Origin of the sequence: Psychrobacter sp. 1044 (assembly GCF_904846525.1) — a bacterium.
In the GTDB taxonomy this organism is placed as follows: domain Bacteria; phylum Pseudomonadota; class Gammaproteobacteria; order Pseudomonadales; family Moraxellaceae; genus Psychrobacter.
This window is the reverse complement of sequence record NZ_CAJHAZ010000007.1, coordinates 115343-173013: the sequence shown is the minus strand read 5'-3', so window position 1 is coordinate 173013 and position 57671 is coordinate 115343. Positions and strand designations below refer to the sequence as shown.

The following is a 57671-nucleotide window of genomic DNA, read 5'->3' as shown; positions in this document are numbered from 1 at the left end:
GCTCATCGACATCGTACCACGTCGATTTAAAATTGCGACGCCTGACTCAGTAGAGAAACGTGTGTTGTCAGCGCTGCCAGGCTCTTCTATTTCACATGTCAGCCAAGTACCCAGTGCGATACCAGTGAGACCAGGTTTTAGCTACTTCACCATCGAACCGGTAGGCGAGCTATATGACGAAATGCTCAAATCTGAATCTATCTGTATTTATGTGCCAAATGGCTTTGATGATTTAAAAATAGAGCTGATGGCTATCGTACAGTAGTTCTTTGTGTCTAGAGATGCTGAGGTTGCAAGATGAGTATGCACTATATGGCGCGCCCTCAATAGTATTTGAAATAATAAGCATTAGGAATAATCATGTCAGGGAATAATTCAATGGGTTCTGCACCTTCGTTGTTAGATTCAGGCGAGGTGGCTTCAAAGGTCTCAGCAACGGGTCTAGATAAGCGTATCAGTAGTCAGTCGCTGGTAGACATCATGTATGACGGCTTTTACTTGGTGTTTTTATTGCGTAATCATTATTTCAGTACAGAGCCGCGACAATTTCGTCAAAAAATATATGATTTCTTAGATAAATTCGAGATGAATGCGCGCAAAAAAGGATTTCTGTCAGAAGATATCCATGAAGCCAAGTATGCGTATTGTGCGTTGATTGATGAGACCATCATGACCTCGCAAGAGCCAGAGTTTCAAACCCTCAAAGATGCTTGGGAGCTAAATCCTTTACAGTTGGATTTATTTGGCTCACAAATTGCTGGTAATGAGTTCTTTGAGCGTTTAGATGGGCTACGCGAGCAAGGAGAGAGGCGTCTACCTGCTCTGGAGGTCTATCACTATGCGATGCTACTTGGCTTTCAAGGGAAGTATCGTTTAGAAGCGCCAGAGAAAATTCGTTATCTTATCTCACGTTTAGGGGATGAAATTGAGCATCTACGGGGTAATAAGAACGAGTTTTCGCCATTTTGGGCGATACCGGACCAAATCAAGCACACGCTCACGAGCGAAACGCCACTATGGGTCATACTCACGGTCATGGCAGTGTTGTTGACCGCGATATTTGCTACCATGTGGCAGTTTACCAATAGTTTCTCGAATGAGCAGCTGTCAGCATACGACAATGTGATTCAAGAAAACAAAGAGCAAGCCCATATCTCAATTTTTCTACCTTAATTATTTTCCTTACTTTAAATGCTAACTTCTTTAACAGTTTTTATTTCAGCTGCATACGTTGTGCTGAAATAAAAACTGTTAGGACAGCAAGGTAATAATTGTTATATCGTTGGCTACTTATTTTTCTACTGAGTTTTATATAAATTTCTTCATGCCAATAAAAATAGTAGCCATAAAAAAACCCTCATCAAAGAGATGAGGGTTTTGGCAAATGCCATAATTGAATCAAAAATAATTCAAGAAATTTACAACTAAAATGTGGCTCTCCAACCTGGGCTCGAACCAGGGACACACGGATTAACAGTCCGTTGCTCTACCAACTGAGCTATTGGAGAATAAGCTGCAAGTGTTTAAAACCTTACAACGAGCCTTAGAAGCCTCTAACGAGTTCTTGCTAAGTGGGGCGTATTCTAGCAAAAATAAAAAATACGTCAAGCCTTTTTTGCATAATTATCAAAGATAATTATTTTAATAAGGGGATAAGGCGTCTTTTGAGGTTTTTTGCCAAAAAATCCAACAATTATGAGATAAATAAAAAAGACGCCACATAGAGGATAGGTGGCGTCTTCGTTTATAAGCACATTTCTAAGCACATACTTAAGCGTAGTAATTTTAAGACAGTGGCTGTTTAGTCTTTATTCAGCAACGTCTAGATCAGCCACCGCTTTTTCGATACGTGATAAGGCATCTTTTAGCGTCGCTTCATCAGTTGCGTAAGAGATGCGCATATAGCCACCAAGACCAAAGGCGTCACCAGGCACCACTGCAACGCCAACTTTCTCTAACAACCATGCTGAAAATTCAGTACATGATGACAGACCAGCGGCTTTGATGAGTGGTTTGATATCAGGATATACGTAGAAAGCGCCATCAGGACGCAGGCAGGTAATACCTTTAATCGCGTTCAAACCATCAACGACTAGATCACAACGCTTCTCAAATGCTTCTACCATCGGCGTGAGCACGCTTTGATCGCCACTGATAGCGGCTTCGGCAGCAACTTGGCTGATCGATGTTGGGCATGAGGTTGACTGTGATTGTACTTTTTTCATCGCCCCAATCAGCTTGGCAGGGCCACCAGCGTAACCAATACGCCAGCCAGTCATCGCATATGCTTTTGACACGCCATTTAAAATAATCGCCCGCTCTTTTAGCTCAGGTGCTGCATTCAGAATATTGTAGAACTTATCGCCCGTCCAGCGGATGTGCTCATACATGTCATCTGACACAACATAAATTTGTGGGTGCTTTTTCAGCACGTCAGCGATGGCTTTTAGCTCATCCAACGTGTAAATCATACCGGTTGGGTTAGAGGGGCTGTTTAGTACCAGCATTTTAGTTTTGTCAGTGATAGCGTCTTCTAATTGCTCAGCGGTGATTTTGAAATCTTGCTCAGCGGGGCATTTGACGATGACTGGTACGCCTTCTGCAATGATGACCATGTCAGGATAGCTGACCCAGTAAGGTGCTGGAATGATGACTTCATCACCTGGATTGATAAAGGCTTGCGCAAGATTAAAAAATGATTGTTTACCACCGACCGATACTAGGATTTCATTGGGCTCATAGCTGATGTTGTTGTCACGTTTGAACTTCTCAATGATGGCTTGTTTGAGCTCTGGCGTACCATCGACAGCGGTGTATTTGGTAAAACCATCATTAATGGCATCGATTGCTGCTTTTTTGATGTGCTCTGGCGTATCAAAATCAGGTTCACCCGCACCCAGACCGATTATGTCTTTACCAGCTGCTTTTAGCTCTTTGGCTTTATTGGTAATCGCTAGCGTAGGCGATGGCTTGATGTTGTTGACGCGGTCAGAGAGTTGCAATTCGCTCATGAGAGATCCTTTTTATAGTGGAGTGGGATTGGTGAAGCACTATCATTAATTGTATAACGTTTGAGATGTCATTAGGACACGATATCAGGCAGTTTCAAAAACTGCCGCAACGGAAGTTGATTTTTGAAAATAAATAACCGTTAATAAACATAAGCGCTTTTAACAGGTTGGATATTTTCATGATAAATACGCTGACTAATCAGCCCTTTAATGTAAAGCTAATTTCGATTTTTAGTATTGTAGCATGCCGTAATTAGGCTGTCTTATAAGGCTAGTAACATAAAACGACAGACCTAAGAGCAATTTTTCCAGTGCGCGAGAGTAGACAGGTTCAGTCAATTAAGAGACGCATTGATTGCGAAACCACAACAATAAATCGATAGCCGTGCGCTATGATTGTTTAGATTTAATAAATAAAATGGATGATACCTTAATAAAAAAAGGTTAATGCCATCAGCTGACTAAAGATGATAAGCAAGTATTTGACACCTGAATGCATGGGAAGTTGTGTACTATCAGCATACATAAAAGGACGTTTACGATGACTGACTCTACTAAGAAATTACATATACTTATTACTGGCGCGACGTCTGGTATTGGCAATCAATTGGCAAAAGACTATCTACTAGACGGTCATCATGTCTATGCCGTTGGTCGAGACGATAGCGCATTGGCTGAGCTTGAGTCATTAGGCGCAGAAACGGTTGACTTAGATCTCATGGATCGGGATAAAGTTATCGACGCTTTTGAAAAAATTGAAGAGGTTGATTTGGCGATTTGTGGCGCTGGCATGTGCGAATATCTGGACATGCCAAACTTCGATAGCGCCTCGTTTATGAAAGTGATGTCGGTAAATATGGGTACGTTGTCACATGCTATCGAAGGGATATTGCCAAAATTAATCGCCTCAAAAGGTCGCTTGGTTGGCATTGGTTCAGCATCTGCTTATGTGCCATTTGCTCGTGCCGAAGCTTATGGCAGCTCAAAGGCTGCCATCCATTATCTAATGAAAACTTTGCAAATTAGCCTTGCACCGCATGATGTGTCGGTAAGCTTGGTCGTGCCTGGTTTTGTCGAGACGCCAATGACTAAGCAAAATGATTTTCCCATGCCCTTTATCCAAACAACAGCGCAGGCAAGCAAAGCTATTCGTGATGGTATCGTGAGTGGTCACGATGTGATTGAATTTCCCAAGAAGCTTACATTACCGCTGAAGGTATTGGGGACGTTGCCAGATTTGGTGTGGCAGCAAGTCAGTGAAAAAATTAATAAAAAATAGTTTATATTGAAAAATTGCAAAAAATAAATTACTAAAAATATGGAAAGGAACGCATCAATGCTGTTTAACCGCCGTAAACGTAAGAACCTAGAGACAGTCTCTCATGAAGCCAGCAGCCTCTCAAAGCAGATGACTAACGCTCAAGCTAAAAAACGTATTGCTATCATTGGCTCAGGTGTATCAGGATTGACTTGCGCTCATTATCTGGTGGCGCAACATGAAGTGACAGTGTTCGAGGCTAATGATTATATTGGCGGCCATGTAAATACCATCGATGTGTCGCTACAAGACGGCAAAAAAGCAAAGAGCAGCAATGTGGAAAACAGTGCCATAGATACTGGCTTTATCGTCTTTAATGAGCGTACTTATCCCAATTTCTTTCGTCTACTGCATGAGCTACAAGTGCCGTTTCAATCGACTGACATGAGCTTTTCGGTAAAGAATACAGCGCGCCATTTTGAATACAATGGTCACACGCTCAATACTTTATTATCGCAGCGTAAGAATGCCTTCAATCCAAAGTTTTGGCAATTTATCAAAGATATTTTACAATTCAATAAACATATCAAGCAGCTACGCCAAGACTACGAAATGACACGTGCTAACGGGCAAGATGTTAGTATTTTTACTGAGCAAACGCTGGGCAGCTATCTCACAGAAAAAAGCTATGGCAAGCTGTTTATAGACAACTATCTGCTGCCAATGGTTTCTGCCATTTGGTCAACCAGTCTGCATGAAGTACAAGACTTCCCACTGGTGTTTTTTGCACAGTTCTTTGACAATCATGGCTTGCTCGATGTGGTTAATCGTCCGCAGTGGTTTACGATCAAAGGTGGCTCAAAACAGTACGTCAATAAGTTAATTCCACGCTTCATCAAAGCGGGCGGTAAGGTGAGAGTAAACAGTCCCGTACAGTCTGTGGTTCGCGATGGTGAGCAAGTATTATTGACGGTTCAAAATAAAAGCATTACTGACAACAATATCGAAAGCTTGAACGAAAAATTGGTATTTGACGAAGTTATCTTTGCTTGTCATGCAGACACCGCGCTCAAAATTTTAACAGACGCCAGTAAGGATGAAAATGAGGTGCTCAGACATTTTCGCTTTACCAAAAATACCGCCGTACTGCATACCGATGTCAGTGTCCTACCGAACAAGCCATTGGCGTGGGCCAGCTGGAATTATCTGATTGATGAGAATCTCGAAAATAAAACTGCGCGACAATCAGGACAATCAGTTACTGAAAACCATATTAAAAAAGCGCAAACATCAGCAAAACCAGTGCTGACTTATCACATGAATATTTTGCAACGCCTGACCAAAAAGCACAATTATTTGGTTACGCTGAATCCAGAAACCGCTCATGAAAATATTGATGAGAAGCACGTCATTAAGCGTATCGATTATAGCCATCCTGTGTTTGATAAAGCGATGATTAAGGCGCAAAGCAGATGGTCGAGTATCTCTGGTAACGACATGCATACACATTTTTGCGGTGCCTATTGGTTTAATGGTTTTCATGAAGATGGCGTACGTAGTGGTCTACGTGTCTGTCAGGCGCTCGGTCATGATATTGTCATAAAAGACGAGGTTGATCCGACTCATCTGCCTGATGCCGAGAGCGCACATACGCCGTTTCGTTATAAGGACCTACCGGTAAAGGCAGATACCAAATTGCGCACACTTAATAAGCGTGAGGTTGTCACGGCGCTTACTAATCAGGAGCTGATTGAGTACATTGAACGTTTACAACCGACTGTTAAAAGTGATGAACCAAAGCGAAAGCGTCGCTTATTTGGCCGTCATAAAATGCAGTGATTTTGGCAGTGAGATTAACGAACACTATTTAAGAGAGTGCTATGTCTATTGAAACCGACACGCCTAATAACCTGTTACCCCATCAGTTGTTCCATGGGACGACTTGGCACAGTCGGTTACTGCCAAGTGTGCATAAATTTGCGTACCCATACCGTTATTGGGGCATCAATATCAGCGCATTGGCTAAAGGGCTGGAGCTTCCTGAAGTAAGTACAGGTATTAGTAGCAAAAATAAGCTTTTAAAAAAGTTGCTTTCAAAAGGGCGGCTGGTCAAAGGATTACCATTATTTTCAGCAAAGAAAAAAGCATTGCAGCAGTTTTGTCCTGATGATTACTTACAAGGTCTACCTCTACAAGAGGTAAATAGCCTAAGTAATTGCTCAATGAGTGACAAGCATGGTAATTGTCGTTCAAATTCTGTTCAAGCACTTAATCATCGCTTAAATCAAGCGTTTACTGAGCAAACGGGTAGTGCGCCAACAGGCGATATTATTGGGATGCTCGTTTGCCGCAATGCAGGCATATATTTTAGTCCAGTCAATTTTTACTTAGGTTTCGATGAGCAACAGATACCGTCGCATGTATTGGCTGAAGTCTCTAATACACCATGGGATAAGCGCCATTATTATGGGTTTACACTCAATGGTGCGAATACTGAATTTTGTCATAATAAAGATTTTCATGTCTCACCTTTTAACCCGATCGATCAGCTATATCGTTGGCAAGTTAAGGTAAAAAAGCAGCCGGATAATTGCTTGCAAGTTCATATTGCTATTGATATCAGCGATGAGCGCGGTGAGGTATTAAAAACGGGTATAAAAATGGCTGGCGTTCCAATGACCGCCACAACGATTCGCAATAGTTTGCGAAAAAACCCGCTAATGAACATGACCTCTGTAACCCGTATTTATTGGCATGCTTTCAAGCTTTATGCGATTAAAAAAGTGCCTTATATTCATTATGATGAAAAACTGGCCGATAGCCAACAGAACAAAGCACCGACTCCAAAAGATATTCTTTGATAGCTACAGGGCTAACGATCAGCCAAAGAAATTTATCAGCTTAACGCTTAAGCATAGAGCATTTAAACAAGGATGAATATACGATGTCAGCACGACCAACCGACCGAGCACCCGTTTCGACATTAGGAAAATTGACCGCACAGATGAGTAAGGTCGTCAATGAGAGCGCCATTTTTCAGCCCGTCAGTGCGGGAATGAATCAATTGGCAAGAAAACTCATCTTTCGCGCATTAGCGCATATCCAGTTTGGTAGCCTGACTATAGTCGAAGCATTCGATGAGCAAGCACCTAATACCGTTAGCTTCGGTAAAGTATCCGATAGTGTCGCGAGCAGCTCGGCAGTGGGTCGCCATTCACTACACGTTACCTTGATGATTCATGATCCTACTGTCTATCGGCAGCTGTTGCTTGGCGGCTCTATTGCGCTAGCAGACAGCTATATCAATGGTGAGTGGGATACGGACGATTTGACAGGGCTGATTCGGTTGGCAGCGCGTAACTTGGCGGTGTTGAATAAATTAGAAAATCGCTTTGCAGGTGTGAGTAAGGCGTTTGAAAAAGCGAAGCATCGGCTACGCAGCAATGATCAGTCTGGTGCCAAGTCCAATATTTTAGCGCATTATGACTTGGGCAATGATATGTATCAGCGGTTTTTGGACGATACGATGATGTATTCAGCGGCAGTCTATCGTACGCCTGATGTATCACTGAGCGCAGCGCAGCAGCATAAACTGGCGCTCATTTGCCAGCGATTACAATTGACGCCTGATGATCATGTGATAGAAATTGGCACAGGGTGGGGCGGTTTTGCTATTTATGCCGCCACACATTATGGCTGTCACATAACGACGACGACCATCTCTGATGCCCAGTATGATGAGGCGCAGCGCCGAGTCGATGCGGCAGGACTGTCTGATAACATTACCCTGCTGAAGCAAGACTATCGTGAGCTGACAGGGCAGTACGACAAGCTAGTCAGTATCGAGATGATTGAAGCCGTTGGGCACGAGTACTTACCGACGTTTTTTGCCAAATGTAATAGCTTACTCAAACCCACAGGGCTGATGGTGCTGCAAGCGATCACCTTTAACGATCAAAACTACCAAGATTATGTTAATTCAGTCGATTTTATCCAGACGCACATTTTCCCTGGTGGTTGTTTGCTCTCCAATCAAGAGCTAAATACACAGTTTACGGAACAAACCGACATGGTCATCAAGCAGCTACATGATTACGGTTTTGACTATGCTCATACCTTGCGTGATTGGCGTGCGGCGTTCATGGCACAGCGTGAAGAAATTAAGGGGCTTGGTTATGATGATGCCTTTATTCGCTTGTGGGATTTTTACTTTTGCTATTGTGAAGGTGGGTTTTTAGAGCGCACCATCGGCGTGGTACAGTTGACCGCAGTGAAGCCAGACAATATTGATGTGATGCATTTCTCTGATTTGTCTTCTCATGATACTCTCACCGATGAGCAAAGCAGCCGCCTGATTCACGATATTATGAATTTTGATGAAAGCGGTAATGCCAACAACGGTGATGGCCAAGACGCCTCCAAACGAAACATAGCGTCTTAACAAGTTGCGTTTCAACAGGTAGTGTCTTAACAAGCGATGCTGGATACAAGCAGTTATGGAAACAAGCTGGGATTAAAAAACGCTAATTAAAAGGATGTGGTTATGGGTTATGTATTTATATATCTGGCTGCTGTGCTTATATTTTTGGGTATTGACGCAGTTTGGCTCAAGACTATGACTGGCTTATTTTATGAAAAGCGTATCGGGCATCTGCTTGCCGATGAGCCAAACATGATTGCTGCTGGCGTGTTCTATATGTTTTATCTACTGGCTCTCTGTGTCTTGATTTTATATCCACAAATCAAAGCAGGCGCTTCGATTGGTCATATATTCTTGCTTGGTGGCTTAATAGGGCTGATGGCCTACGGTACTTATGACTTTACCAGTTTAGCGTTGTACAAAGGTTTTACACTGGATACAGCGTTGGTTGATTTTGCTTGGGGTGGTATCTTGACAGGTTCAGTGAGCGCCATTGTTGCTTGGCTTGCTTATCGTTTTCATTGGTTGAGCTAAAGTTAAATAGCTTAAGATTTACATAACCTAGACCATTCAATGACAGAGTGCCGTTTGTGCTCTCTTGTGAGCTGCTGTATAAATGATACTTACTATCAACACGCCCTAAATCATTCAAGGATTTTTATGCCGCAATACAATACCAGCTCGACTGCCAAAAAAGCCCCATTAAATCATGAGCTATATATGTCGATACTCATGACGCCTGATATGGCGAATTTTATTGGCAATGTGCATGGTGGTGATTTGCTTAAGATGCTAGATCAAGTCGCTTACGCTTGCGCCAGTCGCTATAGCGGCAATTATGTGGTGACGCTGTCTGTCGACCAAGTGATGTTTCGTGAGCCTATATATGTTGGCGAATTGGTTACCTTTGCGGCAAGTGTCAACTATGTAGGGAATACTTCGATGGAGATTGGCATTCGTGTCGAATCAGAAGACGTTCGAGCCCGCACTGTACGCCATACCAACAGCTGCTATTTTACGATGGTCGCTATCGATGATAATGGCAAGCCCACACCTGCGCCGCCACTTGATATCAAAAATCCCATGCAGCAATGCCGCGCTGATGCCGCACTAGAGCGTAAAAACCTGCGTCTGGAAAGTTCACATCGACCCAGTTGTGATATCGGGGATATGGTTGGTGAGCTGGCTAATCTTCATGATCGTTAAGAGGAATAGACCCTGTATAGTCAGTTAAAATGCTTTCAATATACGGTCTATTGATCTGGTTAAATATATACATATCTGCGTTCAAAAAGCCTATATCGAGATTATTATGAGCTTAAAACCATCGGAAGCCGAGTCACACGCTCCTATTTCTCATCAGCCAGCGCCGCATAATAGTCGTGCTCGAGGCGCTGGTAATCTCATTACAGCCGCCACTTCTGATGGTAATTCTCATTCTGTATTAGACGATTCTGCTCAGTCAGCAACCAATCAAGACCAGCAACATTCCGCTTCATTGGTAACGGTATTAATTGCCGTTGGAGCCAATCTCATCATTGCGATTGCCAAAACGGTAGCAGCATTTATGACGGGTTCTGCTTCTATGATCGCAGAGTCAGCGCATTCGTGGGCAGATGCAGGTAACGGTACTTTATTAATTGTCGCCGAGAAAAAGGCGATCAAACCTGCTGATGAGAGCCATCCGCTCGGCTATGGCAAAGAAGCTTATGTCTGGTCGATGATAGCCGCTTTTGGTGTCTTTATGGCAGGTTCGATTGTCTCCATTTATACCGGTATCACCGAGTGGAATGCTGCGGAAAGCGAGACCAACTATACCATCGGCTTTATTGTATTGGCGATTGCGTTTGTGCTCGAAGGGTTTTCATTAGGACAAGCTTACTTACAAAGCAAGAAGCATGGTGAAGCGATAAATGTCAGCGCCATTGGCTATGTGGTCGATACGTCAAACCCAACTTTACGTGGTGTATTCTTTGAAGACTTGGCAGCTGTCATTGGCTTGGTTGTCGCTGCTGCTGCCATGGGTATGCATGCTTACACGGGACAGCCGTTTTGGGATGCGCTCGGCTCTATCATTGTCGGAATATTATTGGGTGCGGTAGCCATTTTTTTAATTAGCCGTAACCGTGACTTTTTGGTCGGTTATAAAGTATCAGAGAGGATACATGGTTATGCATTGAGCGAATTACTCAATCATCCAGATATCGATAGTGTGTCGTACTTACATTTGGAGTGGGTGGGACCCAAAAAGATATTTATGGTGGCAGCAGTCGATATTGCTGGTAATCAAAAAGAAAAAGAGATTGCCCAAAAATTCGAAATTATTGAAAGTCAGTTCCGTGCCAATCCTTTATTTCAGGAAGCTATCCTGACATTATCTGTACCCAATGCTAAAACTTTGAGCTTACCCGATAGTTATAATCAAGATGCCTGATAAAGAGAAACTAATATGAAACTAAGTCTTCAGTCTGCTATAGAGAGCCCTGTTGGGCGTTCAATCATGGTTCGCCCATTAAGTATGGCCGTTGTCACTATTAGCGCATTAGCCAGTCTGAGTCAAGCATATGCTGAGCTGGTAATTCATAGTGAGCCTGCTCAACAGCAGACAGTAAGTATCAATAGAATAAGTGCGAATAGCGCTTCTATTAACAATACCGCTTTTATGAATAATAATATCTCCCCAACAGATACGTCTATCGTTAAGCTGATGGAAGTGATGCATATTGATGAGCAAATAGAATCTATCGTTAACGGGCAACAAGCGGCTATCGATGCTATCAATGTACAAACGCAAAATCGTACTGAGTCAGTAGGTGATGGTAACTTAAATAAACGTCAACAGGCGCTACAAGAGCAGATTCAAAAAGTGCTAGGTCAATATGCCAAGATAATGACCAATGGTATAGGCGATACCACTAACAAGCAGACGTTGACGAAAGCATATATTAACGCAGCAAAAACTTACTATACGCAAGCGGAAGTTGATGCTCAAATTGATTTTTATGATACGGTGATGGGTCAAAGTATCTTGTCGAAACAGCCACAGATTACAGCAGCATTTCTAAAGCAATCTTTGCCTGACGATACCAGTGAGACAGAAGCACAACTGGATGAGCTTTTACCGCAGATGCAACAAATAATCCAAGGTGTTTTTTAACTGACAGCTAATAACTGACAATTTAGCTACTTTGAAGCCCGTCTCTGAGCGCGAGTCTTAAAGTTATTACACATGAAATTATTACACATAAATTCGTACACACAAAAAAGGTCACTATAAAAGTGACCTTTTTTGCTGATATAGACTGTCTTATTGATATGCCTATTTTATTGGTCTAACTGATTTAGATATAAAGGTATTATTTCTTTGGTGCATTGGCACCGATGAACCATGCATCTTTATCGACCGTACGGCTTATTTCCGTTAATAGGTCAGCGGTATCTTCGTCACCCGCATCACCGGCAGCATCAATCCCTTCACGCAATGATGCCGCAATGGTCTTATAACGATTGGTAAGCTCACGAACATGCTGATCGACTTCAGTAATATCAGTAGGGTAAGTCTCGAGGATAGAGTCCTCAACGACGCGTTTAGAGATACCATTGGCTTTACCGCCAAGGATAACAATACGCTCAGCAACCGTATCATAAGCTTCAGTCAAGCGACCATAGGTATCATCTAATAACTGATGCACACCGATAAAGCCAGTACCTTGCAAATTCCAATGACATTGCTTACTGTCCATACTCAAATCAATGAGATTCGCTAGATTAGCATTCAATAAGTCGATCATTTTCTTTGCGGTTGCATCATCTATTCCACTTGCGTAACGTTCTCTCATGTTCTACTCCGTTATGTGTATTATTTTAATGAAAATCTCATTTGTTGTTATTGGTATCTTACTAATGAACTACTTGTTGATTCGTTATAAATAATAGCAGCTTAAATGAAGATTGAAAGCCTCAAGCGTTAGGCTTTATTAGGTGGTCGTGTAATGAGTTTGTTAATCATGAAAAGCTTTGTAAATTTAGCGGATGCTGTGTGCGTTTTTTATAACGAAGGTACTATTTATTCGTTATAAATAGGGCGCGTGACGTTATGTCTAGATGCTAGTATTGTAAGAGGAGATGACAACATAAAACCCTTAATTACCTTTAAAAACCCTAGCTTAGACCCCACATTGTTATAAACCTTCAGAAGAAGAAAGCCATTATGCGAATGCCTGAACCGCGCTCGTCGCGTCAGTTAAACCAATTGGCCACTCAGCTCCAAGGTGAAGCTGAAATTAGTGGTGTCAACGCGTCTGGGACGCAAATATCAAGTCGTGCTTTTGAGATGATCACAGAATTTGAGCCAGCAGGTGATCAACCGCAAGCGATTAAAAAACTCGTCAACGGTATTAATTCTGGCATGGATGAGCAGTTACTACTGGGTGTAACGGGCTCGGGTAAGACCTATACCATGGCAAAGGTCATCTCTGAGACACAGCGTCCAACCATTATCATGGCACATAACAAAACGCTTGCCGCGCAGTTATATGGAGAGTTTAAGTCATTTTTTCCAAACAATGCCGTTGAGTACTTTGTCAGCTATTATGACTATTATCAGCCGGAAGCCTATGTCGCGGCAAGTGATACCTTTATCGAAAAAGACAGCGCTATTAATGATCATATCGATCAGATGCGCCTGTCAGCGACGCGAGCACTCCTAGAGCGCCGTGATGCAATTATCGTCGCCTCGGTCTCGTGCATTTATGGTTTGGGTGATCCAGAAAGTTATCTAAAAATGCTGCTGCACGTCGTGGTTGGTGACAAAATCGATCGCACTGCTACCATTAAGCGTCTCGTTGAGATGCAATATACGCGCAATGAGCTGGACTTTGGACGCGGTACGTATCGGTTGCGTGGCGAGCTGCTAGATATTTATCCTGCTGAGTCTGAGCAATTAGCCGTTCGCGTGCATTTATTTGACAATGAAGTGGAAAAAATCACGTGGTTTGATCCTTTAACAGGTAAGACGGTGCGTAGTGTGCCGCGTATTACTATTTATCCAAAATCACACTATGTGACGCCGCGCAATAAGTTAGAAGCGGCCAGTCATACCATTCGTGCTGAGCTTGAGCCGCGTCTAGAATATTTCCGCGATAATAATAAATTGATTGAAGCACAGCGTCTCAAAGAGCGTACCCAGTATGACCTTGAGATGATTCAACAGCTTGGCTACTGTAACGGTATCGAAAACTATTCGCAGCATCTCTCTGGTCGTCCGTCAGGGGAAGCGCCACCGACCTTATTTGATTATATTCCAGAAGATGCGCTACTGTTCCTCGATGAGTCGCACGTCACCGTATCGCAAATTGGCGCGATGTATAAAGGTGACAGATCACGTAAAGAAAACTTGGTCAATTACGGCTTTCGTCTGCCAAGTGCCATGAATAATCGCCCGATGAAGTTTGAAGAGTGGGAGCGCATCAAGCCTAAGACCATTTATGTGAGTGCCACACCAGCATTGTATGAGCTTGAGCACAGCGAGCAAGTCGTTGAGCAAGTCGTGCGCCCAACGGGGCTGATTGATCCAGAGATTGAGATTCGTCCAGTATTAACGCAGGTCGATGATGTGCTGTCGGAAATTACCAAACGTCGTGAAAAGGACGAGCGGGTTTTGATTACGACGTTGACCAAGCGTATGTCCGAGGATTTGACCAGTTATCTAAAAGAATACGATGTCAAAGTTGCTTATCTGCATTCGGACATCGATACCGTTGAGCGTATGCAAATCATTCATGAACTGCGGACTGGCGTGCATGATGTGTTGGTCGGCATTAATCTATTGCGTGAAGGGTTAGATATGCCAGAAGTGTCATTGGTCGCAATATTTGATGCTGATAAAGAAGGTTTCTTGCGGTCTGAGCGCGCACTTATTCAGACCATTGGGCGCGCTGCACGTCATATCAATGGTAAAGCTATTCTGTATGCCGATCGCATCACTAATAGTATGCAAAAGGCGATAGACGAGACCGATCGTCGCCGTGAAAAACAAGTGGCATTTAACCTTGAGCATAACATCACCCCAAAAGGCGCGCGTCGCAGTATCACGGATAAAATCGATACAGGTGACGATCAGAATGCCAATGACAATCAAGTGATTCCAATCAAGAGCAATCTGCCTGATGTCGATATTAGCATCTTACGCAGTCCTGATTTGCTGGCGAAAGAAATCAATCGTCTTGAAAAGCTTATGAAGCAGATGTCGCGTGACTTGAAATTTGAGGATGCAGCGAAAACGCGTGATAAAGTGCTAGAGTTAAAGGCGCATTTGATCTAAGAGGTTATTTGAACTGCCGTTAATATCAGTTTGTATATAACAAAAAGGTGAGTTGCTAATGGCGCAGCTCACCTTTTTTATGGTCTTCTTATGACCAAGATAGCCTCGCTTTTGTTCGAGATTATTAATAACTAATAATTGGTTGTATCAAAACTTGTGTTTATACCAAATGCCCCTTAATATGATATCAATGAGCAATATGAACTTATAACAACGGACGTTGAGGCACATAATCCATCATGCAAAATAATAAATTCTTAGAATTAAATGCGAATGAAAACTCACTAGGGATGGCAGATTCTGCTAAACAAGCCATTATAGAATCTTTAGGTGAGGGCTTTCGTTATCCAGATAATCCACGCGCGGCGCTCATTAGCAAAATTGCCACCATCCATGGTGTGGCAGAAAACCAAATCTCCTTAGGCAATGGCTCGACTGAAAATATTCGAGCGACCTTACAAATGTTGCAAAATAAAGCATTAAAAGAGGGTAGACAGTTTCAAATGGTGATTCCTGTGCCAACGTTTGATTGTGCAGAGATGTATGCAAATTCCATTGGCGTGCCTGTGGTCAAGATACCACTAACCGCTGAAAACTATGATTATGATTTTGATGAACTACAAAGGGCCGCTGACGATTTTGATGGCATCAGCCTACTTTATATTTGTAATCCAAATAACCCAACTGGCATCATTACATCAACGTCAAAGCTTAAAACTTGGATAAGTAATGCACCAGATAGCCATTACTTTTTATTGGATCAAGCTTACTTGGAGTATGTGTCATATCCAAGCTTTGAGAGCGGTATTGAGTGGGTAAAACAAGGGTTATCAGACAACCTGATCGTTATCCATACTTTCTCAAAGTTATGTGCCTTAGCAGGTATGCGAGTGGGCTACGCGGTTTCTAACCCGCAAGCTATTGAGAGTGTCGAAGCGTTTATGTCTATGGACAACACCAACTTGTCAGGTGCGGTTGCTGCTATTGCGACGTTAAATGATGCCAAGTTTTTAGCGCTAAGTTTGCGCAATACCAATCAGTCGCGCCAGATGATTGAGACAGTATTAGATGACCTTGGATTGCGTTATTTACCTTCACAGACCAATTTTATTTTTCATGAGATAAAAGGTGATTTAAAAACTTATATCGATAGAATGCGCGACCATGGCATCAAGGTTGGTCGCGAGTTTCCACCTGTTACAGGTTTCAACCGTCTAACACTTGGCACACCTGACGAGATGGCAGCATTTATTAAAGTATTAAAGCTGTTCCGTGAAAAAGGCTGGGTCTAAGTAGTGCATTAAAAAATTGCTAATTTGAAATATCGATAAACTAGCAAGACTAGCGCGTGTCCTCAATTCAATCGATTACTTGCTAAATGGGCTAAAAATGGCTAAATTTTGCCAAACATCGTCAAATAGTTTCTTAATATCTCGATATTATTTGCGCTACTTTCCTTGTTTGACGGCAATTTATCTCATGTTTATCACCATTTTTAAAATGAGGACACGGCCTAGTATTAGCAAAAATGCTAAGAGTTTTACAAAGTGAGTTGCCTATAGGGTGGCTCTTTTTTATTTAACGGACACTATCAATAAGTGAGCATCTTACTCATAACAGCTGCTAACGAGTTTCATCGCTCAGAGCGCTTGTAATCAGGGTAAATGCCCCTTACCATAACCATTATTATCCGAATGCATCTCACCATCCATATATAAACCCTACTAAATAAGCAGAGTAGCAAAAAAGACGAGCGCAAGTGCTACGTCCGCTGGCTGAGCGCGTTTGACATTGTTCATCGCGTATTTGGTATGGGTATCAATTAGGCGTATTACTATTGTGCTTACCAATCCATTAATAGAATTAAACTCTAACGAAAACTCATTGGGCATGGCAAACTCTGCCAAAAAAGTGGTTATCGATGCTTTAGACATCGGCTTTCGTTATCCAGATAACCAGCGTGCAGCCTTAATCACTAAAGTTGCGAAAATTAATGACGTGACTGAAAGTCAAATATCTCTAGGTAGCGGCTCCAGTGAGAATATCCGCACCGTCGTACAAATGCTGCAAAACAAAGCGTTAAGAGAAGGCAGAAATTTTCAAGTAATTGTGCCGCACCCAACCTTTGCTTATGCGGAACTATATGCAACCTCTATCAATGTGCCCGTGGTAAAAGTAGCACTGATGCCTGAAAGCTATTCTTTTGATTTACAAAATATGCAAAAAGTGGCTGATGATTTTGATGGTATAAGCTTGTTTTATCTCTGCAATCCTAATAATCCAACAGCGACGATTACTGATACAGATGAGTTAAAAGCGTGGGTAGGAACGGCACCAGACCATCATTATTTCTTGCTAGATGAAGCCTACTCAGAATATGTCACTGACCCAAGTTTTGAGAGTGGGATTGCGTGGATAAGAGAGCAGCGCTCAGACAATATTATCGTGGTTCGGACTTTCTCCAAACTGTGTGCGCTAGCGGGTATGCGTGTCGGCTATGCAGTTGCCAGTCCGCAAATGATCACTGAGCTAGAGGCGTTTATCTCAGTAGATAATACCAATCTGTCTGGTGCTGTCGCTGCGATAGCAACTTTGGATGATGAGGCGTTTTTGGCGTTGAGTTTGCATACTGCCAATCAATCGCGTCAGCTGGTTGAGCAGACATTGGATGAGCTTGGACTACGCTACTTACCATCACAAGCCAGCTTTATATTTCACGAAATCAAAGGCGATGTACAAACCTATATCGATAGAATGTGCGACCATGGCATCGCTGTCGGTCGCGAGTTTGCGCCTATCACTGGCTTTAATCGTTTGACGCTTGGCAGACCTGATGAGATGGCAGTGTTTGTTGAGGTGTTGAAATCGTTTCGTGAGAAAGGCTGGGTGTGATTAAGCCAGATAGAGTAGTTTCATCATTAGAAAAGGGGAGTTGCCTAGTTTGCCATTTCCTTTGTTTATTGCAATAGGATAAAGAAGCCACAGCTAACATTCTATTTTTACCAACATCAAACGCAGTTTTACATATCCTGTCTTAAAAAATATCACGTCATCTTATAGTATTGATTCATAAAGCACGAACGAACAAGCAGCAGATTACATGCTGGACAGTGGCTGTAAAATCAGGCGTGCTAACGTATATTATAATTTTAAGGTCAGGGATATATCCATGTTTGATATCAAATCATTTTTTAAGAGAGAAGTAGAAAAAAAACTCATCAATGTAGATGATTATATTTTTATGCCTGAGCGAGTAGAGATGGAGCTGGAGGGCGGAGTATTGAACTGTGTACTCAACAGTGATGGACGAGTCGATATTTTTTATAGTAAGCAAGGCGTGACAGAGGTCGGCTCGGCATCACGTAAGCATCCCTTTACGGCATTCGAAACTGAACTATATCATGGTGTTTATGATGACGTTATTAATGATTTGATCAAAGAAGTAGACAAGATTATCGATGGCTCTTCTAAGTATTTTAGCCGCAGTAAAATACTGCCTTTTACAGCAGCTTTGTCACAGAATCCAGTTGACAAAAACAAGTTCTAAGCTAAGTTAATAAGATAAGTGGATGGTACAAAGACTTAGCGATAAAAAGGGTGCGTTATTTATAACGCACCCTTTTTATGGTTTTATTTTAATGTCTTAAAACTTGAATGTTGTACAACTATATCTACTGTACATCAGTAGATATATCATATTTTATTTCATAAAGCTGGTATAGCAACTTTGTAAAGATTTTGCGACGACTTTCGTGACCAACTGTGTGCGATATTGCGAATCTATAGCAGCATTGCCCAATTCAACGAGTGTCACTTGCTGCGGCGCTTGCTCACTGACACAGCCACAAACATTACTTTTTACAGCTTCTTGTTGTGTGTCGGTCATAGCCACGCTAGCCACACGCCAAGCAGTTTGCTTTTCAATCTGACTGCGGCATTGGTTATCAATCGCTGATTTAAAGACATTCATACCAATCTCATTGGCAGTACCGATAGCAGTACCTGCATTATTATTCATGCCATCAGTCGTTGTGCATCCAGATAGAGCAAGGGTAGCGAGCATAGCCGTTGATATTAAGATTTTTTTCATGGGTCTGATCCTTTAAGATTTTTATAGGTTTTAAGGTTTATGCTTAATAAAAACTGGCATTTGATACGAGTTGATGTTTGCTAGTTGACATGTATTTTTTCCAAGCAGGTCGTATATTATCAGCAAAACTTATCAATAACACCACCAACTATTATTAGTATTGAATAAAGCTTTTTTTTATCAAAGCTTGACGTTATTAATCCAGCCACGCATAGGGGTGATAATATGCATAGGCTTTATAACCAATATAGCCGACAATCATCAATAAACCACCGACGATAAATAACCAAGTGGTGAGGTGTTCCCACGAACAATCATCAAAACGGTCATTAAATGCCGCCGAAATACTGGCGATGAAAAGAATGATGCAACCCAATAGCAATATCAGTGTTGACGTGAGCTCATAACTATCTACGCTAAAGTGCAGCATACAAGAATCCATGAATAAAATTTATCTTACTTTAACGAGTTCATTAACCGAGAGAGGTGAAATATTCATGAAGTATTGCTATATTTGGTGGTGATTTTTGCCATTTTCCACTGTTAATGCTATGCATCGAGATATCATGAAACATACATGGACAGGAATATTTATTTCATCAAAATAGGTTTCCTAAATTCAATTAGAGATGCAATGAATAAAAATCTATCAATACCCTGTCTTTTAATTGCTTTGATACTCAGCCTTTTTTTTATAAGAAGTGTATATGTGATGTCTGATTATCACGTACAGCAGTGTCATTGGAAAGGCTCTACATCAAAAGTCATGGGAGATGGATTTAGTTTTGATAACGATGTTCGGCTCAAAGATGGCTTAATTCTCATAAAGAACAAACCAGCGGCAAAAATAATAGTTAGAAAGTATCGTCCTTATGCAGATAACATTATTATAATTAGTGACATAGAGTATTCTGCGTTAGAGATGTATTATGAAAAAGGCTGTTATTAAATTGAAAAATTAAACCCATATATATGTAGCTCAGCACTAAAAAACCAGCTAAGGCAATGGCTCTTAGCTGGTTTTATTTTATAAAGTTAATGTCGGTTTTTTAACTGTTTTAGACATTTTTACCGTGTTGCTTTTGCTGAATGTCTTTTGCGAGCTTGTAGCACTCATTGATGTGGTCATTGGCGATTTTTTTGAAAATCATGTAGCCCATTGTAGCAGCAACCATTTGACCCCCTAGTGGGATAAATTTCGTTACTTGCTTGGCAGCAATACGACCACCAAAGCCTTGTACTGTCTTTTTAACAATACCACGTGTCGCCATCAACCCTGCAAAATCGACAGTACGATCTTTTAATGCGCCCCAATGAATGGCTCGTGATTCTAAATCAACTGCCGCCTTACGGTCTTCAAGTAAGCCAAATCGTTCGCTAATGTCAGGTAATAGTTGAGTAAGCATACCAGCGTCTACTGCGACATCAAAAAATGGCACAGGAACGATGGCAACACCAGCAGAATATTTGGCACGTTTTTTGACCAACTTTTGACATTCCTTTTTTACTTGTTCGAGATCCAAGCTAGGGTCAATGGTATTTGGTAGTTTTTCAGCCAGTGGTGTAGTTTTCATAAAGCATCCTTATAAATGGTTAAAATAAAAAATCAAATAAAAAATCTCAATAGATAGCAAGTATCTCAGTTGTTTACCATTTTATGGATTTCTGAGCGGCATACAATCATTGCTTTGTAGCAAAATGCAGAAAAATGCAGTCGCTATGCACCGTTTTTGTAAATGAAATATTATGTATATTATATGCACAGAGTATGAATTATTTGCTCCATGCTAGTATTCAAATATGGCTTATCACAATGTACTGCAACAAAAAACGATAAACCAAGCCGCCAAAAATTGTCATTGTGACCCTCTGCTAAAGCCAGTAGAATATGCACATGCTAAATTTAACCCCCCGTTATACCAGCACTCGTATCGACGAGTTGCCCGCCGCGCTGCAACCACTTGCCGCCCAATCATTGACGCTTGCCCGCCTGTATGCAGGTCGCGGTATTACTCAGCCTGATGAGCTAGAGACGCAACTCTCTGCGCTATTGCCAGCCGAAATGCTGCATGGTGTCACCGAAGCAGTGCGTCTATTAGACGTCGGCATCGATGACGGTCAGCGCATCCTTATCGTGGGTGATTTTGACTGTGATGGTGCGACCAGTACCGCATTAATGATGCGTGCGCTCACAAAAATGGGCGCAGTCGTTGACTTTTTAGTGCCCGACCGTTTTAAGTACGGCTATGGTTTGACACCAGAAATTGTTGAATTGGGTATTGAGAAGTATCATCCTGAGGTGATAGTGACCGTCGATAACGGTATCTCAAGCCATGAAGGCGTGGCACGTGCGCAAGCCGATGGCATCACCGTGATTATTACTGATCATCATTTGACGACTAAAGAAACACCGCCTGCGGAGGCTGTGGTTAATCCCAATCAGCTCGATTGTCACTTTAGCAGTAAAGCGCTCGTAGGGGTGGGTGTGGCATTTTATGTGCTGGGACGCTTGGCCAAGCTGCGCCGCGAAGCTGGTAAATCTACCGTGCAAGTGAGTCAATATTTGGATTTGGTGGCATTAGGGACGATTGCTGACGTTGGGGTGCTTGATAAAAACAATCGCATTTTAGTGCATCATGGACTGGCGGCTATCCGCCAAGGGCGCTGCTCGCTCGGTATCTTGGCACTCCTTGAACAAGCAGGGCGAGATCCTAAGCAGTTGCAGGCACAAGATTTTGGGTTTGTCTTAGGACCTCGTATCAATGCCGCTGGTCGTATGGACAATATGCGCATCGGTATTGAGTGTTTGTTGACCGAGGACTGGAGTACGGCGCAGCGTTTGGCGCAAGAGCTTGAGCAGTTAAACCGGACGCGTCGGCAGGTAGAAGGCGAGATGCGCGCGCAAGCGGATAGCATCGTACAGACATTAGCCGCTGCGGATACAGACATGGACGATGAGGCTACGGCGGATAACCGTGAAAGCGGCGATATCATTGTTCAAAATAGATCTGAGAAAAAGACGAATAATAATCATAAACGCAGTATCGTTTTATACCAAGATGATTGGCATCAAGGCGTCATCGGCATCGTCGCTGGACGGTTAAAAGAAAGTCATTATTTGCCAAGTATCGTCTTTGCGCCCGCGGACACAAAGCGTACCGGTGACGATGACCCTATCAAAGGCTCGGCGCGTTCTATCGCTGGCGTGCACATTCGTGATGCGATTGAGCAGGTTGCCGAGCGCCATCCTGATTTAATCAGTCATTTTGGTGGTCATGCGATGGCAGCAGGCTTAACGATCAAACGCCGTAACTTTGATGGGTTTGTTATGGCTTTTAATGACGTCATGGCACAGATGGATAATGAAGTGTTTGCTGAGCAAAAATTCACTGATGGCGCGTTGCAGGCGAGTGACTTTAGCTTGTGGTTTGCTGAACACTTAGCTGATGCCAGTATTTGGGGTCATGGATTTGCACCGCCAATATTTGACGGGGTCTTTGAAGTGTTAAGCTTTAAGATATTAAAAGACAAGCACCTTAAGCTTTCGCTGCGTTACCCTGATGTGCAATATCCGATTGAAGCAATTTATTTTAACTTTGATAGCGAGATATGGGATTATCGTGCAGAAAAAGTGCATGTATTATTTCAGCTAGACATCAACGAGTGGAACGGCAAACAAAGTCTACAGTTGATGGTAAGGGATTTAGCAGTCATAAAGGAATGATGGCATTATCTTATTATAAGATACTCAACCAGTAGCAAATATAGCGTCGACTTTGTTTAAGGTTGACGCTTTTTTAGTATTTCCATTCGATGGTTGGAAACTGCCAGTCATAACGAATGGCGAGCATGCGTAAGGTAAAAATCGTACTCATAGTAGCGATGTCAGCAATCCAAGCTGTCACACCCAGATTGTGTAGTGCAAAATAGAGGATGCCGCCAGCCAAAGCTGCCGAAATATAAATCTCTTGCTGCAACACCAGCGGAATCTCATTGCAGATCATATCGCGGATGATACCGCCGACAATAATGGTGATCACCCCAAGTAATAACGCCACGGGCACATTTGCACCCATACTATCGGCAACCTTGATACCGATTAAGGTAAAAACTGACAGTCCAATAGTATCTGAGAGTTTGAGGAACTTATTAACGCGTTTAGAGTTGGGATGAAAGAATATTTGCATCACTAATGAAGAGAGGGTGATAACAGTCAGGTAGCTCATATCCACCATCCAAAATAGTGGATGGCGATCTAAAATGACATCACGCACAGTGCCGCCACCTATAGCGGTGACAATAGACACCAGTAAACAACCAAAAACATCGAAATTTTTGTGTTTTGCCAGTATCGTGCCTGAAATACTACAAGCGATAATACCAATCATATCAAAAAGGTAAATGAGAGAGCGTGGGTCAAACGTAGTGATTAGTGCTGAAGGGTTCAATCCGATAGCCAGCATGAGCAAGTCTCACTAAGTTTGTATTATGATTGTCTGATTATTATAAGCCAATGCAGTAGAGTTATGGCGTGTCCTCATTTTAAAAATGGTGATAAAAATGAGATAAATTGCCGTCAAACAAGGAAAGTAGCGCAAATAATATCGAGATATTAAGAAGCTATTTGACGATGTTTGGCAAAATTTAGCTATTTTCAGCCCATTTAGAAAGTAAACGATAGAATTGAGGACACGCCCTAGTGTTTATACCGTATATATATCAGTCTTATTTCACTAAACGTATAGAAGGCAGGTGCCAATCAAAACGCAATGCTAGCATCCGTACAGCAAAGATAACGCCCAGCATAATAAATTCATTCAATCCAGCATTTACACCCAAACGATCAAGCAGCAGATAAGTGATCGAACCTACAATACTAGCAGAGATATAAATCTCGCGTTGAAGTAACAGTGGTATCTCATTACAGATGATATCGCGTAGCAGACCACCAATAATAGCCGTCCAAACCCCCATCATAATAGCGATAATAGCTGACATATCTTGTGTCAATGCTATCTTAAAACCAATCACGCTAAAAGCCGCTAACCCAATGGCATCGAACAGCTTCAATGCCTTATCAATCTTATGATACAGATGAAAGAATATTTGTAAAATAAGCGATGTGACTGTAATGACGATCACATAATTGAGGTCAGTCATCCAAAAGAGCGGATGACGGTCTAGCGCCATATCACGTAGTGTACCGCCGCCGATAGCATTGACCATCGCAACCAAGATACAGCCAGCAATATCAAAGCCTTTGTGCTGTGCCAGCAGTGTACCTGCGATCGCACAAGCAATCACACCAACCATATCTAATAAATATAATAAAATATCAGGAAAAATTAAATCATTAACCATGATTATATTACCAATATAATGGCCATCAAAATAGATTGGCTGGGCTGGTTTTGAAGTTGTTTATATCAATAATTTAAATAGAGTTAACCTAATTTTAGGTAGTAGTTTAGCCATCTTTGGCAAATAAAATAAGCCCAATGATAATCAGAGCAATACCTATTAAGCCCATCGCTGATGGCAAAGTATTATTGAGTAATAGCATACCGCCAATTAAGGCAAATATCACTTCACTTGCCTGAGTGGCATCAACCCCAGCCACTTCGCTTGAAGTTTCCGCTTTTTCACGGGCATATAAAAAGATACTGGTTGCCGCCACGCCTGCCAATAGAGCCACAAGTAAGGTATTGAATACCTGCTTAGTATCAGGCAAATCCGGATGAACGACAAGACCCAAAACCAACCAAAATGGCAGACTGCCCAAGGTCATTAACCATACTTTGTTAAAGGCATTTTGTAGGAGGGTGGTTTTGATAGCAGGTATACGTGCGATTAAAGTTTGCAGCAAAGAGCTCGGTAAGGTTTGAGCAGAGTGGTTAAGGTTTAAGGAATCGACCGCGTCCGCCGTATAAGTCATATCAGCTGACAACGCAGGTGCTTCTGTAATAAGTGAGGTTGTTTTTTTACTAATCTCGTTGGCTTGAATATCACTTTTTTGAGTGCTGGTAGGCTCGGCACTACGCTTGCGCGCATTGTAAGATACCTGCCAAACCAACTGGTTACCAATGGGATAGCTAAAGGCGGCTATTAGGGCAGGCACGGCACCATAAAGCAGCATATCTTTCATAGGCACTGCATCAGCATCTAGCAAAGAAGCGGCATGCAGTCCTTCACTGATATTGACCAGTACCACACCAGCAAATACTAATAACGCATATGCAATGAATTTTTTATCAAAACGTTGTCCGAATGCTAGCAAAACGAGTAGACTTGCGACCACGGTAAACATAAAGGTCGCAGCGACTACCCAGCCTGCGACATGATCAGCCGCGTAGCATATTCCTGTATAAAAAATTCCAAAACCAATACTGCCCGTAATACACCAAAAGCCCCAATGTTGACGGAATATAGTCATCAGCTCTGTAATACGCCCAAAACCATGCTGCATAATTATAATAGCCGTGAGTATTAGCCACATAAATGCATAGCGAAGGCTAGCTGACCAAAACCAATGCCCACCAGCAGCACTCATAACTTCGTTTAAGACAAACGTCGAGCTAAAAAATGCCCCCGATAATAAGCCCAATAAAATGAGTTTGACCATACCTATATTCCTATCCTTGGGTCGCTATTTATATTGAATATCCGTTTAGATAATTAGACTATTATTTGCCTTTAGCATCTGCCCAGATGATTTTATGCAGTTGCAATTGGAAGCGTACGGGCAGCGCGTCAGCCAACATCCATTCTGCAAGTTCGCGCGCCAACACAGGTACATCGGGGCTGACTTCTTCGTCGATATCCTCTGCGACATTAAACATCGGAGAGAACCAAACCGTTCCGACCAAATCGTTTAGCTCATGCTCGATCAACATGGCTTTTGCCCAGTCGTAATCAGTACGGTTCATGATGACAAACTTGATTTGGTCATGCTGAGTGAGGTGAGTTAGGTTTGACCATAGATTCTTATCGACTTCACCTGAGCTTGGCGTTTTGAGATCCATGACTTTACTGACGGCTTTTGGCACGTTTGCTACCGTGAGCGCGCCTGCGGTTTCAAGCGAGATTTCATAACCGTCGCTCAGTAAGCGCTTCATTAGTTCAATGGCGTTCGGCTGAGCTAAAGGCTCGCCGCCAGTCAGACAAATACGCTTGCAAGGATAGCTTTTGATGGTCTCTATAATGGTTTCTAGCGACTGCCGCTCGCCGCCAGTAAAGGCGTATTCAGTATCGCAATAGACACAGCGAAGTGGACAGCCAGTCAAGCGTACAAATATCGTTGGCAAGCCTGAGGTCAGCGCTTCACCTTGCAAAGAATAAAAGATTTCTGTCAAACGTAGACCGGCTTCAGGGTCAGTGACAGGAATGGCGGCGGTGCGTAATAGTGATTCACTCATAATATGTCAAATACAGTTAAAGATTGCTAATGGGATGAGGCATTTATCAATCGTAATAAAAAGGCAGGTTCTGGTATGGGCGTTTTGCGTTTGGATAAAGCCAAACCAAAAAAAGGGATTATAACGCACCACCCTCTATTAAGCTGCAAAAAAGACGCTGAAGTTTTCTTCAGCGTCTTTAATAAGGAGGATCTGTCGCTGTCCGTACGGTTTGGGTACGAGACTCTAAGTATTAAAAATACTAAGCTAAACGTAATAACTCATTGACTGATGTTTTAGCGCGGGTTTGTGCATCGACTTTTTTGACGATGATAGCAGCATATAAGCTATGCGTACCATCTTCTGATGGCAAGCTACCCGGTACGACAACAGAGCCTGCTGGTACACGGCCACGATGAATCTCACCCGTTTCGCGATCATAAATGCGCGTTGATTGACCAATAAATACCCCCATCGAGATAACAGCGCCTTCTTCGACGATTACGCCTTCAACGATTTCAGAACGTGCACCGATGAAGCAGTTGTCTTCGATGATAGTTGGATTCGCTTGTAATGGCTCTAATACACCGCCGATACCAACGCCACCTGATAAATGCACATTTTTACCAATTTGGGCACATGAACCCACGGTCGCCCACGTATCTACCATCGCGCCTTGATCGACATACGCGCCGATGTTGACATACGACGGCATCAATACCGCACCTGCTGCGATGAACGAGCCTTTACGAGCAACAGCAGGTGGTACAACACGTACGCCTGATTCTTTGAACTGTGCTTCGGTCCAGTTGGCAAACTTAGTCGGCACTTTGTCATAGAATTGCACATGCTCGCCAGCAGCTTGGACGTAGTTGTCGTTCAGACGGAAAGACAGTAGTACCGCTTTTTTTGCCCACTGATTGACGACCCATTCGCCATCCTTTTTTTCTGCAACGCGCAATGTACCATTATCTAATTGCTCAAGCACTTGATTAATAGCATCACGCACGTTCTGTGGCATCGTGCTTGGGCTGTATTCGTTGCGTTTTTCAAAGGCTTGTTCGATGGTTTGTTGTAATGACATAAAGGTTCCTAAAGTTAGTGGAAGGTAAAGCATATATTATCGTTAAATAACTCGCATGACTTGGCGTAAAAACTTGCTTGCCGTATTGTCGCTAATTTGGCGACTTTTAGCAAACGAGTTAACCGCCAAGATGAGCGCTGCTGTTAATTGTCTGAGCTATGGCTTTCTATCCATTCTAAGATATCTTCATAAACGGTTTGGTGGTCTTTTTCATGCAAAGGCTCATGACGCATGTTTGGGTAGAGCTGGATATCTACTTGACTGAAGTTTTGCTTGTTTAAGCGCGTGACAATTTTGCGGATGCCGTTGCCCATATCTCCAATAGGATCATCTTCGCCGCTGATAAATAGCATCGGGAAGTTTTTTGGAATAGTCATTGCCCAGCCTTTGTTTAAGCCAGTTTCCATCAGAAAGAATAATGTCATAAAGCCATTATTGGTGAAATCAAAGCCCGTTAAGGGATCTGCTTCATAGGCTTCAATGGCAGCAGGATTTTCAGTTAACCATGCAAATTCTGATGAAGAGATGCGATCTTCAAGCTTACTATTCAAGACTTTATTCATCACCTTGGCAAACATTGCATTTGGTTTTTTAGGGGCTACTTTTGCCAGTACTTTATTGACTGGCAGTAGTACTTTAGTCAAGGGATTGGCATCTGCTGTACCCATCAAAATAGCACCTGTAAAATTGTGTGCATGGTGCTTTAGGACATTACGCACAATAAACGAGCCCATAGAGTGACCCATTACAAAGTGTGGCACGTCAGGATGGCGGTTTTTTAAGCTATCTGCCATGACAATGACGTCTTTTAGCAGGGACTGTACTGGATGCTCTTCACCAAAAAAACCTAAATCGGCTGATGTTTTGACGGTCTTTCCATGTCCCAAATGGTCATAAGTTGCCACTGCGATACCATGATCCGCTAAAAACTGAGCGAAGTCTGCGTAACGTCCGCTATGCTCTGCCATACCGTGGACAATCAGTAACGTGGCTTTTACCGCTGTGTTTTCATGGCTTGGTTCGAAAAAATTATGATGCAAGTAATGAATATTATCGGAGGAGAGAATGTGGTCGCTACCTGTATCGGTGTTGGTACTCATATAGGATTCCTTAAACAGTTTTAATGAATGTTTTTAATAAATGGCTTTAATGGTTCATCATCTTAATGAATAGCAGGCATGATAATTTGAAATCGCCTGCTAAAATTTGGCTTATTATACGGCGCTTACCATGAACTATTGTACTGGACGTTGGTAAATCGTTTGACCTTCTTTAATGGTTGTGATGACTTTGATGTCTTTGAGCTTGCTTGCCTCTATGGTTAACGGGTTGGCATCTAAGATAACCAAATCAGCCAGTTTCCCTGGCGTCAAGGTGCCTTTACTGTCCTCTTCAAAATACTCATAAGCGGCATTGCTGGTAATGGCTTTTAACGCTTGATACGGCGTCGCTCGCTCATTTTTACCAATGATTTTACCTGAGCGCGAAGTGCGATTGATTGCTGACCAGACTGTAAATAGCGGGTCAACAGGTGTCACTGTGTCATCAGAGTGATTGGTATATTTAAGTCCCATTCTATCAGCAGTGGCAATCGGGCTTGAAAAGTCGGCACGTTTTTTACCTAAGTTTTTAACGTGTATGTCTCCCCAAAAGTAAGTATGGTTGGTAAAGAAGGACGGCACCATATTGTATTTTTTGAATGCGGCTAGCTGATCAGGTCGGGCAAATTGAGCATGAATGGGCACAGTACGGCGATCTTTATCAGCTGCTTGACCAGTCTTTTTGACCGCATACTCGTGTGCCTTGATGAGCATATCGGTTGCGCCATCACCATTATTATGGATAAAGAGTTGATTGTCACGAGCATAGGCTTTGACAAACATCTCGTTCAGCTGATCTTGGCTGACACTTGGTAGACCGCGGCAGTCCTTTTCACAATCTGGAACTGGCGTGAGATAAGGTTGGCTAAAATAGGCGGTCTTGCCTTGTGGCGAGCCATCTGCAACGATTTTGGTACCCTGTACTTTAAAACCATTTTGATAGGTTTTCCATACGAAGTTTTTATCAGACAAATTCTCATCTAAGTCACTCACTCCTGCCAGTGCGACCAAGTCAATTTTGAGCTTACCTGCATCGGCTTGTTTTTGAAAAAACTGAATGGTGTTTCGAGCCGTTGAGCCATTTTGTGCCGTCGTTATGCCATTCTTTGCATAATAATCTTGCGTCTGCTCAAAGAATTTGCCTTGATTCGGCGCTAACACTTCTAGCATATTGCGCACGAACGGATACATCGCCGTTTCTTGTACGAGACCGTTTGGTTCATTAGAGCCTTTAATTCGAGCAATATTACCGCCTGCTGGATTTTTACTGTCAGCAGTGATATTCATCATGGCAAGCGCCTTGCTGTTTGCGACGCCCATGTGACCACTTGTGTGTTGTAAATACACTGGATTGTTTGGCAGTACTTTATCAATCTCGCTTTTGGTCGGATGACGCCCCTCGGCGAGCTGAGTTTCATCATAACCCCAACCAAATATCCAGTCGCCATCAGCAATGTTATTGTCCACTTTATAATCTTTTAGCGTTTGCATCATTTTGGGAATACTATCGACTTGACCGATGGGCGGCGGGTTGAGATTGACCTGACCCATGGTGTTTGACACCATATCAAAATGACTGTGCGGATCGATAAAGCTGGGTAATAAGGTTTTATCTTGTAGATTAATCTGTGCGGCATTTTTATACTTCGATTGCGCCTCTTGTAAATTGCCCACATAGGCAATCTTGCCCGCTTGGGTGACTAAGGCTTCGGCCATTTGTGGCTGATCGCCCTCCATCGTGATGATGTTGCCATTGTAATAGACAGTTGCTGAGTTGCTCATATCCTTGGGCGCGGTCTGCATGGTAGTGCAACCTATGACACTCATTAATCCAATGCTCAGTACAGTTGGTTTTAGTAATGTGCTCATATTCATTACGTTATCCTTAAAGGTGATTTGATGCTTACATCCGTGTGTCATAAGCATTGGTACGTGGTGGGCTTTCTATATTCTAAAAGTATTCATATTTTATCAGTGCATGTTGTTTTAAAAGATATGAATGTTGCAACCAATTTAGCGATAAAGCCTTGTGCGGTCAATGCTATTTAAGAGTTTTGCACTGACAACTGTGGCATTGCCAATTGGAGGAGAAGGTCGATCTATAAATCTGCTGAATATAATATCTTAAAAGCCAAATTGAAAAGTGCTGTATGACATCCTACGAGACGTCATGCTCATTTGGCATAAAAGATGAAAATCACGATATTAGTTGTCAATACCGTTCCACAATCAGGTATGATTAATTAGATAAAACGTAAAGTGACAAGGCTGGAAATGAGATGATAATTTTATGAAATAGTCATAAAAAGCAATTGCTTGCGTGTGAATTTTTCTTTTTTTAACCTTTTATTTTTGCGTCATCCTTTTTGCTTTAGAGGTGCTACCAACGGGGTTTTATACCATTATGAAATCAACTATCGAATTACTCGAGCACACGGATTTCCCAGCGATCAAACGTCGTGAGTTAACCACGCTACAGGTCAATATGGGTTACTTATGCAATATGTCTTGTGTGCATTGTCATGTGGCTGCCAGTCCTTACCGCACAGAGATGATGTCGCGTGAGTTGGTTGAGTTGATTCTAGAAGTCTTGCAAGCACAAAATATTGAGACGCTCGATTTAACGGGCGGTGCGCCTGAGATGCATGAAGACTTTAAGTATTTAGTCACAGCCGCGCGCGCCTTGGGTGTAAAAGTAATTGATCGCTGTAATCTGACTATCCTGATGGAAGAAGGCTTTGAGGACATGGCACAGTTTTTGGCAGACAATGCGGTCGAAGTAGTGGCTTCTCTGCCATGTTATTCATTAGAAAATGTCGATAAGCAGCGCGGTAAAGGCGCATTTGATAGCAGTATATTGGGATTGCATAAACTCAATGCGCTTGGCTACGGCAAGAAAGGGTCAGAGCTCACGCTTAATCTCGTCTATAATCCGCAAGGTGCCACGCTGCCGCCCAATCAACAGCAGCTTGAAGCAGATTATAAGCACGAGTTAAAAGAACATTTCGATATCGAATTCCATCAGTTATTTGCCTTGACCAATATGCCGATTCAGCGCTTTGGTGCGGTGCTATTGGCTAAAAACCAATTTCACCCCTATATGGATTTGCTCAAAGCCAATTATGTGGCCGCTAATTTGACCGAAGTCATGTGCCGATCGACCATCAGTGTCAATTGGTTAGGAGAATTGTTTGATTGTGATTTTAACCAGCAATTAGAGATTCCGGTGCCCAACAAATCCCGTCGTCATCTAAGCGATTTGTTAACGCAAAATTCTGCTGGCGATGACATTGCCATTGCAGACCATTGCTATGGCTGTACGGCAGGGCAAGGAAGTAGCTGCGGTGGTGCGCTAGAAGAAGAGACAACAGATCGGACGATAGAAGAAATATCCTCGATTTAACCGGAGTCAATCATGTCAGTATTTAATAGTACAAGACTTAATAGTAAAAGCCTTTTTTTAAGCAGTGGTTTATTAATCAAAACGGCAGTGACCACTTCTATCCTGTTAGCCAGTATGGCAAGTTATGCGGATTTTAATCACAGCACTTGGGATAGTTTACTGAATAAAAACGTCACCATGACCAATGGTGGCAAAGCCTCAGTCGTTAATTACAACGGTATGAAAGCGGATCAAAGCAAACTTGATAGCTACATGGCGGCGACTGGTAAAGTCAGCCAGTCGGAATTTAACGCTTGGAGTAAAGATGAGCAATTGGCATTTTTGATCAACGTCTATAACGCTGGCACTGTAGAGCTAGTCTTGACTAAATATCCTAACATCAAGTCGATTAAAGATATTGGCGGTATATTTGGTTCGCCATGGAAACAGGATTTCGTCATGCTATTAGACAAGAAGCGTTCGCTTGATGACATCGAGCACAATCTAATCCGTGGCTCTAAACGCTATAACGAACCACGTATTCACTTTGCAGTGAACTGTGCGAGCATCGGCTGTCCTGCGCTATTAAATGATGCTTTTACAGGGAGTAAATTAGATAAACAATTAGAGCAAGTGACGAGTAAATTCCTCGCGGATAGCAGTCGCAACCGTCTCAAAGGTAATACGTTAGAGATATCGCCAATTTTTAAATGGTATAAAGAAGACTTTGAAACTAACTGGCGCGGTACTAACGATTTAGAAGGGTTTTTGGCTCGTTACAGCTCGTCTTTAGGGCTTAACAAGTCGCAAACGGCTGAGCTAAAAGCAGGAAAAATGAAGATTGGCTATACCGATTATAATTGGAGCCTTAATAAGAAATAATGGTAACAACAAGTAAGAGTACTGCTAACTATGACAGCTATTGCGACGATTTCTATCATTATTCCAGTACTCAATGAGGCAAATAATTTGCCTTTATTGCTTGATAATATCAACAAGCTAAAGCCAAACCCGCAGCAAGTGATATTGGTCGATGGTGGTTCAAACGATGATTCTATTGGCATAATCCGCAGTTTTATTAATAAATTAATACCCGATAATGATCGTAAAATTGATTGGCAAATGACTGAGTCTAAAGCAGGGCGCGCGCTGCAAATGAATACAGGCGCAGCGTTAGCAACTAGCGATGTATTACTATTTTTGCACGCCGATACGAAATTGCCAATGGATGCTATAGAGAGTGTTTCTGAAGCGATGAAACGGGCAGAGTGGGGACGTTTTGATGTGCAAATAGATAGTCGTCAACCGACACTGCGATTGGTCAGTCAAATGATTAATTGGCGCTCACGGTTGAGCGGAATCGCGACAGGTGACCAAGCTATTTTTATTAGCCAGTTTTTATTTGAGCGAATTGGTAATTATCCTAACCAAGCGTTGATGGAAGATGTCGAGCTTTGCAAACAGCTAAAAGTTATTGCTAAACCTGCTTGTTTAAAAAGTAAAGTCATCACATCGGCAAGACGTTGGCAACAGCATGGCACTTGGCGGACGATTATTTTGATGTGGCATCTACGTTTTGATTATTGGCGCGGCGTATCAGCTGATAATATCAAAGCGCGTTATTATAAATAAAAGAATAAGCTCTTACAAAGAATAAGCTCTTACCATGAATCAAAACCAACAAACTTGCATTATTCTTTTCGCCAAGTTCCCCGCACAGGGCATGGCAAAAACGCGCTTGCAGCCAGCTCTTGGTATTGAAGGTGCCGCGCAAATAGCGCATAAACTACTATTGCATAGTATAGAGCAAGCCGTCGCTACCGGCTTTACGGTTGAGTTATGTGTCAGTCCTGCGCCAACTGATCCATGCTGGCAACTGCTTAATTTGCCTGACTCACTGCATTGTTCAGCGCAAGCAGAGGGAGACTTGGGTTTGCGTATGTTAACCGCCAGTCAGCAAGCATTAGCACATTTCGAGCACGTTATCTTGATAGGTACGGACTGTCCTAGTCTTACAACCATTCGTATTCGACAGGCTGCCCAGCAGTTAGAAACACAAGATAGCGTCATGATTCCCGCTTTTGATGGTGGCTATGCACTGTTTGGTTTTAAGCAAGTTGCTGCTCGCTTATTTAGCAATATCGAATGGAGTACGGCGAGCGTCGCAAAGGTTACTCAACAGCGTTTGGCAGAATTGAGCTGGTCTGTAGCGTTGTTAGCGCCTTTGCCTGATATCGATGAGCCTGAAGATTTACAGTACCTGCCAAATGGCTGGCTTGATGGTTATAAAGTTATTAAGAATTGAGAATGCCTTATCATTCGAGGTTTTTAGGTATGAAAAAGCCATCGAGCTATTTTGTTGACCCTATTAGGTTGATTATAGTTTGATGGCTTTTTTGTTGACCATAAATGCATACTGCTAAGGCAATAATGCTGAAAGTCTATTTTTAGTCTCTTCACTCATCGCCTTTACTGGCGTGACTAACGCTTGAGCTAAAGCCGTATGGGCAATAGAGTCGGGCTGTTCTACAGCGAGTATGGCGACCGCCTGCTTAATCACTGCTTGAGCGTTTTCAGCATTTTTCATTAGATTTCTTATGGCATAATCGGCGCTGACATCCTCTTCGGTAGGATGCCAACTATCAAAATCTGTGACCAATGCTAGCGTCGCGTAAGCCATACTCGCTTCACGAGCAAGCTTAGCCTCTGGCATATTGGTCATACCGATGATGTCAGCATTCATTTGGCGATACCAGTGTGACTCTGCACGAGTGGAAAACTGTGGCCCTTCGATACAGACATACGTGGCTTTTGCATGACATTGACCTTCAGCTATCTGCGCCTGAGTATAAGCACGCGTTAGAATATCCGCGACTTTAGGACATAAAGGATCCGCCATCGCGACGTGTGCTACTGCACCTTCCCCAAAAAAACTGCTGTTTCGATGCTTAGTCATGTCGATCATTTGATCGGGAATGACAATATCTAAAGGCTTAAGCGATTCTCTTAGCGACCCCACTGCCGATACCGAAATGACATAGCGTACGCCCAAAGTTTTGAGTGCATAAATATTGGCACGATAAGGCACTTCGGAAGGGGTGAATTTGTGACTTTGACCATGACGAGTTAGAAAGGCGACCGTCACGCCATTTAATTCACCTAAGACAATATCGTCAGAAGGCGTACCGTAAGGCGTCGATATGCTGACACTACGTTTATTGGTTAAATCTTGCATCTGATAAAGACCACTACCGCCAATGATGGCGATATCAGCAGATACCGATACTGCCGCTGACTTTTCTACACTAGATATTGTCATAAAGGTTTTCCCTATTTTTAGAGTAACAGATAACGTTGCCAATATATGTGGTGACGAATTTGCAAATTTAGACGGGCTCTACTTTAAGTCAGCTGACTTACAAGACAACCGCTTAGGGTTTATATATAAAATATAATCAAGCCTACAGTATGGTAAAAATGCATTAAGAGCTACCATCTAGTCATTTTATATCAGTATTTTTTGGTCAAATAACCTCGTTTGTATTTAGATGATTATAAAGGTTTACAATAGACACAGACTTTGGTTAAATGAATTGTCTAATGAAACATTGTTCCGCATAGCAAAACTTTATTTGGCTGTTGATTCATTATAAGAACGGCTGCTCCTTTACTTAAATAGCTTCGCATACAAAGTGTGAGTGTAGAGGGAATCTGGATGGCAGTTTATTTATAGCAAGAATTGCTATATTATTACAGGTCTGTAACGCATCACTATTGATATATTGATGTCGTTAAGTGTACTAACTCGATTATTTCAAGGATGAATTCAATGCTCAAATCTCTAAAATCTCCGTTACTTTTATCAGCAATGTTAAGCGCCACTTTAGGTCTGACAGCATGCTCATCACCAAGTTCAGAAAGTACAGACAGTACGGCAACAGATAGCGCTGCTACTGACACTGCCGCCGACAAGCTGGACACCAAGTTTCTTACCATCGCCACTGGCGGAGCATCTGGCCCTTATAACATCATCGGCACTTCATTATCAGAAGTCTATGTCAAAACCTTTGGGGTCAACTCAAAAACACAAACTACTGGGGCTTCAGTCGAAAATGTCAATCTATTGACCCAAGGTAAAGTCGATATGGTATTGGCGCTTAGTGATGTAGTCACCGACGCGGTCGAAGGCAAAAACAACTTTGATAAGCCAATAACCAACATCCAACAGATTGCAGTCTTGTACCCTAATGTGGTGCAAATTGTCACCACCAAAAAATCTGGCATCAAAAATATTGAAGACTTACGTGGTAAGCGCATCGCTGTGGGCGATCAAGGCTCTGGCACAGAAGTAAATGCTCGGACGCTATTAGAAGGGTTTGGTATCACATATGATGACGTTACCGTTGATTATTTAGGCTTTTCGGAAGCAGCGGACGGTATGAAAGCGGGTAAAATTGAAGCGGCTTTCTTTAGTAGTGGCCTGCCAAACTCTTCATTGATGGAGCTAGAGCAGGGTCTAGACTTACAGTTAATCACCATCAATCAAGACAAGCTAAAAGAAATCATCGCAACCAAGCCTTACTTTAAGACCTTTGAGATTCCTGCTGGCACTTATGGCAATGACGCCGCGATTCCAACCGCAGCAATCATGAATGCTCTATTGGTTAGCTCTGAGTTGTCTGAAGCAGATGGTTACAAGCTGACCAAAGCATTATTTGACAATTTAGACGGTCTAAAAACAGCGCACCAAGCGGCCAATGATATTAGCTTAGCAACCGCTCGTGAAGGTATGGTCGCTCCTATCCATCCTGGCGCTAAAAAGTACTATGATGAGCAAGCAGCTAAATAAGCGATTAGGGTTATTAATTGGCGTGGCAGGCATTGCCGCGCTGGTTTTTTTTACGCTATGGCATCTCTTTGTCCGTCAGCCTGTGGTGGAAGTGCGTGTCGCAGGCGTTGATGGTGCTAATGATAAAGTTTGCTACTTTGTCGAGCCAAATTTTCAATTGCGCTGGATACACTCTGTAGAAAAACAATGGTGGGAAGAGCAATACCAACGTATAGACAGCAGCAGTACAGAAGACGCTGAATTGCTGCTGACCACCACTTATTTTGAAGCTTTTGGGGCGGGCACACCCTCAACCGAAGCGCTTGCTACGATACAAAAACCTGACTATCTGGGTTATCAAATCAATGAGAAATTGCCTAAGCTTAATTGGGTGGTCTCACGGCTTACCAAAGGTGAGATTGACTATGGTAACTACCAGATGCTCATTCATCGCTGGGTGCCAGACTATTCTGAAGTAACGATCATGCCGAAAACGTATGGTTTCATTGATAGATTTAACAAGGATTTGTGTCATGAACTCCCAAGTGATGGATCACAATAATGTGACAACGATGTCAGATAACCATATCAATAACGACTTGCCTATACATTCCAACACGGATGCTGATACTCAGGTCGACGCTGAACTCGAGGCGCAAGCCCACAATAAAGCCATATTAGAAAAGTATGATAGAGAATCCATTACACGGCACATCACTCAAGGACCAGTGAAGTATTTTATCGCTGGACTTTGCATTTTATATTCACTGTTTCATTTATATATCACCTTTAATCCCATGCCAGCGCTGCTACAGCGCTCTGTACACGTGGGTATTGGTTTTGCCTTAATTTTCTTAATTTTTCCAGCGAGCAAAAAAAGCAGCCGTCAGCGCGTCGCATGGTATGACTGGATATGGTTTGCCCTGTCATTGTCTGGAATGGGCTATCTGATATATGAATATCAAGATATCGTGACCTCACGTGGCGGTATGGCCAATCAGATGGATGTGATATTTTCGCTGATTACAGTGGTCTGCGTATTAGAAGGCAGTCGCCGTATCACAGGTTGGATTTTACCGATATTGGCAGGGATATTTTTGGCGTATCCGTTTGTCAGCCATTTGGATTTTATGCCAGACCGGTTACTAACGCGTCCTTATGACATGGGTGATATCTTTGGTCAATTATTCCTAAAAACCGAAGGCTTATACTCTGTTGCGATTGGTGCATCGGTCACTTTTATCTTCTTATTCATTCTTTTTGGTGCATTCTTAGCCCGCTCGGGAATGGGACAACTGTTTAATGATTTGGCATTGGCCATCGCTGGTCATAAAAAGGGAGGTCCGGCAAAAGTAGCGGTGATTTCTAGTGGTTTTATGGGCAGTATTAATGGCTCTGCTTTGTCAAACGTCGTCAGTACTGGTGCCTTTACCATTCCGCTCATGAAAAAGGTTGGTTACCACAAAGATTTTGCCGGTGCCGTTGAGGCAAGTGCCTCTGTTGGCGGGCAAATATTACCGCCGATTATGGGTGCGAGTGCCTTTATCATGGCGGAGACAACAGGCTTGCCGTATAGCACAATTGCGTTGGCCGCCTTATTGCCAGCGATATTGTATTATCTGGGCGTCATTGCTCAGGTGCATTTTCGCGCTGGTCGTCGTGATCTAAAAGGTATCGCTAAAGAAAGCTTGCCAGCCGTGAAAGAAGTGTTAAAAGCCCGAGGTCATATGCTGCTACCGATTGTATTTTTGATTTTCTTATTAATCAGAAACGTGCCCGTCGGATATGCAGCGGCTTATACCATTGGTTTTACTGTCTTGGTCAGTATGCTGCGTAAAGAGACTAGGATGGGTTTCTCTGACATTTTGGGTGCATTAGAAGATGGCGCACGCCAGTCGCTCGCGGTAATGGCTGCCTGTGCAGTCGTCGGTATTATCATCGGAGTCGTGAGTCTAACCAGCTTTGGAACAGTGATGACCTCATCAATTGTCACACTTGGTGCAGGGTCATTATTTTTCACGCTCATTTTGACCATGCTTGCCTCGATGGTATTGGGCATGGGACTGCCGTCTATTCCTGCCTATATTATTACAGCAACGATGGCAGCACCAGCCTTAGCTGGCTTTGATATTCCAATTTTATCAGCGCATATGTTTGTTTTTTACTTTGGTATCTTTGCCAATATTACACCGCCTGTGTGTCTGGCAGCTTTTGCTGGTGCGGGTATATCTGGTGGCGATCCGATGAAGACAGGATTTTTATCGCTGAAACTAGCTTTGGCTGGATTCATCGTGCCGTTTATGTTTATCTATAGTCCAGCGATGTTAATGATTGATCCTACTGGGCTTGCGGTAACTGCTAAGGACTTCCCGCTACCACCTATTATCGATATTATCACGGTAGTATTGACGTCAATTACGGGTGTTCTCGCACTTAGTGCAGCATTAGAGGGTTATTTTAAAAGCGATATGAGCCCAGTAACACGCGTTGTTTTAGCAGTCGGAGCTTTGCTGTTAATCTATCCTGGAATAACGACTGGTCTAGTGGGTGGCGTGATCGTTATTGCTATCGCCATCCTTAATACTAGAAACAGTGGCGAGCCAACGCCAACTTTAACCATTTAAGGCGTTGCGGTTAAAGGTTTTAATAATTCGTTAAAGTCATAAAAAAGGGTGAATAACAGTTTATGTTATTCACCCTTTTTACATGCTCAGCTTAAGTTTTAAGTATTAGCTCATTAAAATCTGACACTTAGCAGCCAAGTTTGCCTTCTGCTGCCAATGCTTTTTTGCTACGAATTGGTGCAGGGCAGTCTTCACCGTAATATTGACGATCGGCAAAATAGCTTGAGCGTACCATTGGGCCTGCCCAAATGTTAAAGAAGCCAATTTTTTTACCATAATCCATATAACGCTGGAACTCGTCTGGATGGACGTAACGATCGACAGGCGCGTGGTTTTTACTGGGTTGCAGATACTGACCAACCGTAATCATATCCACATTATGCGCTTTTAGATCATCAAGCAGTGCATAAATCTCTTCTTCAGTCTCACCAAGGCCAACCATAAAACCGCACTTGGTCGCGATATCAGGGCGACGCTCTTTATAGAGTTTGAGCAAATCTAACGAATGCTGATAGTCAGAACCTGGACGGAAGGCTTTATATAAACGAGGCACGGTTTCGATGTTATGGTTAAAGACATCTGGCGGTGTTTCAGTTAACAAGTCTAATGCTACTTCCATACGACCACGGAAATCTGGTACCAATATTTCAATGAGGCAATTCGGGCTAAGTGCGCGAGATTCATTGAGAACTTCTACGAAATGCGCCGCGCCGCCATCTTTTAGATCGTCACGATCCACAGAGGTGATTACCGCATACTTAAGCTGCAAACCTAAAATAGTCTCGGCAGTGTGGCGCGGCTCATCTGCATCTAGCTCATTAGGACGACCATGACCGACGTCACAGAACGGACAGCGACGGGTACAGATATCGCCCATAATCATAAAGGTCGCGGTGCCATCAGCGAAGCACTGCGGCAGGTTAGGGCAGGCCGCTTCCTCACAGACCGTGTATAGCTTCTGCTCACGCAAGGTGGCTTTGATACGAGCTACTTCAGCGGGCGAGGACATTTTAACCCGAATCCAATCTGGCTTTTTCTTTGCCTCGATGGTCGGAATCACTTTAATTGGGATGCGGGCAACTTTATCGTAGCCACGTAGTTTTTCGCCTTGAATGGCTTTTTTAGGTTTGACCTTAGCAGCAGGCACATGTGTTTGTACGGCAGTTGTCATAATAAAGTATCTCTTAACCCTTTATAGCATAAGGGTTTATGGAATTATTAGAATGTGTTGTGAGTGAGGACATTATAGCAGAAACTTAGGGGCTAATTTTCAATGAATAATGTTTAACTGATCATTTTGAGGTGGATCATTAAGGCTACTATGGTTTGTCTCGCAACCATAGTTTTAAATATCTATATCAATATCCAACTCATTCAGTACATCTATGGCAGCACGAAACGCTTCTTGAGTGGCAGGTGCCCCGCAATAAGGCAAGCTGTGCATTAATACTTCTCGAATCTCAGCGACACTTGCGCCATTATTGATAGCACCTCGAATGTGCCCTTTTAGTTCAGTGGGGCTTTTTTGCGCAATTAAAAAAGCGATGGTGATTAATGAGCGATATTTGCGTGGCAATACTGAGTCATCTTGCCATGTGCTGCCCCAAGCGTGTTCGATAATCCAGTCTTGTAATGGTTGGGTAAATCCAGTCGCGCTACCGAGTGAGCGTTTGACGTGCTCTGCACCCATGACCTCGGTGCGAACTTTGAGACCATTTTGATAATTAGCGTTACTCTTTATATCGCTGTTCTCCATATCGCTGTTATCCCTATTTTTGTTTTCCATTGCACTACTATCCATATCATTATCCTTAATATTTATTCATTTAGTATATGGCTAATAAAAGCTGTTTCTTCAAGCGCTATTTTTTTAAGTGATATTTTCTCTAAGCTATCGTATCAAGATGATATTTTATCAAATAATCTCTTACGAAATGTCTAGCAATCACACTGTATTTATTTGATAACAAATCGAACGGTGCTTGACGAAAGTGGCAAGCCGTATATCGATTGTGTAAGGGTACTCAATCATATTATTGATGGTACTATTTTTATAATAAATGTCCAATATGGCTCTATTATGAGCCTTTTAAAGGCTCAGCCATTAACATTTAGAGCGTTTTAAGCTATGATTGCACGGATAATTATTCCATCTAGTATATTGACGCAGGCGGTCATGTCGACTACCCACGTAATGTGCTAATACTCCCAACTGACGAGGACGACTATTGTGTTAGAAGCTTATCGTAAACATGTCGAAGAACGTGCTGAGCTAGGAACGGTTCCGCTACCATTGAATGAAAAACAAGTAGCAGAGTTGGTTGAATTACTAAAGAACCCACCAGCAGGCGAAGACGCATTCTTAATGAATCTGCTAGAAAACCGTATTCCTGCTGGCGTTGACCAAGCGGCTTATGTTAAAGCGGCATTTTTAGCAGCGATCCTTAAGGGTGAAACCTCTTCACCACTTATCAGCAAGCAAAAAGCCGTTCAAATACTAGGCACAATGCAAGGTGGCTATAACGTTCAGCCATTGGTTGCTGCACTGGATGACGCCGATGTTGCACAAGACGCTGCTGAAGCATTGAAAAAGACATTGCTGGTGTTTGACGCGTTCAATGACGTGACTGAAAAAGCAGAAGCGGGCAATACTATCGCTAAAGAAGTGGTTCAATCTTGGGCTGATGCTGAATGGTTCTTGAACCGTGCTGCTGTACCAGAAAAGACGACTTACACGACGTTTAAAGTGACTGGCGAAACCAACACCGATGATTTGTCGCCTGCGCAAGATGCGTGGAGCCGTCCTGATATCCCATTGCATTCATTAGCCATGCACAAAAACTCTCGCGACGGCATTACTGCTGACGAAGAGGGCGTTGTCGGTCCAATGAAGCAAATCGAAGCGCTAAAAGAAAAAGGCCATCCATTGGCTTATGTTGGTGACGTGGTAGGTACAGGCTCTAGCCGTAAATCTGCGACCAACTCTGTATTGTGGCTCATGGGCGATGATATCCCTAACGTGCCAAACAAACGTGGCGGCGGTCTAGTGCTAGGTAACAATATTGCTCCTATCTTCTTTAACACGATGGAAGATTCTGGCGCATTGCCAATCGAAAAAGTAGCCGTTGATAACCTAAACATGGGTGATGTATTTGACATCTATCCGTATGAAGGCAAAATCACTAAGCATGATTCAGATGAAGTGTTGTCTACGTTCAAATTGAACTCACCAACATTGCTTGATGAAGTTCGTGCTGGCGGTCGTATTCCATTGATCGTTGGTCGTGGTTTGACCAATCGTGCCCGCGCATACATGGGTCTTGGACATTCAGATATCTTTGCTAAGCCAGAAGAGCCAGTTGATACGGGTAAAGGCTTTACTCTAGCGCAAAAAATGGTCGGTAAAGCTTGTGGTCTAGAGGGCGTACGTCCGGGCATGTACTGTGAGCCTAAAATGACGACTGTAGGATCGCAGGATACGACTGGTCCGATGACTCGTGATGAGCTAAAAGATTTGGCTTGCCTAGGTTTCCAAGCAGACTTAGTAATGCAGTCATTCTGTCACACTGCCGCTTATCCAAAGCCAGTCGACGTTGAAACTCAGCACACACTACCTGACTTTATCATGAACCGTGGCGGCGTAAGCTTACGTCCAGGTGATGGTATTATTCACTCGTGGTTGAACCGTATGCTACTTCCAGATACCGTTGGTACTGGCGGTGACTCGCATACGCGTTTCCCAATGGGTATCTCATTCCCAGCAGGTTCTGGTTTAGTAGCATTCGCAGCAGCGACTGGTGTTATGCCACTTGATATGCCTGAATCTGTCCGTGTACGCTTCGTTGGCGAACGTCAGGCTGGTATCACGCTACGTGACCTAGTACATGCGATTCCTTATCAAGCGATCAAAGAAGGTCTATTGACCGTTGATAAGAAAGGCAAAATCAACGAGTTTAATGGTCGTATCTTAGAGATCGAAGGTCTAGAAGATTTGACCGCTGAGCAAGCGTTTGAGCTATCTGATGCCTCAGCTGAGCGTAGTGCTGCTGGTTGTACCATCACTTTGTCTGAAGCGTCGGTGACTGAGTATTTAAACTCAAACATTACACTACTTAAATGGATGATCTCAGAAGGCTATGGCGATGCGCGTACTATCAGCCGTCGTATCGAGCAGATGCAAGAATGGTTAGCGAACCCAAGCCTATTACGTGCTGATGCTGATGCAGAATACGCCATCGATATGACTATCGATATGAGCACTATCAAAGAGCCTATCCTTTGCTGCCCGAACGATCCAGACGATGCAAAAACATTGGCTGATGTCGCTGGCGATACCATTGATGAAGTGTTCATTGGTTCATGTATGACCAACATCGGTCATTTCCGCGCTGCGGGTAAACTGCTACAAGACGTACCAGCAGGTAGTTTGAAAACTCGTCTATGGATTGCGCCACCTACTAAGATGGATGCGCGTCAGTTGATGGAAGAAGGTTACTACAACATTTACGCTCAAGCCGGCGCTCGTACTGAAATGCCAGGTTGTTCGCTATGTATGGGTAACCAAGCACGTATCGCACCGAAGTCTACGGCGGTATCGACGTCTACTCGTAACTTCCCGAACCGTTTGGGTCAAGGCGCTAACGTATATCTAGCTTCTGCCGAGCTTGCAGCCGTCGCAGCGGTACTTGGTAAATTGCCAACCAACGAAGAATATCAGCAGTACGCTGGTATGCTTGATAGCATGGGCGAGGAAGTGTATCAGTACATGAACTTCGATCGTATGGATTCTTATACTGAAGAAGCCGACAAAATTAACGTTGCTCAATTGACCTAATTTTGGTTTAAAAATTTAGATTATTTAAAACGAACCTCGTGTCTTATGATGCGAGGTTTTTTGTTGAGTGTGATAAATTAACACGTCATTGGTTGACGCTTAAATATAATACCCAGTTGTAAACTGTCATTTGTTGGTTAATAATTAACTAAACTAATTTAACAAGGAGTTTTTATGGCGGGTTCTAGTGGTGGTCAAAATCAAGATGAAAAAGTATATGAAATAGTTAATAAATACTATTATGATATTGAGTCTATTACAGTATATTTTAAAAGGTATTGTATATTTTCTAAAAGATTTGAGCATAAAGGAATTGCTTGGCTCATGTTATTTTTGATGCTGTCTATAAGCTACCATGCAATTATGGTAATTGTTATGGAGTCATCGATTTTACAAAGTGTGTTCCCAATTTATATTTATAAGAGTAAAATTTTAGGTTGGATATTTTATCTTGCATCTTTAGCTGTATACGTAGCAGTCTTACTATTTATAAATAGCAGAAAAACAGATATTCTAGAAAGTAAATATGGCAGTAAGGATATCCAAATAATACAAGATAAGTGGTTAAAAAATAATCTTCCTGAGAACATGAATTCTTTTAGTTTAGTAAGTAAAAGCACTGAATGGTTTCAGAGTTATCATAAGGTAAATCATAATGAATTTTTATCTACTGGAAAATTACTCCAAAATTCAAAAATTAACATAATTATGAAAAATTTTTTGGCTGTTATAGGCTTGTCCATATCAGCTAAGTTTTTAGGTGGAGTCGAAGTCTCTGAGATAGCAAGTAAATACCCTAATGAGACAGTACTAATAGCCTTTAATTTATTTATTTTAATTTTATTATGCTTATTTTTATATAGTCTTTTTCAGATTTTTGCTAGAAGGTTCATCTCTGCTATAGATGGCAGAAATAGCAAAAGTTCATATAGATTTAATATTTTTAATAGAATGTTGTTACATCATGTGACTCTAAAAGACTTTAAAGACTAAAAAAATCACTAACGCAGTTAAATACTTAACTAAATTTATTGCTAGCTTTATGAACGATAGAGCTGAAATACTCTTTATGGGGTTTAACTTCTATGCTCAAAGTAAGCTGACACAAATCTTAGGTAAACACCCAAAAAATTACTATCTTATTCAAAACTAATCTATTAGAAAAAGCAGGTGAAGGTATCTTATTAATTAGAAATTGGCAACTTAGCAATTCCGAAATGACTCGGATGTGTTTGACATAAGTACTAACTGATTTTCCTGATTATCTTAGGTATAATATAGCAGCAGGCGGAAACCGTGGCTCTGCACTCAATCTATCTTTTCTATCTCGGGACGGACCGATACTTTGATAGGCACTTTTTTGTTGACGCTCAAGTGCTCTGGAGTCTTGGTTGATTACTTTATCCCCACTCAAACGTCGTCTGACATATGTGATTATCTTTGAGATTATCGCTATCATTTCTTCTACTTTTGTATTGATGAAAATCAGTGGTAGCGACGCGGCAGAATCCTTACTAGTTGCTGTGATGGTGTCATTGGCAGCAGTGATTTGGAACTTCTTATACAATACAGCTTTTGAAGCGTGGGAACGTCGCAAGCATGTGGCAAAGCGCACCTTACTCATTCGCAGTGCGCATGCATTAGGATTTGAAGGCGGATTGGTGTTGATTTGCTTACCACTTTATATGATTTGGTATGACGTTGGCTTAATCAAAGCTTTTATGATGGAGGCGGCGTTACTGCTATTTTTCTTGGTTTATACCTTTATTTTTACCTTGGGTTTTGACAAGATATTTACCTTACCGCATCACTATAAGACAGCCTCTGATTCTTAAGAGTTAAAAGTGTTACTTAAAGATATGCTTAATACAGAATTTTCTTGATACTGTATGACCCAAAAATAAAAGGCTGCCATTAGGCAGCCTTTTTGATGATAGTGCAAAACAGAGTGTGATCAGGTTATTATTTACCTTGATAAACCGGCTTACGTTTTTCCATAAAGGCGGTAATACCTTCTTTAAAATCATCCGTTTTAGCAAGCATGGTCTGTTGATCCACTTCCATATCGAGCGCTTCATTGAGACCCATATAAGCGTGCGTGTTAATCATATGCTTCATTGATGCCAATGCTTTTCCGGGCAGATTGCTCAGGCGCGTTGCCAATGCCAGTACGCTAGCATCCAGCTCGTCGCTACTGACCACATCATTAACCAAGTTTAAGCGTGCCATATCTTCCGCTTTGAGTTTATCGCCAAGCATGACCATCTCAGTGGTTTTTGCCACACCGATCAATTGATTCAGTAAATAAATGCCGCCAGCATCTGGTATTAGACCGATATTGACAAAGGCTTGCACAAATTTGGCATTATCAGCGGCTATGCGAAAATCACAAGTCAGTGCCAAGTTCATGCCAGCACCTGCCACTGCGCCTTCTAATTTAGCGATAATAGGCTTATGAATATTACGCAACTTTAAGCTAATCTCAGCGACTTCGCCAACCATAAAGTTTAGCTTATTCGACAGCGCCTCGCTTTCCATGCCGTTTTCTAACATCTCACCGATATGCCCGCCACTTGAAAAGTTATTGCCTGCGCCTTGCAGGATGATGACTCTGACGTCTTTATCTTCATCTGCGTTCGTCAGTGAATTCATCATGGCATCTTTGAGCACTGTGCTAAAGGCATTCAGTGTTTTGGGATCGTTCATCGTGATGGTTGCGATATGGTTTTCTACTTGATATTCGACGAGAGGGTGTGACATGGCTGATATCCTTAATTGAGTTTTCTATAAAACATTTTTGGTAACACTAGCTATTGGCAGTAAATGTGACAAATAATGCAATGCCAAATACTATAGCAGTTTGAGCTTATTATAAAAGCAGGATCTGTGCGCGCTTAAGACATGATTCAGGTATGGTGTTTTTTGCTGCTATCATATTGCTAAAGCTATTAAACCTACCATTCAAAAATAAGGCTACTATCTGTAGAAAGGTTGAATTATGCTAGGGTATGTCCTCAATTCAATCGAGCATTCTCTACATGGGCTAAAAATGGCTAAATTTTGCCAAACTGCGTCAAATAGCTGATGAATATCTCGATATTATTTGTGCTATTTTCCTTGTTTGGTGGCAATCTATCTTATTTTTTTCGCCATTTTTAAAATGAAGACACGCCCTAGAAGGCAGGTTCTAAAAGACTGATTTTTTATTTATTAAACCAACAAGGAAGTGGTTATGCCAATTATTCATGTCAATAATGTTGAACTTTATTACGAAGACAGCGCGCCAAACGATAAGCAAAAACCCGTCATGGTATTTGCCCACGGTCTGCTGTGGAATACGCACCTATTTGACAAGCAAGTCGATTATTTTAAAGCCGGTTATCGCTGTATTACGTTTGATTTTCGAGGACAAGGTCAGTCTGAAATAACCAAGTCTGGCTATGATATGGAAACCTTAACCGAGGATACATTGGCATTATTAGAGGCACTAGATATTCATAAGTGCCATTTGTTAGGGTTGTCGATGGGCGGGTTTGTCGCCCAGCGTGTCGCACTCAAACGCCCTGAGCTATTGCTGTCGCTTACCCTGTTAGAGACTTCTGCTGATCCTGAAGATCCCAAAAACGTGCCGCAGTATCGTAAGCTGGTCAAAGCCATTCGTTGGCTGGGTCTCAAACGCGTGAGTAACAAGGTCATGCCTATTATGTTTGGTAATACTTTTTTGACAGATAAGTTGCGTAAGTCTGATCGTAAGCAGTGGTTAACGATGCTACAAGGCAATCGCAAAGGTGGAGTCATTAAGGCAACGATGGGCGTCATTGAGCGGTCAGGCACCTACGATCAGCTAGGAAGTATTACGGTGCCGACATTAATCGTGGTCGGTGATGAGGACACAGCAACCCCTTATTCGAAGGCTGAACGTATGCATTTTGCGATTGCAGGGTCTAAATTGGCAGTAATCAAGGGCGCTGGTCATACCGCCACCGTAGAAGAGCCTGAGCAGGTCAATCGAGTGATTAACACCTTTTTAGCGGACTGTGTCTAGTTTTGAGTTGGTCTTGAAATAGCCTTAAATAAGGCATCGTTTTAATAATAATAGAGTAATGAAATCTTTGTGCTAAAAAAAGCCGTTATCTTGAATGTGATAACGGCTTTTTTATTGAGCGCATGTAAAAGAGTGCATTTAAAATATTGATTTGAAACTTAGGCGCTTTCGTTCAGATTGAGGACATGCCCTATTAACCTTAAGGTTTTTATTTATAACCGTGCCGTATAGTCATTATTGCCGTCATCAAGAGTGCCACATGCCTCGGCACGATTGACGATTTCTGTTGCCCACGCGCGATGGGTAGCAGGCTCTAGCATAGTATTGTTATATTTAAAAACCGCTTTTGCCTCGATATGCAAGATTGCTTGTGCTTCATCTAAAATGCTCAATGGTACGCAATAGGCTTGTTGCACCAGCGCAATTTGGCTTGGATGAATGACCGTTTTGCCGACCAATCCTAAGCTAACATCGCGGGTTAGCTCTTGCATAAATAGCGTTGGCTGATCCAAATATTCAAAGACAGGCGCTGTTAAATAAAAGCCATGCGGCACAAAGCAGCCGAGCAGCTGATAGGCAAGGGTGCCGATAGGAGTATCATAAACGATGCTGTTTTTGGGACGGCGCAAACGCAATGCTGCAAATAAATCATTGCCGCCGATACGTAAGGCAAAAACAGGCTGGCTAAAGGCTTCTTTAAAACCAATGGCCAATTCCTGATTATGATGCGGATTAAATAGCGCTGCGGTTTCAAGCGTCGGCATCAATAGTTGCTCAGTGCTCAGATTTTGACAGGCCATACGCCAATTAGACAGACTATACATATCGACTTTTGGCATGACAAAGCCATCAATCAAATCGATATGGGCAAAACCTGATAGCTGCTCTAACATCGCTGGATGACGCGGGCGTATAAATACCAGCGGGCGTGTTGGTTGCTCAATCTGAATATCGGCATGTTTTGATGGGTCATTGATGCTATCGACATGCGTCGCCCATGTATGCAGCAACGTTTGCAAGCGCTCAAGTGCCAGCTCAACATCATTATGGCTAACCGCATCTTCTAAACAGATGATAATGCTATTAATCGTTGGTAATTTATCACGCTTAATGACTTGCCAAATATCTTGGCGAGTTGCTGGCATGTATAGGCTAGCCCCCAACTGATACGGGTGATGCGCATGTGGTTTGAGCATCGCATGACGCTCAGTAATAAGGTGAGCGTAAGACTGGGTGTTTTGATAAAGAGTAGACTCGTTGTTTTGCATATCTGACATAATTGGCATCATCAATAGTGATAAGTGAATGGTTATAAAATCTAAGAAGTATCATCAAGTGGCATGGCTCAGCAGCAATGACCGCAAACCCAAAAATACGTTTGGTAATGTCAAATTCGTTTAGCCGACAAGAAGGAGTAGTTTTACTTTTTTCTTTCGCTGCTTTGATTTTGAGATGGGTCTGGTTTATAAAAACCGCGAGTGTGGCAATGATTAATGGTCTTCGCTACGTTGCTTGATAAGCGTGATGGCTTGATAGGGATGTATTTTATCACCTAATACACTAACAATGATATTTCGCTGGGCACATAAATGTCTTAGCAGTATGGTATCAGGATGATCAGCGCTGGCTAATAGTATGCGTTCAGGGTCACGGCGCAATATCGCCCGTGTTGCCTCTGCAATCGTTGGCTTAATGCGATTACGATTGGTGATATCGTAGTCTGCTGCCAGCTTGTCGATTAAAGCAGCTGTCTGATAGCGCGGCTGCTGAAACGTCGGCAAGCATTGCAAAGATGGGGCTAATGCACGGCGCGCTGCATCGATATGAGTGATGAAAGCTAAGCTATGGTCGACCTCAATTAAGTTATCATAAAACACGCTGCGGTGTAGTCCCAATGCTGGCTCGGTATATAAACTTCGTGAAATCAGTCCGGATACCGTGCTATTTAATAGCCCTGACGGAATTAGCCAGTCATCGATACTAGCTGCAAGCCAAGCAACACCAGCTGGATCAGCCAGCGTTAATAAGGGAATAACACCTACCCCTTGATGAAAGATATTGGCAAAGTTTGCATGGCTAGGATCGCTAAATTTTTCTAAACTATGAGCAAGCTCTTGATAAATCGCGCCTTTGCCTGTCCAGCCATCAACAAATACGATAGGACTGTCTGGATGAGCATTCAATATCATTTGTAACGCAACTGGATCAAGTCCGCGGTCGCGAATGATGCTGATACCATAATGTACGCTCGGCAAAGCATAGCTGCTATTAACGTCTGCTAACGCACGCTGCAACAAAACGCCAACTGGCAAACCTGCGCGCACCAAGCTGACTAAAACTAATGGACGTTCAGTATTAACGATATTTTCATTTCGAAATTTTTGAAAAATATGATGTAGCGTATAAGCCAAATTAGCAATGTCAGTGGCAGTCCTCTCAGCTCCTTGCTCTAATGCTTGCGTATATAGCTGCTCATGCATAGCAGTAGGCGCTTGCTCCAAGGTCAACATATCAGAATAATGACGTTGCCCACTTTGAATAAGTGCTTCTTTTTGACTGACTGGCACATCGGCGACCGCGTTTTTAGCGACGATATCGAGCAGTACGGTCACATCACTGGCAAGATAGCTGCCTGAGCCATATGCTTCTAATTTTTGAATATTAGGGTTTGTTATATGATGGGTCATAAAATAATTTCTACTTCTATAAACGGCGGCGATTATTGTTTTTATTTAGGAGAGATTAAGTGTTTAGAATGATTGAGAGCTAAGTCGTTCATGTAACTGACCATGATTGGGCATACCATACCAGTCAAGCAGCTGTAAAAATGGTAAATCAGCCAGACTGTCACCAAAGCCAAAGCTTGGTCGCTGAATATCTAAATGATTAGCTAACAAGAACTGTACCGCATGGCGCTTATGAACTGCGTGCGGCAATATCGCTAGGTTATTCGCATTCACGTGCACATAAAAATCCTGCTCAAAGTCTCGTATTAACGTTGGCAGTTTTGCAGCGAGATCTACTAATGCTTGATGGTCTTTTTGCGCATGTTTGATAGCCAGATAAATAGTTAATTCTTTATTATCAGCGCTATTACTAAAGCTATCGATATGTGGTGTAAAGACCAGCTGGCTATTGTCATTTTTGCTGTGATTCGCGAATAGCTGGCTCAGCTGCTGCAATTTTTCTTGCAATGGCGCAAGCTTATTATACATATGCTGTTGCCACTGGGCTTGTAACATACCGTCTTTGTCAAGAATAATCGCGCCATGAGTCAAAACTTGCCAGCTATCAAAAGGCAGCTTAACGCGCTGGATTTCACTACGGTCACGTGCCGTCACTACGATTAGATCAGTGCTAGCAAGTAGCCAGTTAAAAAATGTGGCTTGGCGCTGACTCATAAAACTTAATGGCTCGCCTTGTTTGTTAACGGTTGCGCAAATCAATTTTTCAGCTTCAGTGGTGGGTAAGTCCCATGCGTCAATTTTACGCTGAGTTTGAAAGAGCGTATCGTCCAAATCCATTAGCGCGTAAGGCTTGAGAATATCAGGATTGGCTTGAAAGAATGGGCTGGTCATAAAGGTGTCCGTAAGGGTTGAATGTGAAAAGCAGAGCGGGATTTAGAGGATAGTTGTAAGAGGACAGTTCTTATAAAATAATTTACAGCGTCGGACTCACCACCAATACATTCTCTAAACCTTTCCACATAGCATCAACGCTATCAGCGGACGTTTCCACACACAAGACAATCAAATCCCAATCGCTAGGTGTAACGTTATATGCAAAGTTGGTCATACCAAGCCCATAATTATCATTAAAACTTAGCATCGAGGTAATTGCGCCACCAAGCGCAATCGGTGAGCGGGTTAACGCACTAAAATTAACCGTATTCTTACTATTCTCTACATGCGTATGTTGCGCAAGCCATTCCGCCAATAAAAACGGTAACCAAACAAACTCATTACTGCCCAACACTAAGATACGCTGTGGCAACTGTTCTTTATCAAACGGCTCTTTCTCAGGTTGAGCTTGCTTGTTAAAAACGTTAAAGGCAGTTTGAAACCTCAAAAGATAATGATCAAACCCATCGGTGCTATCTAGAGTGGGGAAACGTCCCCAATTGCCAGTATTACCTAGAGACTGACTGCCTGCTTCAGTTGTATCAACCGATGGCATCGTTATCGGTTCAGGATTGGGCGCATCTGTCCAAGTCCATGCACCAGACAGTAGATGATGACGTTGAAAGTGGATATTGGGCAGGCGTTTTGCGATTTGGTCAGACACAGCTTCATTTACATCGGCTGCATTCTGATTCTGGTTTAAAGACCAATCAACCAAAGTGGTAAGATGTACTTGCTCTAGTTGGTCAAGTCCTGCGTTACGAAGGGCAGTGACGACATTGACGCAAGTATTGCCCGTCGATGCTTCATCATCTACCATAATCAAGGTTTTGCTCGCTAGCAGCTGCGCTTGGGTCACTGTATCTGCACTTTGATAAATGAGATGCTGGCTGGCATGACTGTGGTCTTCGCTGAAAGTGGTTAATAAAGAGTCGCTGCTACTGTCCTTATTGTCATCATGTTGCGCATGACGCGTAGAGTTCAATAGTAAGGCATTGGGGTAACGCGTTTGTAGCGCTTGATGTACCCCCGCAGATAAGCCAACGGCTGTCTCTGCCATACCGATGACTAAAATCGGCTCAGGCAAATCGCTAGGAACCAAATTCGCCAAGTCAGTAAAAGCATGACGCATGATGCTAGGAGCCACTGGAATATGACGACCTAATACTTTTGAGACAAACAAAAAGGCACGTTTTGGGTTAATGCGTTGTGCAAAGCCAAGCAAGTCTTCTAATTGATAATCGTTACTTGGTTCTGCCCCATTTCTCGTAGTGGCTGAATTGGTTTGATAGGTTAAATCAAGATTGCCGCGTGGTAGGGTAATGGTCGTGCTGTGTTGCTTATTTAACATTCATATTCCTTTGGACTTTCTTTTATATATAGTTACGTGTATTTCCTAACTCTGACAACCTACTAACCACAAAGCACCACGGCTTTTTTTACTTAATTGCGGTGTGGTCAACGCGGCAGCTGTCGTGCGTAACATGCCAGATGAGTCAGATAAATTATCTAAACTGATTCCAGCGCTCGCGAGTAGGGCGGATAATAACTGAAATTTCACCGCATAGTTCATATTTTGTGCATGTTCATGGACGAGGCTGGACGTTACCATGCCGATAACTTCACCAGTCGGCAGTAATAAAGGGCTGCCACTAGAGCCTGGCTGAATAGGCGCAGTAAATTGCAGATACCGAATATCATCGCCAAACCCTGTCAGTCCTGAGATGCAGCCTTGCGTTACTTGTAATTGGCTACTCAATCCTGATAACGGAAATCCCAAGGCGGTGATGGTCTCACCTAAATTATCAGTACAACGCTGTGCTAAGGGTAAATAACTTGGCAGCGGCTCACTTACTTTAATAATGGCTGAATCACTACCGATATCGCTGAGCACCACTTGCGCTTCACGATCAGGCTGTCCTTGCTGACGCACACCAATCATCGCCGCCGATTCAATGACATGATAACAAGTCAGTAAATGATAGGGATCGATAGCAAACGCTGTCCCTGTCCAAGTTTCACCAGACTGAACGTGTCTTGGCGGGCGCGTATCACTGTTAGGATAACCTTGCTGCTGTGCGCGCTGGGCATCTTGGATAAGGGCATGCGTATCTGGCGGACGCATATCAAGGCTCACTTGTACATGATGCTCAAGACTTACCAGTCCTTGGGTGGAGCTTTCACCAAGGGCACGGCATTTAAATTGTCCATTGCGTCGGTATATCTCTAATATGATCGCCGCCTTGACATGGCGCTCACTTGCGGTAAATTCATAACGAATATCGCCCTCATTGAGGGTTAAGTTTACCTTGCTCAATTCAACAGCAGGTAAGTTTAGGCTTGGCTCATGATAAACATAAGCAATCAGTTGTAAAAAGCTTGCACCTTGTTTATCAAACAATGCAGGCAAATCCAATTGCCATGCATTTGGATCATCTTTGCTATTGAGCTGCGCCCATTCCTTCGGTTCATGAAGATAAGCAGGACTACAGGCGGCTTTGCGATGCTCATCCAAAGGTAGCCATAATAGCCCAAGCTGCTCGCCAAACTTTGACTGATCTGTCGTTGCAAAGGCGACCGAACAATTCGCTGTCGCGATGACCGTATTTGCCCCTAACACTAACGTGGTTTGTGCTGTCATCGTTTGCCTCTTATTGAATATATTCGGTTGTCATGGATGTATTATTGTCGATTCATTGCCGTCAGCTTTTTATATTATTATTTTGACTTATTCAGTGATGTCTTCTTCAACCTTTACACCGACCATAATAGAGCGTACTTGGCAGGGGGTTATTTGTTGCGCGATATCAGCCAGTATCGGTTTATCGGTTAAGCCTAGCCAATAAGCAAATCCAACTTGGGTCAAATCCACACCGCTATGGGTGGTGTAATCAATGCCACCAGAAGGGCGGCTATTAATCTCAAGCACACGGTGCTGACCGTCATCATCGGCTTTGGTTTGGACACTGACGATGCCATCGCAGCCAAAGGCTTTTATGAGTGGAATGACGACATCCATGACCGCTTGCTCGTAGCCGATATGCTGAATTTTCCCCGTTTTATAACGGGTGACAGCAGCCAGCACTTCGCCATATTCACAGACGACATCGATAGAGTACTCTTGCCCTGACAAGTAAGGCATTAGCAGCATGGGAATTGGGCGTTCCTGCACCATGACACTGTTTGCATAGGCATTAATAAATTGCGCTGTATTTATTTTTTTCTCTTCGGTAAAGTATAAATGCTCAAAGCTATCGTATTGCTCGTCTGTTTCTGTTTCTGTAGCTGCTTCTCGACCCATCTCTTTAACTTTGCCCAGTCGCCAAAATCCTTGAGCAAAAATACCCGTAACCGGTTTGACGCATAACGGCTGATCACCATATATGTCAAGTAACGCCTCAAGCTCTGCGACATTATCAAAGCGCCACGCCTCGGCAACGGGAATATCATGCTCATGACATTGCTGCATAAAGGCAAACTTATCATCTATCACTTCTAACGCTGCCACACTCGTTGCACCCGTCAATAAACGAATACCAGCCGCGTCAAAAGCCTCACGGTGGGCTTCGTAATCAATACCATTGCGCCCAGCGAGCAACACTTTTACGTTGTTTTTCTGCGCTTGTTCTAACACAAACTGCCAACGCGGCATCAATGGCTCAACAGATTCGAGCACTGTTTGCTCATCGTTATCTGCGGTGCTAGTAGAAGGCTCGCGGTAAACGCTGTCAGCAAATTCAAAAATCTCAGGCCTATTGTGGCGGTGTGAAGCGATAATGTTGAACGGAGTATCAGCATGATTTTTTAGGGTTTGCAGGCTAGCTAACATATCACGCTGGCTTGACTGACCTTCAGCTAACCAAACGGCAGGTGACGCGGCAGTTGATGTTTTATGGTCATTATCGTTAGCAGGGGTTTTCATAATTCTCTCAGCATTATCGTAGGTTTTAGATATAATTGAATAATTCACTATCGTCATCGCAACACCATCAGGAATATAAGCAAGCCTCAAACAGCAATAAAAAAACAAGCCGCAATATTGCTAATAGTAGGGGCTATTATATACAAATGCTAAGCGTTATAAATGCTGCTGACAAAATAGCATGAAGGATTTGTAAAAATATTTTTTAGGGTCATTGGCATGTTATTGAACGGTCGTACGCTTTAAAAGTCAGCGGCCATCCATGCTACTATATGACAGTTATTAGCATAACAAACACACGCACATAATAAATAATTCAAAGGATGTATGATGAGCCAAATCCAACCTCAACAACTGATTGCTGGTGCCAATGCGCCACTGCCAACAGATCATATTAGCATTCGTATTTTAAGCCAAAGTGCAGTCGATTGCGCGGCATATCGCCTGACAACTGACGGTAAAGTACGCGGCGATGGCGACATGATATTTTATGGGCAGACACGTAGCGATGATGGCAGTGTGAGTTTCCGTGGTCATGATAGCGATGGGTTTTTTGATATTAATTTACCTGCGCAGCCAGCCAATATTGAGAAGATAGCCCTCGCGTTTTCTAGCTCACAGACGCTTACGCAAGTTGGCGATGTCGATATTCAGGTATTGCAAGGCAGCCAAGTGCTGATGACTTGTCAGTTAAGTGCAGCTGGACGTAATGAAAAAGCGATTATTTTAGCGGAATGTTATCGCCGCCAAGGTAGCTGGAAGTTCCGTTTTATTGCCCAAGGTTTCGAAGGAGGGCTGAAGCCTTTGTCTGAGCATTTTGGTGTTGAAATTGCTGATGAAGCGCCCGCTCAAAGCCCTGTACAAGACCAGTCACAAGGCCAAGCTCAGCCCATCAATACGCAGAAAGCAGGTAGTGCACCTCAAACAAGCACGCCGCCGCCAATTCCTACAGCTTCTCCAAATCCGTCAATTAACCTAAGCAAAATCACTTTAACCAAAAATCAGTCTAGCATCAACCTAAAGAAACGTGATGACTTTGGTAAAATCTCTGTTAACTTAAACTGGAATCAAAATCCGACTGCTAATCAGCAAGCACCCAAAAAAGGCTTGTTAGGCGATCTTTTCAAACAACATAAAGCGGGCGGTATTGACCTTGATGTTGGGGCGATGATTCATCTGAAAAATGGTGAAAAAACCTTGATTCAGGCATTGGGTAATCGCTTTGGTAGCTTAACATCAGCGCCTTACGTGTGTTTGCGTGCTGATGATAGAACGGGACAGGTGAGCGGCGGTGAATGGCTAGATATCAACGGTCAGCAGTGGTCGCAGATAGAAGAGGTGTTTATTTTTGCTTTCATTTATGAAGGTGCACCAAACTGGGCGCAGACCGATGGTGTCGTGACCATTCATGTGCCCGACCAACCCCCGATTGAGACACGTTTGACAGAAGGGACAGGTAATCTACCAATGTGTGCGATTGCGCGTCTGGTCAATCAGCAAGGTAGTATTAACGTTGAACGTATTAACCAATATTTCAAAGGGCATCAAGAGATGGATAAAGCCTTTAACTGGGGCTTTAGCTGGAAGCGAGGGAGTAAATAACAGCTTTAAAAATGTTCTTTAGCACACGTAAAAAAACAGCCGATCTAATTATAGATGGGCTGTTTTTTATCAATAACGTTGCTTCAAGAGCTCATTTTAACGGATGAACGCTAATCCAACTCAAGCTTTGAATCC

At 42.7% G+C, this 57671-nt stretch carries 50 protein-coding genes and 1 tRNA gene (1 of these 51 cut by a window edge); 28 read left to right on the top strand and 23 right to left on the bottom strand.

Translation table 11 applies throughout. The annotated features are described in order from the left end of the window. On the top strand, window positions 1-265 hold the 3' portion of the coding sequence (gene tssK, locus JMX82_RS06730) for a type VI secretion system baseplate subunit TssK (protein WP_201539964.1). Its footprint begins 1082 nt before the window's first position; the window shows 265 of its 1347 coding nt (coding positions 1083-1347); its start codon lies beyond the left edge, outside the window; its stop codon occupies window positions 263-265. 95 nt (window positions 266-360) lie between these two features. Next, window positions 361-1173, top strand: a complete 813-nt coding sequence (gene icmH, locus JMX82_RS06725) for a type IVB secretion system protein IcmH/DotU (protein WP_060491495.1) — start codon at window positions 361-363, stop codon at window positions 1171-1173. 259 nt (window positions 1174-1432) lie between these two features. Here the strand turns inward: icmH and JMX82_RS06720 are convergent. Continuing rightward, window positions 1433-1508, bottom strand: a tRNA-Asn gene (locus tag JMX82_RS06720). 300 nt (window positions 1509-1808) lie between these two features. Then, on the bottom strand, window positions 1809-3011 hold the full coding sequence (locus tag JMX82_RS06715) for a pyridoxal phosphate-dependent aminotransferase (RefSeq protein WP_201539963.1): 1203 nt from the start codon (window positions 3009-3011) through the stop codon (window positions 1809-1811). Window positions 3012-3552: 541 nt separating this feature from the next. On the opposite strand from JMX82_RS06715, the gene JMX82_RS06710 reads away from it, so the two are divergent. From JMX82_RS06710 to JMX82_RS06675, 8 genes are all read left to right on the top strand, one after another. Further along, window positions 3553-4290 carry an SDR family NAD(P)-dependent oxidoreductase gene (locus tag JMX82_RS06710; protein ID WP_201539962.1) on the top strand — a complete coding sequence of 246 codons (738 nt, stop codon included), beginning with the start codon at window positions 3553-3555 and terminating at the stop codon, window positions 4288-4290. A gap of 57 nt (window positions 4291-4347) precedes the next feature. Continuing rightward, complete coding sequence (locus JMX82_RS06705; protein WP_201539961.1) at window positions 4348-6108, top strand: NAD(P)/FAD-dependent oxidoreductase; 1761 nt, start codon at window positions 4348-4350, stop codon at window positions 6106-6108. Between the two features lie 41 nt (window positions 6109-6149). Next, entirely contained in the window at window positions 6150-7130 is a 981-nt protein-coding gene (locus tag JMX82_RS06700; RefSeq protein WP_201539960.1) for a DUF1365 domain-containing protein, read from the top strand. An 83-nt stretch (window positions 7131-7213) separates the two neighbouring features. Beyond that, a complete protein-coding gene (locus JMX82_RS06695; protein ID WP_201539959.1) occupies window positions 7214-8710 on the top strand; it encodes an SAM-dependent methyltransferase in 1497 nt (498 codons plus the stop codon). Between the two features lie 102 nt (window positions 8711-8812). After that, complete coding sequence (locus JMX82_RS06690; protein WP_060491490.1) at window positions 8813-9223, top strand: DUF2177 family protein; 411 nt, start codon at window positions 8813-8815, stop codon at window positions 9221-9223. A gap of 126 nt (window positions 9224-9349) precedes the next feature. Next, a complete protein-coding gene (locus JMX82_RS06685; RefSeq protein ID WP_198330588.1) occupies window positions 9350-9895 on the top strand; it encodes an acyl-CoA thioesterase in 546 nt (181 codons plus the stop codon). 106 nt (window positions 9896-10001) lie between these two features. After that, window positions 10002-11123 carry a cation diffusion facilitator family transporter gene (locus tag JMX82_RS06680; RefSeq protein ID WP_201539958.1) on the top strand — a complete coding sequence of 374 codons (1122 nt, stop codon included), beginning with the start codon at window positions 10002-10004 and terminating at the stop codon, window positions 11121-11123. A 15-nt stretch (window positions 11124-11138) separates the two neighbouring features. Next, the gene (locus JMX82_RS06675; RefSeq protein WP_201539957.1) at window positions 11139-11846 is read left to right on the top strand and encodes a DUF2059 domain-containing protein; all 708 of its coding nucleotides are present in this window, start codon (window positions 11139-11141) and stop codon (window positions 11844-11846) included. Between the two features lie 199 nt (window positions 11847-12045). Here the strand turns inward: JMX82_RS06675 and dps are convergent, their stop codons facing one another. Continuing rightward, window positions 12046-12528 (bottom strand): DNA starvation/stationary phase protection protein Dps, encoded by a 483-nt coding sequence (dps, locus tag JMX82_RS06670; protein ID WP_045451268.1) that lies wholly within the window; start codon window positions 12526-12528, stop codon window positions 12046-12048. Between the two features lie 371 nt (window positions 12529-12899). Here dps and uvrB point away from each other — a divergent pair, with 371 nt between their 5' ends. From uvrB to JMX82_RS06650, 4 genes are all read left to right on the top strand, one after another. Then, the gene (gene uvrB, locus JMX82_RS06665; protein ID WP_201539956.1) at window positions 12900-15011 is read left to right on the top strand and encodes an excinuclease ABC subunit UvrB; all 2112 of its coding nucleotides are present in this window, start codon (window positions 12900-12902) and stop codon (window positions 15009-15011) included. A gap of 239 nt (window positions 15012-15250) precedes the next feature. Next, window positions 15251-16303: a pyridoxal phosphate-dependent aminotransferase gene (locus JMX82_RS06660; protein ID WP_201539955.1), complete on the top strand. Its 1053-nt coding sequence runs from the start codon at window positions 15251-15253 to the stop codon at window positions 16301-16303. A 547-nt stretch (window positions 16304-16850) separates the two neighbouring features. Then, window positions 16851-17903, top strand: a complete 1053-nt coding sequence (locus JMX82_RS06655; protein WP_227676416.1) for a pyridoxal phosphate-dependent aminotransferase — start codon at window positions 16851-16853, stop codon at window positions 17901-17903. A gap of 277 nt (window positions 17904-18180) precedes the next feature. Next, complete coding sequence (locus tag JMX82_RS06650) at window positions 18181-18558, top strand: hypothetical protein (protein WP_055123844.1); 378 nt, start codon at window positions 18181-18183, stop codon at window positions 18556-18558. A gap of 153 nt (window positions 18559-18711) precedes the next feature. Here JMX82_RS06650 and JMX82_RS06645 read toward each other — a convergent pair whose 3' ends face one another. Next, a complete protein-coding gene (locus JMX82_RS06645) occupies window positions 18712-19101 on the bottom strand; it encodes a hypothetical protein (RefSeq protein ID WP_201539954.1) in 390 nt (129 codons plus the stop codon). A gap of 196 nt (window positions 19102-19297) precedes the next feature. Continuing rightward, window positions 19298-19531, bottom strand: coding sequence for a hypothetical protein (locus JMX82_RS06640; RefSeq protein ID WP_045445299.1), 234 nt, complete (start codon window positions 19529-19531; stop codon window positions 19298-19300). Between the two features lie 204 nt (window positions 19532-19735). Between JMX82_RS06640 and JMX82_RS06635 the strand changes: the two genes are divergently transcribed. Further along, complete coding sequence (locus tag JMX82_RS06635) at window positions 19736-20050, top strand: hypothetical protein (protein WP_201539953.1); 315 nt, start codon at window positions 19736-19738, stop codon at window positions 20048-20050. A gap of 109 nt (window positions 20051-20159) precedes the next feature. Here JMX82_RS06635 and JMX82_RS06630 read toward each other — a convergent pair whose 3' ends face one another. Beyond that, window positions 20160-20675 (bottom strand): hypothetical protein, encoded by a 516-nt coding sequence (locus JMX82_RS06630; RefSeq protein ID WP_055123847.1) that lies wholly within the window; start codon window positions 20673-20675, stop codon window positions 20160-20162. A 320-nt stretch (window positions 20676-20995) separates the two neighbouring features. On the opposite strand from JMX82_RS06630, the gene recJ reads away from it, so the two are divergent. Continuing rightward, window positions 20996-22825 (top strand): single-stranded-DNA-specific exonuclease RecJ, encoded by a 1830-nt coding sequence (gene recJ / locus JMX82_RS06625; protein ID WP_201539952.1) that lies wholly within the window; start codon window positions 20996-20998, stop codon window positions 22823-22825. Window positions 22826-22898: 73 nt separating this feature from the next. Here recJ and JMX82_RS06620 read toward each other — a convergent pair whose 3' ends face one another. The 7 genes from JMX82_RS06620 to JMX82_RS06590 all read right to left on the bottom strand — a co-directional run bounded on the left by JMX82_RS06620 (window position 22899) and on the right by JMX82_RS06590 (window position 30548). Continuing rightward, window positions 22899-23564, bottom strand: a complete 666-nt coding sequence (locus JMX82_RS06620) for a trimeric intracellular cation channel family protein (RefSeq protein WP_201539951.1) — start codon at window positions 23562-23564, stop codon at window positions 22899-22901. 262 nt (window positions 23565-23826) lie between these two features. After that, on the bottom strand, window positions 23827-24462 hold the full coding sequence (locus tag JMX82_RS06615) for a trimeric intracellular cation channel family protein (protein WP_201539950.1): 636 nt from the start codon (window positions 24460-24462) through the stop codon (window positions 23827-23829). A gap of 106 nt (window positions 24463-24568) precedes the next feature. After that, window positions 24569-25723 carry a multidrug resistance efflux transporter family protein gene (locus JMX82_RS06610; RefSeq protein ID WP_201539949.1) on the bottom strand — a complete coding sequence of 385 codons (1155 nt, stop codon included), beginning with the start codon at window positions 25721-25723 and terminating at the stop codon, window positions 24569-24571. Between the two features lie 61 nt (window positions 25724-25784). Further along, window positions 25785-26516, bottom strand: a complete 732-nt coding sequence (gene queE / locus JMX82_RS06605) for a 7-carboxy-7-deazaguanine synthase QueE (protein ID WP_201539948.1) — start codon at window positions 26514-26516, stop codon at window positions 25785-25787. Window positions 26517-26757: 241 nt separating this feature from the next. Continuing rightward, complete coding sequence (dapD, locus tag JMX82_RS06600; protein WP_201539947.1) at window positions 26758-27579, bottom strand: 2,3,4,5-tetrahydropyridine-2,6-dicarboxylate N-succinyltransferase; 822 nt, start codon at window positions 27577-27579, stop codon at window positions 26758-26760. A 143-nt stretch (window positions 27580-27722) separates the two neighbouring features. Beyond that, window positions 27723-28679, bottom strand: coding sequence for an alpha/beta fold hydrolase (locus JMX82_RS06595; protein WP_201539946.1), 957 nt, complete (start codon window positions 28677-28679; stop codon window positions 27723-27725). Window positions 28680-28814: 135 nt separating this feature from the next. Next, on the bottom strand, window positions 28815-30548 hold the full coding sequence (locus JMX82_RS06590; protein ID WP_201539945.1) for an amidohydrolase: 1734 nt from the start codon (window positions 30546-30548) through the stop codon (window positions 28815-28817). 535 nt (window positions 30549-31083) lie between these two features. Here JMX82_RS06590 and arsS point away from each other — a divergent pair. Genes arsS through JMX82_RS06570 form a run of 4 tightly spaced genes read left to right on the top strand, consistent with a single transcriptional unit; the run spans window position 31084 to window position 34366 of the window. Continuing rightward, window positions 31084-32082, top strand: a complete 999-nt coding sequence (gene arsS / locus JMX82_RS06585; protein ID WP_201539944.1) for an arsenosugar biosynthesis radical SAM (seleno)protein ArsS — start codon at window positions 31084-31086, stop codon at window positions 32080-32082. A 12-nt stretch (window positions 32083-32094) separates the two neighbouring features. After that, on the top strand, window positions 32095-32943 hold the full coding sequence (locus JMX82_RS06580) for a DUF547 domain-containing protein (protein WP_201539943.1): 849 nt from the start codon (window positions 32095-32097) through the stop codon (window positions 32941-32943). Between the two features lie 30 nt (window positions 32944-32973). Next, on the top strand, window positions 32974-33693 hold the full coding sequence (locus tag JMX82_RS06575) for a TIGR04283 family arsenosugar biosynthesis glycosyltransferase (RefSeq protein WP_201539942.1): 720 nt from the start codon (window positions 32974-32976) through the stop codon (window positions 33691-33693). Window positions 33694-33727: 34 nt separating this feature from the next. Further along, on the top strand, window positions 33728-34366 hold the full coding sequence (locus JMX82_RS06570) for a TIGR04282 family arsenosugar biosynthesis glycosyltransferase (protein ID WP_201539941.1): 639 nt from the start codon (window positions 33728-33730) through the stop codon (window positions 34364-34366). Between the two features lie 114 nt (window positions 34367-34480). Here the strand turns inward: JMX82_RS06570 and mtnP are convergent, their stop codons facing one another. Then, a complete protein-coding gene (mtnP, locus tag JMX82_RS06565; RefSeq protein ID WP_201539940.1) occupies window positions 34481-35380 on the bottom strand; it encodes an S-methyl-5'-thioadenosine phosphorylase in 900 nt (299 codons plus the stop codon). Between the two features lie 510 nt (window positions 35381-35890). Here mtnP and JMX82_RS06560 point away from each other — a divergent pair. From JMX82_RS06560 to JMX82_RS06550, 3 genes are read left to right on the top strand one after another with little or no spacing between them, the layout of a single operon-like run. Then, on the top strand, window positions 35891-36910 hold the full coding sequence (locus tag JMX82_RS06560; protein ID WP_201539939.1) for a TAXI family TRAP transporter solute-binding subunit: 1020 nt from the start codon (window positions 35891-35893) through the stop codon (window positions 36908-36910). Further along, on the top strand, window positions 36891-37451 hold the full coding sequence (locus JMX82_RS06555) for a DUF1850 domain-containing protein (RefSeq protein WP_227676411.1): 561 nt from the start codon (window positions 36891-36893) through the stop codon (window positions 37449-37451). Before JMX82_RS06560 ends, JMX82_RS06555 begins: the two co-directional genes overlap by 20 nt. Then, window positions 37423-39513, top strand: a complete 2091-nt coding sequence (locus JMX82_RS06550; RefSeq protein WP_201539937.1) for a TRAP transporter permease — start codon at window positions 37423-37425, stop codon at window positions 39511-39513. The genes JMX82_RS06555 and JMX82_RS06550 overlap by 29 nt, the downstream gene beginning before the upstream one ends. A gap of 127 nt (window positions 39514-39640) precedes the next feature. Here JMX82_RS06550 and lipA read toward each other — a convergent pair whose 3' ends face one another. Together lipA and JMX82_RS06540 are read right to left on the bottom strand one after the other, a co-directional pair. Next, window positions 39641-40684, bottom strand: coding sequence for a lipoyl synthase (gene lipA, locus JMX82_RS06545; protein ID WP_060491468.1), 1044 nt, complete (start codon window positions 40682-40684; stop codon window positions 39641-39643). Window positions 40685-40858: 174 nt separating this feature from the next. Beyond that, window positions 40859-41269, bottom strand: a complete 411-nt coding sequence (locus JMX82_RS06540) for a carboxymuconolactone decarboxylase family protein (RefSeq protein ID WP_227676425.1) — start codon at window positions 41267-41269, stop codon at window positions 40859-40861. Between the two features lie 474 nt (window positions 41270-41743). Here JMX82_RS06540 and acnB point away from each other — a divergent pair, with 474 nt between their 5' ends. The 3 genes from acnB to JMX82_RS06525 all read left to right on the top strand — a co-directional run bounded on the left by acnB (window position 41744) and on the right by JMX82_RS06525 (window position 46182). Then, complete coding sequence (gene acnB / locus JMX82_RS06535; RefSeq protein ID WP_087813918.1) at window positions 41744-44347, top strand: bifunctional aconitate hydratase 2/2-methylisocitrate dehydratase; 2604 nt, start codon at window positions 41744-41746, stop codon at window positions 44345-44347. Between the two features lie 174 nt (window positions 44348-44521). Then, complete coding sequence (locus tag JMX82_RS06530) at window positions 44522-45340, top strand: hypothetical protein (protein WP_201539935.1); 819 nt, start codon at window positions 44522-44524, stop codon at window positions 45338-45340. Between the two features lie 398 nt (window positions 45341-45738). After that, window positions 45739-46182 (top strand): PACE efflux transporter, encoded by a 444-nt coding sequence (locus JMX82_RS06525; protein WP_201539934.1) that lies wholly within the window; start codon window positions 45739-45741, stop codon window positions 46180-46182. A 127-nt stretch (window positions 46183-46309) separates the two neighbouring features. Here the strand turns inward: JMX82_RS06525 and JMX82_RS06520 are convergent, their stop codons facing one another. After that, window positions 46310-47107 carry an enoyl-CoA hydratase/isomerase family protein gene (locus JMX82_RS06520; protein WP_060491465.1) on the bottom strand — a complete coding sequence of 266 codons (798 nt, stop codon included), beginning with the start codon at window positions 47105-47107 and terminating at the stop codon, window positions 46310-46312. A gap of 472 nt (window positions 47108-47579) precedes the next feature. Between JMX82_RS06520 and JMX82_RS06515 the strand changes: the two genes are divergently transcribed. After that, window positions 47580-48392, top strand: a complete 813-nt coding sequence (locus JMX82_RS06515) for an alpha/beta fold hydrolase (protein ID WP_201539933.1) — start codon at window positions 47580-47582, stop codon at window positions 48390-48392. Between the two features lie 212 nt (window positions 48393-48604). Here JMX82_RS06515 and JMX82_RS06510 read toward each other — a convergent pair whose 3' ends face one another. The 6 genes from JMX82_RS06510 to JMX82_RS06485 all read right to left on the bottom strand — a co-directional run bounded on the left by JMX82_RS06510 (window position 48605) and on the right by JMX82_RS06485 (window position 55934). Beyond that, window positions 48605-49669, bottom strand: coding sequence for an HpcH/HpaI aldolase/citrate lyase family protein (locus tag JMX82_RS06510; protein WP_201539932.1), 1065 nt, complete (start codon window positions 49667-49669; stop codon window positions 48605-48607). A 213-nt stretch (window positions 49670-49882) separates the two neighbouring features. Next, entirely contained in the window at window positions 49883-51079 is a 1197-nt protein-coding gene (locus tag JMX82_RS06505; RefSeq protein ID WP_201539931.1) for a cysteine protease StiP domain-containing protein, read from the bottom strand. 63 nt (window positions 51080-51142) lie between these two features. Further along, window positions 51143-51970: an HAD hydrolase family protein gene (locus JMX82_RS06500; RefSeq protein WP_201539930.1), complete on the bottom strand. Its 828-nt coding sequence runs from the start codon at window positions 51968-51970 to the stop codon at window positions 51143-51145. Window positions 51971-52052: 82 nt separating this feature from the next. Then, on the bottom strand, window positions 52053-53363 hold the full coding sequence (locus JMX82_RS06495) for a phosphoribosyltransferase domain-containing protein (RefSeq protein ID WP_201539929.1): 1311 nt from the start codon (window positions 53361-53363) through the stop codon (window positions 52053-52055). 45 nt (window positions 53364-53408) lie between these two features. Then, window positions 53409-54653: a trypsin-like peptidase domain-containing protein gene (locus JMX82_RS06490; protein ID WP_201539928.1), complete on the bottom strand. Its 1245-nt coding sequence runs from the start codon at window positions 54651-54653 to the stop codon at window positions 53409-53411. Window positions 54654-54740: 87 nt separating this feature from the next. Further along, window positions 54741-55934, bottom strand: a complete 1194-nt coding sequence (locus JMX82_RS06485) for an ATP-grasp domain-containing protein (RefSeq protein WP_201539927.1) — start codon at window positions 55932-55934, stop codon at window positions 54741-54743. Window positions 55935-56264: 330 nt separating this feature from the next. Here JMX82_RS06485 and JMX82_RS06480 point away from each other — a divergent pair, with 330 nt between their 5' ends. Then, on the top strand, window positions 56265-57536 hold the full coding sequence (locus tag JMX82_RS06480; protein WP_201539926.1) for a TerD family protein: 1272 nt from the start codon (window positions 56265-56267) through the stop codon (window positions 57534-57536). Window positions 57537-57671 lie beyond the last annotated feature (135 nt).

Coding starts and splice junctions, on each gene's coding strand:
- JMX82_RS06510 (WP_201539932.1), bottom strand. CDS start 49,669: ATGTCAGATATGCAAAACAACGAGTCTACTCTTTATCAAAACACCCAG.
- icmH (WP_060491495.1), top strand. CDS start 361: ATGTCAGGGAATAATTCAATGGGTTCTGCACCTTCGTTGTTAGATTCA.
- JMX82_RS06570 (WP_201539941.1), top strand. CDS start 33,728: ATGAATCAAAACCAACAAACTTGCATTATTCTTTTCGCCAAGTTCCCC.
- mtnP (WP_201539940.1), bottom strand. CDS start 35,380: ATGACAATATCTAGTGTAGAAAAGTCAGCGGCAGTATCGGTATCTGCT.
- JMX82_RS06630 (WP_055123847.1), bottom strand. CDS start 20,675: ATGAAAACTACACCACTGGCTGAAAAACTACCAAATACCATTGACCCT.
- JMX82_RS06500 (WP_201539930.1), bottom strand. CDS start 51,970: ATGACCAGCCCATTCTTTCAAGCCAATCCTGATATTCTCAAGCCTTAC.
- JMX82_RS06635 (WP_201539953.1), top strand. CDS start 19,736: ATGAATAAAAATCTATCAATACCCTGTCTTTTAATTGCTTTGATACTC.
- JMX82_RS06485 (WP_201539927.1), bottom strand. CDS start 55,934: ATGAAAACCCCTGCTAACGATAATGACCATAAAACATCAACTGCCGCG.
- JMX82_RS06595 (WP_201539946.1), bottom strand. CDS start 28,679: ATGAGTACCAACACCGATACAGGTAGCGACCACATTCTCTCCTCCGAT.
- JMX82_RS06490 (WP_201539928.1), bottom strand. CDS start 54,653: ATGACAGCACAAACCACGTTAGTGTTAGGGGCAAATACGGTCATCGCG.
- JMX82_RS06550 (WP_201539937.1), top strand. CDS start 37,423: ATGAACTCCCAAGTGATGGATCACAATAATGTGACAACGATGTCAGAT.
- JMX82_RS06705 (WP_201539961.1), top strand. CDS start 4,348: ATGCTGTTTAACCGCCGTAAACGTAAGAACCTAGAGACAGTCTCTCAT.
- JMX82_RS06695 (WP_201539959.1), top strand. CDS start 7,214: ATGTCAGCACGACCAACCGACCGAGCACCCGTTTCGACATTAGGAAAA.
- JMX82_RS06610 (WP_201539949.1), bottom strand. CDS start 25,723: ATGGTCAAACTCATTTTATTGGGCTTATTATCGGGGGCATTTTTTAGC.
- JMX82_RS06515 (WP_201539933.1), top strand. CDS start 47,580: ATGCCAATTATTCATGTCAATAATGTTGAACTTTATTACGAAGACAGC.
- JMX82_RS06540 (WP_227676425.1), bottom strand. CDS start 41,269: ATGGAGAACAGCGATATAAAGAGTAACGCTAATTATCAAAATGGTCTC.
- JMX82_RS06700 (WP_201539960.1), top strand. CDS start 6,150: ATGTCTATTGAAACCGACACGCCTAATAACCTGTTACCCCATCAGTTG.
- JMX82_RS06575 (WP_201539942.1), top strand. CDS start 32,974: ATGACAGCTATTGCGACGATTTCTATCATTATTCCAGTACTCAATGAG.
- recJ (WP_201539952.1), top strand. CDS start 20,996: ATGCTAAATTTAACCCCCCGTTATACCAGCACTCGTATCGACGAGTTG.
- arsS (WP_201539944.1), top strand. CDS start 31,084: ATGAAATCAACTATCGAATTACTCGAGCACACGGATTTCCCAGCGATC.
- lipA (WP_060491468.1), bottom strand. CDS start 40,684: ATGACAACTGCCGTACAAACACATGTGCCTGCTGCTAAGGTCAAACCT.
- JMX82_RS06690 (WP_060491490.1), top strand. CDS start 8,813: ATGGGTTATGTATTTATATATCTGGCTGCTGTGCTTATATTTTTGGGT.
- JMX82_RS06685 (WP_198330588.1), top strand. CDS start 9,350: ATGCCGCAATACAATACCAGCTCGACTGCCAAAAAAGCCCCATTAAAT.
- JMX82_RS06645 (WP_201539954.1), bottom strand. CDS start 19,101: ATGAAAAAAATCTTAATATCAACGGCTATGCTCGCTACCCTTGCTCTA.
- uvrB (WP_201539956.1), top strand. CDS start 12,900: ATGCGAATGCCTGAACCGCGCTCGTCGCGTCAGTTAAACCAATTGGCC.
- JMX82_RS06715 (WP_201539963.1), bottom strand. CDS start 3,011: ATGAGCGAATTGCAACTCTCTGACCGCGTCAACAACATCAAGCCATCG.
- queE (WP_201539948.1), bottom strand. CDS start 26,516: ATGAGTGAATCACTATTACGCACCGCCGCCATTCCTGTCACTGACCCT.
- dps (WP_045451268.1), bottom strand. CDS start 12,528: ATGAGAGAACGTTACGCAAGTGGAATAGATGATGCAACCGCAAAGAAA.
- JMX82_RS06620 (WP_201539951.1), bottom strand. CDS start 23,564: ATGCTGGCTATCGGATTGAACCCTTCAGCACTAATCACTACGTTTGAC.
- JMX82_RS06710 (WP_201539962.1), top strand. CDS start 3,553: ATGACTGACTCTACTAAGAAATTACATATACTTATTACTGGCGCGACG.
- JMX82_RS06590 (WP_201539945.1), bottom strand. CDS start 30,548: ATGAGCACATTACTAAAACCAACTGTACTGAGCATTGGATTAATGAGT.
- JMX82_RS06560 (WP_201539939.1), top strand. CDS start 35,891: ATGCTCAAATCTCTAAAATCTCCGTTACTTTTATCAGCAATGTTAAGC.
- JMX82_RS06520 (WP_060491465.1), bottom strand. CDS start 47,107: ATGTCACACCCTCTCGTCGAATATCAAGTAGAAAACCATATCGCAACC.
- JMX82_RS06650 (WP_055123844.1), top strand. CDS start 18,181: ATGTTTGATATCAAATCATTTTTTAAGAGAGAAGTAGAAAAAAAACTC.
- JMX82_RS06640 (WP_045445299.1), bottom strand. CDS start 19,531: ATGCTGCACTTTAGCGTAGATAGTTATGAGCTCACGTCAACACTGATA.
- JMX82_RS06580 (WP_201539943.1), top strand. CDS start 32,095: ATGTCAGTATTTAATAGTACAAGACTTAATAGTAAAAGCCTTTTTTTA.
- JMX82_RS06495 (WP_201539929.1), bottom strand. CDS start 53,363: ATGTTAAATAAGCAACACAGCACGACCATTACCCTACCACGCGGCAAT.
- JMX82_RS06660 (WP_201539955.1), top strand. CDS start 15,251: ATGCAAAATAATAAATTCTTAGAATTAAATGCGAATGAAAACTCACTA.
- JMX82_RS06480 (WP_201539926.1), top strand. CDS start 56,265: ATGAGCCAAATCCAACCTCAACAACTGATTGCTGGTGCCAATGCGCCA.
- JMX82_RS06530 (WP_201539935.1), top strand. CDS start 44,522: ATGGCGGGTTCTAGTGGTGGTCAAAATCAAGATGAAAAAGTATATGAA.
- JMX82_RS06555 (WP_227676411.1), top strand. CDS start 36,891: ATGAGCAAGCAGCTAAATAAGCGATTAGGGTTATTAATTGGCGTGGCA.
- JMX82_RS06680 (WP_201539958.1), top strand. CDS start 10,002: ATGAGCTTAAAACCATCGGAAGCCGAGTCACACGCTCCTATTTCTCAT.
- JMX82_RS06505 (WP_201539931.1), bottom strand. CDS start 51,079: ATGACCCATCATATAACAAACCCTAATATTCAAAAATTAGAAGCATAT.
- JMX82_RS06675 (WP_201539957.1), top strand. CDS start 11,139: ATGAAACTAAGTCTTCAGTCTGCTATAGAGAGCCCTGTTGGGCGTTCA.
- JMX82_RS06615 (WP_201539950.1), bottom strand. CDS start 24,462: ATGGTTAATGATTTAATTTTTCCTGATATTTTATTATATTTATTAGAT.
- dapD (WP_201539947.1), bottom strand. CDS start 27,579: ATGTCATTACAACAAACCATCGAACAAGCCTTTGAAAAACGCAACGAA.